A 56,880-nucleotide genomic window follows, 5' to 3' on the forward strand; every position below is an offset into this window, starting at 1 on the left:
GCCGCCCTCGCGACGCCAGGCGGGATCGCCGCTCCCGCGCCGGTGCACGGCCAGCGCGAGCCCGACGTCCAGGGGCCCCTCCGGCCGCCACACCCGCTGTCTCACCCCATCAGTCTGCCGCAACCGCGTGGTCAGGCGTTTTCCACGAATGAGTACAGGGCTACTCAAGCCGGATTACCAACAGTCAATGACCCTGAACGGAGGAACTCCCACCCAAAAGGAACACCATGATCAGACGCACCTTGGGAGCGTTCGCGCTGCTCCTGAGCATCCCGGTGCTGAGCACAGGCACCGGCGCCGCCGCCCACTCGGCGGCCACCCGCCCGTTCTCCGTCACCATCACCCACGTCGAGTGCGTCGACAGTTGCGACGCCGAGGGCCTTGAGGCCGCCCTCGAAGGCCACGCGGACTTCTACGCCAAGGTGTTCATCAACGGCGTCAAACAGCCGCCCGGCAGCGACGAGGACGACCCGTCCACCCCGATCCACGACAACAGCGGGTCCATCGATCCGAACTGGACCGTCGCCACCCAGATCCCCGACACCGTGGTGAACGTGCCGGTGACGATCCAGATCTGGGACTACGACTCGACCTCCGGCGACGACCTCGGCGACGTCAGCCCGCGCAACGGCGACAACAACCTGGACTTCCGGGTCAGTTACTCCGACGGCAGGTGGATCGACCACACCGGCAACGAGGACAACGTCAACTGGCCGCAGAACTGCTCGACCGGCGACGGCGGGGACGACGACGAGCCACGCGTGAAGGTCTGCTTCGAGATCGGCACCGACCAGACCACCGGCGACAGCGACGGCGACTCGCTGCTCGACGGCTGGGAGCTGAACGGCATCAATGTGGACGGCGACAACGACATCGACGTCGACCTGCCGGGAATGGGCGCGCAGACCGGCCGCAAGGACCTGTTCCTGGAGATCGACTGCCTGTTCGGCACCAACCACACGCACTGCCCGTTACAAGGGGCGGTGCAGGACGTCGTCCAGGCGTTCGCCAACGCGCCCGTGTCCAATCCGGACGGATCGACGGGCATCCAGTTGCACGTGGACGTCGGGAACCTCTACGGCCACGCGCTCAACGCCGCGACGAACGTGCCGCGCACGGCCCCCGGAGTCGGCGGGATGCGCGGCAACTTCGGCAACTTCGGCGGCGGTGGCGACCAGATCAACGAGGCCGGGAACCTGGTCGTCGACTGGGACGGCGCGACCGGCCGCGCGGGCACGAACTTCTTCACGCTGAAGAATTTCAACGCCGACCGGGAGCGCTTCTTCCGCTACAACCTGTGGGCGCACCAGAACAACCTGCGCGCCGCGGCCAACGACTGCACCTCCGGCTGGGAGCGCGGCACCCCCGCGGTGAACTTCATGGTCACCCTGGGCGGCACCAACGCCTCCGGCAACGCCTGCTGGGGCACCAACGCCAACGGCCTGTCCGTCGGCAGCCGGGCCGAGCAGGCGGGCACGCTGATGCACGAGTTCGGCCACACGCTCGGGCTCGCGCACGGCGGCGGCGACGGCGTCAACAACAAGCCCAACTACCTGAGCGTGATGAACTACACCTTCCAGCAGTGCGGTGTGACCGCGGCTCCCCCGGCACTGCCGGGCGGCTGTGACTACTCACGGCACAACCTGCCCTCGCTCAACGAGATGCTGCCCCCGGGCATGGACGAGTGCGTGGGCATCGGCGGCGGCCTCGGCCTGGGCGGCGTCGACTGGGACGGCGTCGGCGGCCTCACCGGGACGACCTGCCCGCCACCTCCCGGCAACAACGTCTCCGCCAACGTCAACGGCGACTTCAACGACACCAACGGCAACGGGAGCCAGGATCCCGGCGAAACGGCCATCCTCACCACCCTCAACGGATCCGAGGACTGGAACAGGATCTTCTACGACTTCCGCAGCCTGCCCAACTACCAGACCGGCGGCACGCCGGGCACCGACGAGCCCGACCCCGCGTCGGTCGCGCGGGCCCGCGCCGAGTTCCGCGAGCTGGTCAGGCCCGCGCTGACGGTGGACGTCACCGGCCCCGCCGACGCCACGCCCGGCGGATCCGTCGACTACTCCGCCAAGGTCACCAACACCGGGCGCGGCCCAGCGCTGTCCGCGGAGATGACCGTGACCCCGCCCGGCGGCACGGCCACGGACCACGATCTGGGTACCTTCAAGGCCACCCAGGTCGCGACACGCCCCGTCCACGTCGCGGTGGCCTGTGACACGGCGGACGGCACCGTCCTGACGGCCAAGGCGTCGGCCAAGGGCGAGGACATGCTCGGCGGCGAGGTGTCCGGATCCGACACGGCGAGCACAACCGTGCGCGCCCCCGTCGTGACCCTGCACAAGACCGCCACCGCGACGGTCAACGCGGGCGAGGCCATCACCTACCGGATCGCCTACCAGAACACCGGCGGTGGCGCGGCCGGCGACGTCAAGATCACCGACGTGCTGCCCGCCGGGGTGTACTACAGCACGCCGCTCGACACCGGCGCGGGACCGAAGCCCGCCAGTGTGGTCCTCAACCCGGACGGCACCCGCACCTTCACCTGGAACGTCGGCGACCTGGCCGCGAACTCCGGCGAGAAGGTCATCGAATACAAGGCCCGGCCGACGCTGCTGGCGCTGCCCGGCGACACGTTCGCCAACTCCGCCAAGCTCACCTTCACCAACGCTGCCGGATGCGTCTACGCCCCCGTGACGGACGCGGCGGAGACCACCATCACCGCCGTCACCCCGAGCAGGCTGCCGATGGTCCCGGCGATCTGGCTGCTCCGCAACGACCTGCGCACCCCGGAGATCCTGGCCAGGGTGCAGGCCACCGACACCCGCTACGACGGCGCCGACGGCACCGCGCCCAACGGCGAACTGTCGCTCCAGGAGTCGTCCTCGGTGCTGCTGCCACCGGTCGTGCAGCCGCGCGGGCTGCGCGCCGAGCTCCAGGCCACGTTGCTCAACACGGCCAGCCGGCGGATCAACGCCGGTACCAGGCTGAGCACGGTCACCACCCGGCTGCTGAACCTGGACACGGTCGGCGACGCCGTCCGTTACGCCCAGACGACGCTGGCGCAGCCGCCCAACCTGTCCAACCTGCTCCGCTACACCAACGCCAACCTCGTCCTCACCGAGATCAACACCGGAATAGCCGAACGCTACTGACCGGCCCAGGGCGGCGCGGCCCACGCCGCGCCGCCCTCACCGCTCACCGTGATCACCGGACCGTCACGGGACGGCCGTGCTCCAGGTAGACGGTCTCGCCGCGCGCCTTGGCGACCAGTGCCGCGCGGATCCGGACGGCCAGCCGATCGACGGTCAGCGCGTCCAGCTCGTCGGCGGCGTGGTAGGCGCAGGCGCGCAGCTCGCCGTCCGCGAACACGATCCGCGCGAACGTGGCCTCGTCGAGGACGCCGCCGTCGAACACGAACAGCACCCGCTGGCCGAGCACCGGGGCGGGCGACCAGTCGGCGACCAGCAGCCGTCCGATCGGCGGGCGGATGGCCAGTTCCTCCTCCACCTCGCGCACGCACGCCTCATAAGGGGTCTCCCCCTCCTCCACGAACCCGCCGGGGATGTCCAGGTGCTCCTTGTAGACGGGATCGACCAGCAGCACCCGATCGTCGCGGTCGAAGAACAACGCCCCCGCCGCCGCCCACGCCCTGACCCGCCCACCGTGATCGTCCATGCGGCGATTATGGCGACCGGCGCCGCCCGCCACGCCGCTTCCGCCGGGGCCGGTGGCTAGCGTGTCCGCAGCGACAGCACGTTGCCCCGCTGCTCGCCGAAGGGCAGCCCCATGGACAGGTAGCCGTTGCCGGGCTCGCCGACGTGCTCCAGGTAGCCGCCCGGCTCAGTCACCGCGTTCTCCCCGATGACGAGCGCGCCGGGGACGAGCCGAGGCTCCAGCGGGTCGAGGACCGGGCGGTAGAGGCTGAGCGCGCGTCTCTTGACCGGACACGGCCGAGCCTAGGCTGGCCGTCATGCGGCATGTGGCCAACAATGACCCCGAACCGGCCAAGCGCGAACGGCACACCGAGACGACGGCGCCGATGCTGGTCGTCGCCCGCTCCGGCGTCGACCGGGGCGTCGCCATGGAGCGGCACGAGCACCCGCACCACCTGCTCGCCTGGTCGCAGAGCGCGGCCGTCGCGCTGCGCACCGGCACCGGCGACTGGCTCGTCCCGCCGACCCACGGCCTCTGGGTGCCCGTGGGCGTTCCGCACGCCGTCGAGGTGCTGCGCCCCGGGCACATCGGCCTCGTGCTGTTCGACTCCGTCGGCTGCCCCATCACCTGGACCGAGCCCACCGGCGTCCTGATCACGCCGCTGATCCGCGAACTCATGCTCTACCTCGACGAGCACCCCCACCTCGACGGCGTGCGCGCCGACGCCGAGACCCTGCTGCTCGGCCTGCTCGAACCGGCCCCCAGCACCACCTTCCACGTCCCCATCCCCGAAGACCCCCGGATCCGGCGGATCGCCGACGCCCTCCTCAAGGACCCCGCCGCCGGATGTGACCTCGCGGCGTGGGCGAGAGCCGTCAACGCCGGGGTCCGCACGATCACCCGCCTGTTCACCGACGAGACCGGGATGACGTTCGCCCAGTGGCGCACCCACGTCCGGGTCCGGGCGGCCCTCACCCACCTCACGCGCGGAGCCTCCGTCCGCACCGCGGCCAGGGCCGTCGGCTACCGCAAACCCGGCGCGTTCTCCACGGCCTTCCACCGCATCACCGGCCAGCACCCCGCCATCTACTCGCCGTCCGCGCCGTATGCCGTCCATGCCGGGAACTCGGTAGCGCCCTCCGGGAGACAACGGGGTGACGACCGACACCACGAAGGAGGGCCGTTGACCATCGAGACGGCCGAACTCGACGACGCCGAGCTGATCCGGCGGTCCGCGGGCGACCCCGAGCAGTTCGCCGCACTGTTCGACCGGTACGCCCGGCACATCCATCGCTACGCCGCGCGCCGGATCGGCGCCCAGGCCGCCGACGACATCGTGGCCGAGACCTTCCTGACCGCGTTCCGGCGGCGGAGCAGTTACGACACAGCATTCCCGATGGCCCGCCCCTGGCTGTACGGCATCGCCACCACGCTCGTGGCCCGGCACCGCCGCCAGGAGGAGCGGATGCTGCGGGCGCTCAGCCGTACCGGCCACGACCCGCTGCCAGAACCGGAGGCCGACGCCGTGCTCAGCCGGGTCGCCGCGCTGGACAAGGAACGGGAACTGGCGGCGGCGCTGGCCGGGATGGCCCGGGGCGACCGCGACGTGCTGCTGCTGGTCGCGTGGGAGGACTTCAGCTACGAGGAGGTCGCGCGGGCGCTCGGGATCCCACTGGGGACCGTGCGGTCGCGCCTGCACCGCGCCAGAAGGAAGGCGCGGGCCGTACTAGGGGACGACGAGGAGCTGGGATGAGCACGATCAGGGAATTCCGGAGCGACCTTCCGCCGATGACCGAACAGGCCGAGGACGCCGCCCGCGCCCGCCTGCTGGCCGAGATCCACGCGGGCGTCGCCCCCCGGCCACGGCGGCCGAGGGTCTCCCTCGGCTGGCGGCTCGCCCTGGCGGCCACGCTCGCCGTCGCGATCGGCACGGGCGTGATCGTCGCCGACCAGCGTCCGCGCGTGGTCCCCGTCGCCGACGTCCGCGAACTCGGCGAACGCGCCGCCCAGGCCGCCTACGACGACCGGGGCATGACGCCCAACCCAAGCCAGTGGCTCTACATCAAGCACAACCAGGCCCCCGGCGCGGGCGACGGCGGCTTCGGCGTGGACCTCTCCAAGCGCACCGTCTTCGAGGAGTGGACCAGCGTGGACGGCGAGCAGGTCGCCTGGGAGACCACGCCCGGCGGCAAGCTGCTGATCCAGGGCAACCACCCCGGCCTCAGCGCCGCCGACCTGGCCCGCGAGCCGGTCACCCCCGAGGGGGTGCTCGCGAAGATCCGCGCCAAGCTGACGGAATGGGGGTCGAAGCGGGTCGGCGAGGAGCCCCCGCCGTCCATGGACGCGCAGCTCTTCCAGGCCATCTACCAGCTCATGGGCACCCAGGCCCTCCCCCCGGAGGTCCGCGCCGCCCTCTTTCGCGGCCTGGCCACCATCCCCGGCGTCACCTACCTCCAGGACGTCACCGACGCCGACGGCCGCAAGGGCATCGCCTTCAGCCACACCGACGACTGGACCCGCTACGACCTCATCCTCGACCCGGTGGACTTCCGCTTCCTCGGCACCTACGGCGTGACCGTCAAGGACAAGACCATGACCTACACCGACACCCCCTCCATCTTCGTCAAGGCGGGCACCCCCCTCACCCTGACGGCCCGAGTAGAAGCCAAACTCGTCAACGCCGCCGGCGACCGCTAACCCCCGCCCCGGCGAGAGCCCCCTCGGGAGGGGGCTCTCGCCCACAACAGCACTCCCGCCGCACCCCAATGCCCTCGCTCCGCTCAGACGTTCTTCCTAGGGTCGAGCTCCGCCCGGACGCTCGCGCCACCAGCCGAACACTTGGACGCCGTAGCCGGGAAACGCACACCGGGCAGGAGCCCTGGAGCCGCTCGCGGGTGCCTGGCCACTGGGCTGCCCGCCACCGGATTGGCATCGTCGTGGGTTTCCGGCGACCGTCCACGCCGCGGTGGGCGTGCTGTTCGATCAGGTCCAAGCGGTCCCAGCGTGCAGCAGGTGGTCTACGACATCGGCCACCGCTCCCGATCGCCGCCTACGAAGGCGGCCTGGTCGGACCCGACCGCGGCCATGACTGAGTCAGCAGCCGAGAACCTCGGCCGCTCCCCGGTCGCTGACCAAGGTCCTCACCAGGGAGAATGCGGAGTAAGATCTCCCACCCGAACGAGCCGAAGCGCTGGATCATTGCCTTGTACTTCGGCATGTTCAATACCGCCAGGTGCGACAAGTGGGTGTCCGGGAGCCAGCACACCGGCTTCTACCCGCGCAAGTTCGCCTGGACAAATGGTCCACCACTGGACGGTCGCAGGTCGGGCCTCCCCGACGACCCGGCACTGACCGACTACTGGACCAGCGGCGCCGCCGCGGCAGACGCCGATGAATATCGCCACCCGGCGGCTTCTACGTCGGCGGGGCGGCCGATGCCTGCTTTGCCGGAGCCTGCCGGATGCACGCCGACCACGAGCCACAGAACCCGACCAAGTGGCAGCAGTGGCTCACGGCCACGCGCACAGCGATCCGCAAACAGGCAATCGCCAGCGCTGTGGGGCTCGAAGGCCGGACGAACACGCCTCATACACGCCTACTGCCGCCGACTCAGCGACGGCAAATCCAGCAACTCCACACGTCCTCGGGCCTTCAGGGCTTGCTTGAGCCGGTTGCCTGGAAAGCGCACGGCCGGTTCTGAGCCATCCAACGAGTCCGGATTCGCCACGCTTTGGCACTTCGCGCGCACGGGACCGACCACCGCAACCATGACTGGCAGAACGCCGCCATCGCCGCCTACATCTGCTGGCACAACCAGCAGGCCAGCCCGAAGGTCAGCTTCGCGGCCCCGGACCTGGTCTCGACCTCTACATCGCCACCACCGGCTCCTGATCGGCTACGCACGAGCAGCCTTGGCCCCTCAACCCCTGAGGGGCTCGCGGCGGGGACCACTTAGCGGGTCAGTCTCAGCAGGTAGCTGATGTCTCGGTCGAAGGTGACCTCGCGCAGGATCGTGGTCGGTCGCCCGTCTTGCACGCGCCAGATGAACGTGTAGAGCACCAGCTCGCCGTCCTTGACTCGCCGCATCACGATCGCGGCCTGGTCGCCGAGGTCTGTGGTGGCCGGGAAGGTCACGTCGTCGACGGACTCACCGATCCGCTGTCCCTGCTCGCGCAGCGCCCGGAAGGGGCCATGAACTGGTCTTTGGTCAGGGTGATCGTTTGTCCTGCCTGGTCGACCCGTACGTACTCGAATTCGGGGTCGTAGATCCGGTCCAGCGCGTCGATGTCCATGGCCAGTCCGGCCTTGAGGTAGGTCCACATGCTGTCCACGAGTGTCTGATTCATGACATCACCTCTCTATAACGGCGTTACATCACGATTCAATGTAACATAGTTATAGGCTGGTCGTCATGGACGCGGAGACGATCGTCAGCGAGGGCCTGGCGCTGCTGAAGCGGGAAGGGCTGGCCGGGGTGACCTTCCGCAAGCTCACCGCTGGCTTGCAGGTCAAGGCCCCGGCCATCTACTGGCGGTTTCAGGACAAGCGGGAGTTGCTCGACGCCATGGCCGAGGCGATGCTGCAGGAGGAGTTCGGCGAGCTGGAGCCGATGCCGCCCGGCCAGGCCTGGCAGCCGTGGCTGAGCGAGGTACTGCACCGCCTGCGCCGGGCGATGCTCGCCTACCCCGACGGCGCCCGGATCGTGGCCGGCGCCCGGCCGCCGAACACACCCACGCTCGCGCGCATCCCCGAATACGGGCTGCGCGCGCTGGAAGACAGCGGGCTGTCCCTGCCAGCCGCGGCCACCGTCGTCTACACCGCCGTCCACTACGTCTTCGGCCACGTCATCGAGGAGCAGGACTCAGCCGAGGCCCAACCCACCGAGGAGTTCGCGCTGGCCTACCCGACGGTGGCCCGGGTGATGCACGAGGGCCGCCGCGTCGGCCTGACCTCCGACGACGTCTTCGACGCAGGCCTGTCCCTCATCATCGGGAGCCGCTGATCAAGCGGAGATCTTCTCCATCGTGCAACGAAAGTCGTCTCACCCAACGACTTCACCGGCCTTGACCAGGCGGAAAACCGACTCATCGCCCTCGAGCGGCGTTGCAACGAGACCGCACGGCCCTTCCGATGGAAGTTAGCCCCGGCAGACCTCGAGGACCTGCCGACTCTAGCCTGGCCGGCTCGGCCGTGCCCGAGCGCACTCCCAAGGCCATCCGGGCCGCCCTGGTGGGTGCCTGACTCACAAGGTGTTAAGGGCCTGCACATCGCGGGTAGCCACGCTACGGTGAGTGGAGACGGGTGACCACACTACGGTGAATGGGGCCGACCGACCCGGAGCCGGTCGGCACTCGACCATAGAAGGGGGCCGAGGTGAGCGCACAACCACACGGGCCAGGTCCGGCAGCCGTGCCCGAGCGCACCCCCAAGGCCATCCGGGCCGCCCTTGCGCCCGAGGAACTCGATGCGTTCGACCGTGGATACCGCGCTGTGATGGCTCAAGCCACCGAAGAGCTTGATCTCGCTCCCGCTATCGCCTTCGTCGACCAATGGTGGCCTCTTGCCGTTCAGCGAGCGATCGGCGACCACGACCGTCTGATGGAGGACGCGGCCCGGATCCAGGAGCGGGCGGCCCGCGGTGAGCCCCTGGGCACCGTCCCGCTGGATGAGGAATTCGCCACTCGCCTGCGTGCTCGGATCGATACCCTCGGCTAGGTGTATCGGGTCGACGCGCATCCAACCGCCTCTGAGCAGATCGACGCTCTCCCTACCCACGCGCTTGTCCCCCTCATGGAACTCTGGACGGCGCTGGGGGTCGCGCCATGGGGTTTCCCGCCGTACAACCAGGCGAAGCAGGACGGACCGATGCGCATGACGATCTTCGGAGACCACAAGCAAGGCTACGCTGTCTTCCTCATTCTCGAAGAGCAGCGTCGTGTCGAGATCCTCAGACTCGTGTGGGTGGACTGACCGGCTACCAGCCCACGCCTAGCACCGCCTTGCCTGCTATCTGGCGGGTGAGGAGAGTTTGGGCGGCGGGTTCGATTTCTTGCCAGGGGCGGCGGTGGGTGACTTCCGGGGAGAGGCGGCCTTCGGCGACGAAGATGAGGAGAGTGGCGAGGTCGGGGCCGGGGGCGTGGGCGTGGGCGTCGCCGAAGGTGCTGATCGTTTTGGGCGGCTGAGGGAGAACAATGAATACGGCTCGAAGACGGCGGCCTCTTCGGAGGCCGAGCCGATGGTCCGGATGACGCCGCCCTCCGCCAGCAGTGCCCAGGCCGCCGCCAGCTGCGGGCCGCCGACTTTGTCGAGGATGAGGTCGATGGGCCGGTCGATGCCGGTCAAGCCGACCACCACCTGGCTCGCACCCAACTCGGCGAGGCCCTGCGCGCGGGCGGGTGAGCCGACGGAGGCAATGACGTGGGCGCCGCCGAGGGCGGCGAGTTGGACGGCGTAGCGGCCGACGCCTCCGGCCGCGCCGGTGATCAGGACGCGGCGGCCGAGGATATCGCGGGAGCGGACGGTGCGCAGTGCGGTGACACCTGCCATTGGCAGGGCGGCGGCGTCGGCGAGGTCGACCCCGGTGGGGACCTCGGCCACCGCGTCGGTGGGCACGGCCATCCGCCGGGCCCAGGCGCCGGATCGTGACGTAAGGCCGGGCGGCGTCGGCGCACGTCCGCGCGGAGCGGGTGCGGATGGGCGACTCGGGGTGATCATGATGTCGCTGCCGTGCCGTCCAGCGGATTCACCGCGTTCGGTCGCTTCTTCCCGGATACGGGTCCAGGCGACCAAGCCGGTGGCGGCAGCGTCGGGCGAAGCCCGACACAAAAAGAACAGTCCGAGCGGAGCGAGGCCCTTTTCGGCAGCGCGGACGGCAGCGCCATCGGACGGCGCTCGACCAGCGGTAGGCCCGGAACGGTCCAGGTCAGGTGTCGGCGGAGAAGCGGATGGCGCACTCGGGCAGGTGGACGTCGGGCCATACTCGCGCGCCCGCGCGCAGCTCGTTGCCCGGCCCGATGACCGCGCGGTCGCCGATGACGGCGTCGCGCACCACCGCGCCCGCCTCCACCCGCGCCCCCGGTCCCACGACCGAGTCGGACACCACCGCGCCCGCGCGGATCACCGCACCGTCGCCCACGACGCTGCCGGAGACCGTCGCGCCGGACTCGACGACCGCGCCCGCGCCCACCGCCGTGCCGCCCATGACCTTGGCCTCCGGCGAGATCCGCGCCCCGGGCATGGCCAGCGCCTCGCCGGGCACGCCCGGCAGCGCGGGTGAGGACAGGCGGCCGAGCACCAGGTCGCGCGAGCCCTGCACGAACGCCTCGGGAGTGCCGACGTCGAGCCAGTAGGACCGGTCGGCGTAGCCGAGGACCCGCTCGCCCGCCTCGATCAGGCCGGGGAAGGTCTCGCGCTCCACGGAGACGACCTCGCCCGCCGGGATGGTGTCGATCACCGACCGGGTGAACACGTAACACCCCGCGTTGATCAGGTTCGTCACGGGGTTCGGTGTCTTCTCCAGAAACGCGGTGACCCGCCCGTCGTCGTCGATCGGCACGCAGCCGAACCTGGACGGATCGTCCACCTCGGTCAGGTGCAGCGTGACCGCCGCACCCCTCGTGACATGGCGTTCGACCTGGGCGCCGATGTCGTGGCCGGACAGGGTGTCGCCGTTGAGGATCAGCACCGGGGAATCCGGCCCGCAGGTGAGCGCGTCGGCCGCGTTGCGGATCGCGCCGCCCGTGCCGAGCGGGGTCTCCTCCGTCATGTAGTGCAGGTCGAGCCCGAAGGCGGACCCGTCACCGAACGCCTCGGCGAACATCGACGCCCGGTAGGAGGTGGCGAAGACGATACGGCGCACGCCATGCGCGCGGGCACGGGCGAGCTGGTGGGCGAGGAAGGGGACACCCGCCGTGGGAAGCAGTGGTTTGGGGACGCCCAGCGTCAGCGGGCGCAGCCGGGTGCCCTTTCCTCCGACCAGGAGGATGGCTTCGAGGTCACCACGGCCGGGCGAAGAGTGCTCCGTCACCCCCGCGAGCGTAGCCGACTATTCCAGTGCGCGTTGGTAACAGACCAGATGCGCCTCGGCCGACGCCTCCCAGGTGAACTCGCGGGCCCGGTCGAGCCCGGCCGACGCGAGCCGTTCGCGGCGCATCGGCGAGTTCAGCAGCTCCGACAGCGCCGCGGCGATGCTGTCGGCGTCGGGCTCGGTGTAGGCGACGGCCTCGCCGCCGACCTCGGGTAGCGAGGTGCGGTGGGTGGTCAGCACCGGCGCGCCGCAGGCCATCGCCTCCAGCACGGGCAGGCCGAACCCTTCCTCCCTGGACGGGAACGCCACGGCGAGCGCGCCGCCGAGGAAACCGGGCAGGTCGGCGAAGGACAGGTAGCCGGGCCGGACCACCCGGACCGTCGCGGCGACCTCGCTGACGGCCTCCTCCACGCCCTCGTCGCGGACGGCACCGGCCAGCACCAGCGCGGGCGCCTCGGCGAAACCGCCGACCGCGCGGGCGAAGCCCCTGATCAGGTTCGGCACGTTCTTACGCGGCTCCATGCCGCCGAGGAACGCGATGTACGGCTGGCCGTGCAGCCCCAGCCGGTCGGCCACCCGCTTGACCTCGTGCTCGCCCGGCCGGTGGAAGAGGCCCTGGTCGACGCCGTGATAGGCGACGTCGATGCGCGTCGGGTCGGCCGACAGCACCCGGACCAGCTCCTCACGGGTGGCCTTGGACGGCACGACGACCCGCGTCGCGTGCCGCACCGAGGTGCGCGTGGCCGAGCGGAAGAACGCCGCCTTGACCGCCCCGTGCTGGTCGGGGTCGGTGAACCAGGTGACGTCGTGCACGGTGACCACGGTCGGCATGCCCGGCCGCAGCGGAATCGAGTAGTAGGGGGCGTGGATCACCTGCGCGCCGACCTGCTTGGCCAGCACCGGCACACTGGTCTGCTCCCAGTTGAGCCGGGCGGCGCGGTTGGTGATCGACGGCGGGCCGGACAGGACTCGCGCGGACGGCGCCAGCCGCTTGTAGCGTTCGACGTCGGCACGCTGGCAGGCCACCGCGAGATCGGCGCCCGCGCTGTCGAGAGCGGCGACAAGCCCCTCGACATACCTGCTCAGCGCACCGCGATCGGCCGGAACCGCTGCCGCGTCGAGGAGCACTCGAGGCGTCAAGGAAGATCGCTCCCCCTCCATGATCTGCGGGACCGTGCGTCCCCTCTATAGACAACTCTATGGCCAGCGTCCCCGGAATCGTGCGGTAAATCACAGGGCATTTCGAGGGGCCTTGTCACCTTGAGGTTGGGATTTTGGGACCGCTGTGGAACGTGCCGCCAGCGCCGCCGTCCCGGCGCACACCAGATCCCCCGCTATGAGCACGATTCTGGAGGTCAGCGCCACCGCGATGGCCGCTCCGGAGGGCAGTACCGGCGACAGGACGGCCACCATCGCGAGCTCGCGCACCCCGGCCCCCGCGGGCACCACGAACGTCATGATCCCCAGGCACCACGACAGCGCGAAGGCGCCCACCGCGAAGACCGCGAGCCGGGGTCCCGACACGCCGGAGACGCCTGCGTCGGCGAGGATCGCGGCCAGGTGCAGGCCGTAGGCGATCCAGCCGGACAGCGCCCAGCCGAGCGCGGTCAGCATGCCGCGCCGGGTCAGCGGGCGCTCCAGCGGCTCGCGCCGCAGCGACCGCAGGCCGAAGCCGATCAGCGCGTTGATCACGCGCGGTTCCAGCAGCACGGCGAGCACCGGCACCAGCAAAAGCGCCCAGGAGTAGGGGCCGATCGAGGCCGGCCCGGCCGCCAGCAGGGTCACGGCGGCGACCAGCAGGCCGCTGGCCATCTGCACGGGCAGGGTCAGGAAGAACGCGGCGGCGCTGCGCGAACGCGGGACGCCGAGGTCGCGCCCCATCTCCATCTGCGCGAGCACCGGCCACAGCGAACCGGGAATGTACTTGCCGAGCTGCCCGACGAAGAACACCTTGGCGGCCTGGCGCACCGGCAGCGGCGAGCCGAGGTCGGCCAGCAGCGCCCGCCAGGTCAGCATGCCGCCGCCCAGCGCGGCGAGCACGGCGGCCAGCGACAGCGCCACGGAAACCCAGGACAGCTCGGCGAAACCGGCCACGACGGCGTCCCACTCGCGGCCCACAGCCCACACCCCGAAGCCGAGCGCGATGACCAGGAAGACGGCCCGCGCCGCGCCCTTCGCGGTGATTCTCACAGCGTGCGCACCGGATCGGGCGGCTGCGGCAGCCTCGGGCCCGCCGGACGGCGGTCGCCCTTGGTCGCGATCCACAGGTAGGTCGGCACGACCGGCAGCAGCGCCCGCAGCGCGGCGCGGGGCGTGCCGCCGAGCACCGCGCGCGCGATCCGCCCGGCCGCGCCGGGGAACAGCTCGCCGCCCGCGAACCGCTCGGGCGTGGCCAGCACCGGGAACGTGTAGTCGTAGACGCGGAAGCCGTGCGCCATCCGGCGCAGGCCGCGCCGGGTGCGGTAGCGCTCGTAGTAGCTGTCGGCGCGGCCGAAGGCGCGCACGTAGCGGTCGGCGAGCGCGGGCGGCAGGTAGGAGAGGAACGGCAGCTTGTAGTGCGGCTCCATGATCCCCAGCCGGTTGCCCAGGCCCAGGTAGAGCACGCCGTCGGGGCGGAGCACCCGGCGCATCTCGGCCATGATGGCGTCGGGGTCGACCACGTGCTCGTAGATGTGGTTGAAGACCAGCACGTCGATCGAGGAGTCGGGGAACGGCATCGCCGTGCCGTCCGCGCAGACGAACTCCACCCGCTCGCCGAACCGCTCCGCCGCCTTGCGCAGCCCCGGCACGTCGATGTCGAGGCCGAAGGTGCGGGCCGCGCCCGCCGCCGCCAGCTCGTCGGCGATGAACCCCGCCGAGCAGCCGACGTCGGCGACGGTCAGCCCCGCGAGGGGGGCCTCACCGGTGCGTCCCAGGAAGTGGCCGAGCACGGCGATGATCTTCGCGGCCTTTCGGCGGCGCTTCTCCTCGTCGAGCATCGCGCCCTGGAACTCGGAGTAGGCGAGCTGCGCCTGGCGTTGCTTTCCCACGGCGCACAACAGTACCCGGCGAGCCGGGCATCTACCGACGAGTCTCGAATACCGCATACCCTGGGCGGATGCTGGCCCGCCTGCGCTCCAGCCGGCTGTTGCGCCTGGCCCTGGCGCTGATCGCGATCGGATTCGTCGCCTACGGCCTGGCCTCGGGCGGCGATCAGACCCTCGCCGCGCTCGGCGAGCTGTCGTGGTGGTCGATCGCCGGGGCCTACCTCGCCGTGCTGGCCGGGCTGCTGTGCATGCTGGCGGCCTGGCGCTCGATCCTGCGCGGCCTGGGCACCGACCTCCCGGTACGGCAGGCCGCCCGGGTGATGTTCGTCGGCCAGCTCGGCAAGTACGTCCCCGGCTCGGTGTGGGCCTACGCGGCGATGATGGAACTGGGCCGCGACCACGCCTGCCCGCCGCGCCGGATGTTCGGCTCGGTGTCCATCGCCATCGTGGTGTCCCTCGGCTGCGCGTTGTCGGTGGCCGCCGCCACGCTCGGCACGCAGGGCGTCTTCCGGCAGGCGTGGTACCTGCTGGCGCTCATCCCGCTGATCGCGGTGGGCCTGCATCCACGGGTGCTGACCTGGGGTCTCAACCTGGCGCTGCGGATCGCGCGCCGCGAGCCGCTGGACATGGTCCTGCCTGGGCGGGCCGTGCTGGTGGCGGTCGCGTGGACGACGACCGGGTGGCTGATCTACGGCGTGCACCTGCTGCTGCTCGCCCCCGGCGCGGCGTACCCGCTCGCCTCAGGCGCCTACGCGCTCGCGTGGGCCACCGGGATCATCACCGTGGTGGTGCCCGCCGGGATCGGGGTCCGGGAGGGCGCGATGGTGATCGCCCTCGCGCCCACGCTCGCCGCGCCGGAGGCGCTGGTGGCGGCCGCGGTGTCGCGGGTGGTGTTCACCGTGGCCGACGTGTCGCTGGCCGCGGCGGGCTGGCTGGCGGCTCAGCCGTTGAGCAGGCGCTCGGCGTAGGCGTCCCAGAGCGGCGCCGGATCGACCGCCTTGACCCCCGACCGCAGCCGCTCGGGCTCGCCCGGCTCGTAGAATCGCTCGATCGCCGCGCGTAGCGCCTCGGCCGAGCCCGGCTCGACGAGCAGGCCGTCCACGCCGTCGGTGACGTTGTCGGCGAGCGCGCCCACCCTGGTAGCGATCACCGGCACCCCGTGCTCGTGCCCGAGCCAGACGTTCTGGCTGGCGGTGGCGTTGCGGTACGGCAGGACCAGCGCGTCGGCCCGCGCGAACAGCTCGGGAACCTCCTGCGCGGCCACGTAGCCGGGCCGCAGCTCCACGCGCTCGGCGATGCCCAGCTCGCCGATCAGGGCGCGGGTGGTGTCGAGGCCGCCCCAGAACTCGCCCGCCACGGTCAGCGAGATCCCGTCGGGCAGCGCGCGCAGCAGCAGGTCGAGCCCCTTGTACGGCCGGACGATGCCGAAGAACAGCAGCCTGCGGTGCACCCGCGCGCCCGCGAGACCGGGCGTGCGCGAGGGCAGGTGCGGCGGCATCGTGGCCACCGCGACCGGCGCGGCGGTCAGCCCGCGTGCCAGGCCCGCCTGCTCGTCGGAGTGGACCAGCACCCGATCGACCCGCTTGAGCAGGGCCTTCATCAGCGGCTTGTCGTACGGCTTGCGCTCGTGCGGGAGCACGTTGTGGCAGAGCGCGACCACCGGGGTCCGCCGCCCGATCCCGGCGAGAACGCCCAGGTAGGCGGGCACCTGCACGGGGCTCAGCAGGGTCAGCACCACCAGGTCGGCGCCGCGCATCCGCCGGCCGCGGCGCACCCATCCGTCGGGACGCCGCCAGTCGAGCACGCGCCGCACGTCGGGGTACGGCGTGCCCTCCGGGCTGTCGATCGTCTGCTGCCCCGGGTAGAGGAACGCCGGGTACTGCGCACGCCAGGACTCGATCACCACGTCGTGCCCCATGGCGCTGAGCCGGTGCGCCAGCTCGGTGGTGTGCTGTGCCCCGCCGCCCTTGTAGGGGTACGTCGGGCCGACGATGGCGATCCGCATGCGCTAGTCGTTCCTGGAGCGGACGATCAGGTCGGCCAGCAGCGCCACCGAGCCGATCAGCATCCCGGACAGGAAGGTGACGATCGCGTTGCTGGTCAGGTAGAAGCCGTAGTGCCACACGTCGTAGACGCCCTTGCCGAACCCGATCACCGTCAGCCACAGGGCCGGCGGCATGAGCACCTTGAGCGGGTTGAAGTACATGACCATCCGCAGCACCTGCAGGATGTAACGGTAGGCGTCGGAGACGAAGCTGAACTTCGACTTGCCCGCCCGCTTGCTGTACTCGATCGGCAGGTAGTAGACGTCGTGCTGGTTCGACAGGAACGCCAGCGTGATCGTGGTGACGCAGGAGAACCCGGGCGGCAGCAGCCGCAGGTACGGCCTGGCCACCGACTTGCGGAACGCCCGCAGCCCCGAGTTGAGGTCGGGGATCTTCTGCCCGGCCAGCCGTTCTGCGACCTTGCGGATGAACCACTTGGCGGGCACCCGCAGCAGCTTGTGCGAGCCCTCCTCGGTGGTCCGCGCGCCCACCACCTGGTCGACGCCGGCGTCCTTGTGCAGGACGTCGACCAGCTCGGGGATGCGCTCGTTGGGGTAGGACATGTCGGCGTCGGTCCACACGACGATCTCGCCGCGCGCCTCCTGCGACCCGATCCGGCGCACCGTGCCCGACCCGCCGTTGCGGTGGAACGCCCGGACCCGCATGCTCGGGAACCTGGGCGCGGCCTCCCGGAGCCGGTTCAGCGTCTCGTCGCTCGAACAGTCGTCGACCGCGATCAGCTCGTAGGTGTACTCACTGCTGTCCATGGCCGCGCAGATGCGCTCGACCTCGGCCACCACGTGGTCCTGCTCGTTGTAACAGGGCAGCACGATCGTGACGTACGGCGGGTCGTCCACCGGCTTCTCTTTCACGGCTGATCCGGTCTCCGGGGATTCGGGCGGGCTCATGACGGGCGAGGATACCTTTCCCCACGAACGATCGGTTGCACATCTTCCCTTTCCGCCGGTTCGCACGGCCGGCTACGGGGCCACCGGCGCGACCCGGTCCACCCCCGGCAGACGGTCCATCGCGCGCTCGACGGCCTGGGCCGCGGCCTTGTCCTCCAGTTTGATGTAGTAGCCGGACAGGACCGGCTCCGGGGCGCGCCCGGACACGGTCATGTGGGCCTCCACCCGGCGGGCGTGCTCGCGGTCGCTGTAGTAGATCGTTCCCACTCCCGGGATGGAGGACAGCCGTTCCTCGATCGCCTCTCGCTCCTGGCGGGTCGCGGCGCCCCGGTCGTCGCACTTGGGGCCGAGCCTGCCGTTCATGTTGTCCGGGCACAGCAGCACCGCGACGTCCACCTTCCCCGCCCAGAAGCTGGGGCGGGCCACGCGGGCGCCCGCGACGCCTGGCATGGCGTCCAGGCGGGCGACGAACGCCTCGATGTCGTCGGTGGAGCGCAGCTCGCCCTCGAACGCCTCGGGGATGTCGTTGACGTCGGTGGCGGCGACGAGCTCGGCGTTGTCGACCATGGCGGCGAACCTGTCGTAGACCTCCTTGGGCGAGCGGTAGAGCACGGTGCCGACCTCGGGCAGCGACCGGAGGGTCCGCTCGACGGCCAGCCGTTCCTCACGCGTCGCGGCGTCGCCGCACACGGCGGCGATGCACATGGTCACGGTGTAGTCGCCGGTGGTCGGCCACGGGCCGTCGGGCGGCGCCTGCGGCTTGCCGGCGTTCTCCAGGATGTACCAGCCGCCCGCCCCGGCCAGCGCCACGATGACGGCCACGGCGATCAACGGCCAGCGGTAGGCCGAGGTCAGCTCGCGTAAACGGGTCTCCGCGGCGGACTCCCGTCCGAAATCCAGCTCTTCGGCACCCTCCCGTGTCGGCTCCATATGGCGAATATGGCTCATCCAGTTCGATCATCGCAACGCGGCGCGGCCCGGATGCCGAACCGGTTTGGGAACGGTTTACGGAGTGGCCATCCAGACGTCGGCGGACAACGACCAGGTGGCGTTGGGCGGGGAGATGAGGGAGCGCTCGTCCTGGCGGGTGCGCAGGCGCATGACCTGGCGGGGCGGGGCCGTACCGGCGAAGGGCGCGAGCTGCTCCCCGGACGCGGCCAGCAGGACCGGACGGCGCCCGGCCTCGCGGATCCGGCCGGTCAGGCGCGTCACGTCGCCCACCGCGGCCACGTCACGGTCGGCGGCCCCCGCCGGGATGTGGACGCGGGCCGTCGGGACGCCGCACATGCCCCGCACGACCTGGGTGAACCGGTCGCCCGTGACGCGCTCGACGATCAGGACGGAGGCGTCGCGCGGGATCGCGGCGCACAGCCCGGCGACGGCGGCGGCCTCGCCCCGCTCGACCGGCGTGAACGCGGTGCCGCCGGAGACCACGGCCGGGGGGACGACCACGAGCAGCGCGCCGGCCGCCAGCAGCACCCGCTGCGTGCGGCGGCCGTGGCCCCGCCGCCGGGCCTGGTCGCACAGCCACCGCAGGCCCCACACGCCGAGCAGCACCGCGCCGGGGATCACCACCGGGACCAGGCGGCGGGCCGCGAAGGGGTGGTCGGGGGTGATCGACGGGAGGACGAGCGTGGTCAGGGTGGTCCAGCCGATGATCGCCAGCGGAAGCAGCCAGGCGAGGCCCTTCCCTCCGGCGAGGCGTCTGGCCAGCAGCGCGGCGGCCAGCGTGGCGAGCAGCACGACCGGGATGCCGACGTACCAGATCAGCCAGTAGAGGGAGTCCTCGTAGTACAGGCGCGTGGCGTCGGAGGGCAGGCCGTTGGCGCGCTGGATCGACTCGATGAAGGCCGCGTTCTGGCGGTCCTCCCAGTTGTCGGGGATCCGGCGCACGGTTTGCAGCCAGGGCCGGGCCGCCAGGCCCGCGACGGCCAGGACGACCAGCGCGGCCACGGCGTTCGGGAGCGGGCGCGGCGGCCGTACGGCGGGCAGCCGCGGCGTGAGCGCCGCGCCGAGCGCGGTCACCACCAGCACCACGGCGCAGACGGCCAGCAGCGGCACCAGCGATCGGCGCAGGTAGTCCAGGTACGGCCAGGTGACGAGCTGCGCCGCCAGGAACCCCAGGGCCACCCCGGCCGCCAGCCCGCCGAGCAGCGGGAACCCCAGCACGCCGGCCCGGGCGGCCCCGGCGGGCGCGCGGTCACCGGCCCGGCGGAACGCGATCAGCAGGCCCGCGAACGCGAGCACCGGCAGGATGTCGCGCAGGCCGTCGATGCGGACCAGGGTGGCCAGCCCGAACACCAGCCCGGCCGACGCCGCGATGCCGCGCGCCCCGCCCGCGTCCCGCCCGCCGGGGACGGCGCGCGCGCGGTCGAGCGCGTCCAGCAGCAGCGCGATCGCCCCGAAGATCATGATCAGCGACGGGATCTCGCTGAACGTGGTGCGCGAGGTGTAGAGGATCGGCAGGCTCACCGCGAACGCCAGCCCCGCGAGCGGCGCCCAGGCGGGTCCGATCAGGCGGGCGGCGACGCCCCCCACGGTCAGGACGGCCAGCGCGCCGAGCACCGGCGGGGTCAGCAGCAGCCCGGTCACGCCGCCGAGCCAGTCGCCCACCGCGAAGACCAGCGGCGGCCCCGGCATGAACTGCGGGACGACCGCGCCCTGGAAGTCGTAGAAGCCCACGCTGTAGAAGGAGAGCGCCCGGTCGGGACCGCCGAAGGCGGCGTCCTGGTACGGGATCGGGAGGGAGCCGTGCCGGGCGAGCCAGAGGGCGCTCTGCGCGTAGGTCGCCGGGTCGCGCCGCACGATGAGCTGCTCGGTGTGCAGCACCGCGTTGAACACGCCCGACCCGGCCGCGACGGCGAGCAGCGCGCCGGTCTGCCGGGCGGTGGCCTCGATCGTGTCCGGCAGGCGGCGCAGACCCGCCCAGCAGGCCAGGGCAGCCAGCGGGACGCCGAGGAGCAGCGCGAGGGCGGGCGTGAAGAGGTCCAGGAGCAGCAGCGGCAGCGCGGCGAGCAGCCAGCCGGCCAGTATCAGCGCGGGCGCGGCCGAGCACACGGCGAGCATCTTGCCCGCCCTGGGCCGCTTGACCAGATCTGAACCGGTACCTTTCAGCATTGGGCGCGAGCCTAATGGGGGATCGAGCTGGAGGTGGCGTGACCCGGCTACGGCTGTGGACCCGGCTACGGCTGTGGGCGGGTGAGAACCGGTGGTTCGCCGGGCTGCTGGTCCTTGGGATGACGCTGCGGATCGTCACCATGCTCGGGTTCCAGCCCGCGCTGTGGTTCCCCGACACCTACACGTACGTCGTCACCGCCATGCGTCCCAGCCCCGATCTAGTGCGACCGGCGGGCTACTCCTTCTTCCTGATCCTGCTCAAGCCGTTCCACTCGTTCGCGCTGGTGGTGTTCGTCCAGCACCTGCTCGGGCTCGGCGTCGCCGTGCTGGTCCACACGACCGCCCGGCGGCTGGGCGCGCCCAGATGGGCGGCGGTCCTCGCCGCCGCGCCGGTGCTGCTGGACGCGTACCAGATCGAGCTGGAGCAACTGCTGGTCTCCGACACGCTGTTCGCGTTCCTGGTCGTGGCGGCGGTGTGCGTCGGGGTGTCGCGCACGGTCGCGCGCCGCCGGGCGTACGCGATCGGCCTGCTGGTGGCCGCGGCCACGCTCACCAGGTCGGTCGGGCTGCCGCTGCTGGTGGTGCTCGGGGCGTGGCTGCTGATCCGCCCGGACCCGCTGGACGCCTCACCCGGGGTTCGTGAGGAGACCTCCCAGGAGACCAGGACGCGTGCCCTGCGCGCCGGGGCGATGCTCGCGGCGGCGATGATCCCGATCCTGGCCTACGGGGCGTGGTTCTGGGGAACGCACAACCGGGTCGGGCTGGTCGGGGCGAACGGCGTGTTCCTCTACGCCCGGACGATGTCCTTCGCCGACTGCTCGGTCATGCGTCCCCCGCCGGACATCGCGATGCTGTGCGATCCCCGGCCGCCCGCGGAGCGCCCGCCGTCGCAGGAGTACATCTGGGCCCACGACGCGCCGCTGGTGCTGCTGCCCGGCATCACGTTCTCGGCGGACAACGACGCGCGGGCGGCGCGGTTCGCGACGCTGGCGATCCGCAGCCAGCCGCTGGACTACGCCGGGTCGATCCTGTCGGAGCTGACACGGACCTTCGCCTGGGACCGTCCGGTGTATCCCGACGCCGAGGTCTACGCCTACTACGAGTTCCCCGAGCGTCCGCCCCCTCCCCCGGGACGCTACCCGGCGCAGGTCGGGGCGGGTCATGCCAGGGACTACGAGCAGGGCGAGATCAGCACCCGCATCGTGGAGCCGTTCGCCGGGTGGATGCGGGCGTATCAGGACGTCGTGCACGTTCCGGGGATCGTGCTGCTCGGCCTGCTGCTGGTGCCGCCGGGGGCGGTGCTGGTCCGGTTCGCGCGGCGGGCGAGGACGGAGGGCGCCGCCTTGCCACGGTGGCCCCGGGCGGTGTGGCCGCGCGCGGCCTGGACGCTTCCGTGGACGGTGGCCTGGGTGCTTCTGGTCACACCGGCGGCGGTCGCGGAGTTCGATTACCGGTATGTTCTGCCTGCCGTGCCGCTGGCCACACTGGCCGCCGCGGTGTGCCTGAGGGCGGCCGACGGGCCCCAGACAAAGTAGGTATCCCCAAACATTCCATGAAATGTCCGAATCTGAGTATGCTGAGCAACCAGATCATCACGGCGGAACAGTCAGGTCAGGAGCCGAATCCAACGATCGTGACACCGTCGCCGAATGATTGACCTACCCTTTTTCGCGTTGAGCAGGTGAACGGGACGAGGCGCTCGCGGCTGCGGGCCTCGCACGGCCGGGGATGGGGGACCTTGAGCGAGCGAGCGATCGGGCGCCCCGTCCTGTGGGTGCGGACGGCGCCGGCGAAGGAGACCCCGTGAGCGACCGCCGCCGTATGAGCGACCCGAGCGACACCAGCGGCTACCACGTCTATCCCCCTGAGCCGGGCAGCCGCAGAGCGGCCCGCCGGGCGGCCCGTGGCGGCGACCAGCGGTCCTCCTTCGGCGGCGCGCAGGGATACGAAGGCCGCCGCCACGCGGCGGGCCCGTCCCCGGCCCCGCCCGATCACGCCACGGGCCCCCGCCGCCGCTCCGACGCCGGGCCGCGCTACGACCAGCCGGGGCCGGGCCAGGGCCACGAGCAGGGCCGCCGCGAACGCGGCTACGACCAGCCCTCCGGCGGACGGCAGGCCCCGAGCCGGCAGCGCGCACCCCAGCAGAGCGCGGCGCAGCACAGGGAAGACCAGCACAGGGAAGACCAGCACAGGGAAGAGCAGCACCGGACCCCCCCGAAGGCCGCGCCGCAGCGCCCCTCCCGGCAGTACGGCCCCGCAGAGGGCGGCCCTCCGCCTCCCGGCGACACGTCCGACGGCCACCGTCGCGGAGACGACGGCGGTAAGAAGAAGATGCGCATGCTGGCCTGGGGCAGCATCGCCCTGACCGGCCTCATGGTCGCGGGCACGCTCACCGGCTACACGCTCTACCGCTCGGTATCGGCGGGCATCGAGACCGAGGACTTCAACGCCAAGCTCGGCAAGGACCGCCCGGTGAACAGCACCGGCGCGCTCAACGTGCTGATGGTCGGCTCCGACACCCGCGAGGGCGACAACCTCAAGTACGGCAAGTACATGCTCAACGCGGGCAAGCGCACCGACACCATGATCCTCATGCACATCTCCCCCAACCGGGACAACGCCACGCTGATCAGCTTCCCGCGCGACTCGGTGGTGGCCATCCCGGCGTGTCCGGGGCCGAACGGCACGACGCTTCCCCCCAAGACCGATATGATCAACGCCGCCTACAACGAGGGCGGCATCACCTGCACGATCGCCACGCTGGAGTCACTGACCAAGGTCCGCATCGACCACTTCGTCGAGGTCGACTTCACCGGCTTCAAGAACATCGTGGACGCCCTCGACGGCATCAGGGTGTGCCTGAAGCAGCCGGTCAACGACCGCAAGGCCAAGCTCGACCTGGCGGCCGGGTGGCACAACCTGAAAGGCGAGCAGGCCCTCGGCTACGTCCGTCTGCGCAACTACGGCGACGGCAGCGACATCCAGCGGATCAAGCGCCAGCAGGTCTTCCTCTCCCAGGTGGTCAAGAAGGCCACCAGCAGCGACCTGATCACCGACCCCACCAAGCTGCTGAGCTTCATCACCGCCGCGACCAAGTCGGTGAAGATGAACCCGGAGCTGGCCAACAGCCCCGACACGCTGCTGAGCATCGCGCAGAGCGCCCGGGCGCTGACGTCGAGCGGCGTGCAGTTCATCACCGTGCCCTGGGGGCCGCACCCCGACGACAAGAACCGGGTGATCTGGCGGGAGCCCGCCGCCTCCCAGTTGTTCGACGCGATCAAGCGCGACGTCGAGGTCAAGCCGACGACCACGCCGAAGCCGTCCACCGGCACCACCACCGCCCCGGCGAAGCCGGCGATCAAGCCCGCGCAGGTGCGCGTGCAGGTGCTCAACGGCACGAGCGTCGAGGGCCGGGCCAAGGAGGTCGCCGACGCGCTGGTGGCCCAGGGGTTCCAGGTCACCCAGGTGGGCAACGCGAGGATCGGCGGGGTCGACGCCCCGAAGACCCGGCTCCTCTACGCCAAGAACGCCGAGAGCGGCGCGGACTACGCCACGCCGATCGCGTCCAAGCTGCTGAGCAAGGTCTCGCCGCAGTCCGGCAAGATCAAGCCGGTGTCGGTCGAGGCGTACGTGCCGACGACGCCCTCCACCTCGCCCAACTCGGCAAAGACGGCCTCGCCCCCGGCCAACACGGGTGGCGAAGCGGCCAACACGCCGGTCATCCAGCTCGTGGTGGGGGCCGACTGGGAGGGCGTGAAGGCACCTGTCAAGATCCCGGACGAACTGAAGGAAAGCGTCGTCAACTCCAAGACGAACCCCTGCCAGTAAGCCTTCTGGTGGATTAGTAACAATCCCCTGTGGATCAAAGTCCTATCCCCGCCAAGGGCTACATACGATCTACGAGCCCGTTATGGTGGTCCGGTCGGCGGGGCGAGCAGATCATGTGTTCGCCGTACGCCTTGACGGCGTGCCCGACTGCGCACTGACTCCGACAGATAGCAGAGCCGTTCCCTGTGAGTGACACCCGATCCACCTTCCAGGTCCCGGGCTTGCGGAGCGAGGGCGCAGGCGACGCCCGCTCCGGCGGATCCCCTGACGAGCGTGAGCATCAAGTGCCACACCAAGAGGAGGCCCGCCCATCCGGCGGCGCGGCGACCACCGATCCGGCACAGGAGTATCGGTCCCCCGAAACCGATCCCCGGGCCCAGGCCGACCGGCTCACCGAGCCCACCCCGGCCCCCGCCTGGCGTCTCCCCCCCACCGGCGACTGGTCCCGCCCCCCGGCCCAGCCTGCGGAAGGCGCGACGCGCGGCTACTTCGAGCCCGAACGCCCCACCACCGACCAGCCCGCCCACGCCCCTCGCGAGAGCGCTCCCCCCACCGACCGCGACGACCGCCCCACTGCCGCCTTCCCCGCCTACCCCGGCCCCACCGCCGAGCAGTCCCCGGCCCCCACAGGCGGTACGGCAGGCGGCTGGGGAGCCCAGCCTCCGGCCGCCACGGACGGCACGGCGGGCGGCTGGGGTACGCGGAGCGCGGCCACGGACGGTACGACGGGCGGAGCCACCGCAGGCGGATGGGGCGCACAGCGCGCCACCGAACACCCCGGCCACGGACGGCAGGACCCCCTCGCCGCCTCCCCCCCCACCGCTCCGGGCGGGGAGACCGGGCTTCTCACCGGGCCCTCTGGGGAGCGAGCCTGGAAGACGGAGACCCCCGACCTCGGAACCACCGTAGGTGGAAACGACCGGAGTGGGCGGCGGCGCAAAGCGGCGGCGGCCGAGGACGGCGGGCGGTCCTCGAAGGGGGAGGCCGCGCGGCAGGAGGCGGCCGGGCGTGCCGGGAAGAAGCGCGAGCCGTACCTGGACAACGTCAAGTTCCTGCTGATCACGGTCGTGGTGATGGGCCACTCGCTGGTGCCCACCCTCGCCGCGGGTTCCGCACGAGCCGCCTACCTGTTCATCTACAGCTTCCACATGCCGCTGTTCGTGCTGATCAGCGGCTACCTCAGCCGGAACTTCTGGAACTCCAACGCGAAGACCAACAAGCTGGTCGACACCTTCCTCATCCCCTACGTGATCGTCGAGGTCGGTTACGCCGCGCTGCGCTACGCGCTGGGCTCCAAGTGGTCTCTGACGATCATCGACCCGGCCTGGCTCAACTGGTACCTCCTGGCGCTGCTCCTCTGGCGGCTGTCCACGCCCGTGTGGCGGCGGATGAAACAGCCGTTGCTGGTCGCGCTGGCCATCTACCTGCTGTCCGGCTTCTCGGAGATATCCGGCGACTTTAGCTTCGACCGCTTCTTCGGTCTGCTGCCCTTCTTCGTGATCGGCCTGATGCTCAAGCCCGAGCACTTCGACATGCTCAACCGGCTCTGGATCAAGCTCGTCGCCGCCGCCACGCTCGCGGCCGCCGCCGTCGTGGCCATCGTCATCGCGCCGCACGTCAAGCTGGCCCCGATCTACTTCAAGAGCAGCTACCACGACCTCAAGCTCTCCTGGTGGATGGGCCTGGGCCTGCGCACCGCGCTGCTGGCCGCCGCGCTGGCGATGTCGTTCGCCGTGCTGGCGCTCGTGCCGCGCCGTCAGACCTGGTACACCGACCTGGGCACCCGCACGCTCTACGCCTACCTGCTGCACGGCGTGCCGGTGCTGATCGCCAAGGAGATGGGCTGGCTGAGCTTCCCGTGGATGTTCGGGCCGCTCGGCGCGATCGCGATCATGTCGATCTGCTTCACGCTGGCGATCGTGCTCTGTCTGCCGGAGACGCGAACACTCTTCAAATGGATCATCGAACCCCGGCTGACCTGGCTCTATCGCCGTCCAGCGAAGGCTCGGACAGCCTCCCAGGCTCCCGCCGCACGGTCGAAGACCTGAAATTTAGCGGTAATTCCGCCACCATTCACACAACGACTCCGGACATGACGGCATCGCGACGGAGCATCGGAGCATGCGCGTATGCGTCGCGACCGTCGTCCACCATCCCGAGGACGCCCGGATCATGCACCGGCAGATCCGGGCGTTGCTGGCTGCCGGGCACGAGGTGACCTACATCGCGCCGTTCACGCACTGCAACGTCACGCCGGGGCCCGCGATACACGCCGTGGACGTGCCGCGCGCGGTGGGCCGCAGGCGTTACCGGGCGGTCAGAGCGGCCAGGAAGGCACTGCGGCGGGCGGCCAGGGAGGCCGACCTGATCCTCGTGCACGACATCGAGCTGCTGCTCGCGCTGCCCCGTGGCCGCCGGTGCCCGCCGCTGGTGTGGGACGTCCACGAGGACACGGCGAGCGCGCTCTCGGTGAAGGGCTACCTGCCGGAGCCGTTGCGCCGGATGCTGCCGCCGCTGATCAGGCGGATGGAGGCGAGCGCCGAACGCCGAATCCGGCTGATCCTGGCCGAGGACGCCTACCAGGACCGCTTCTCCCTCCCGCACCCGGTGATCAGGAACACCACCTACGTGCCGGACACGCTTCCGTCCCCGCCGGGCGACAACCGGGTGGTCTACGTGGGCCACCTGTCGGAGGCCAGGGGCGCGCTCGACCTGATCGAGCTGGCCAGACGGCTCGCGCCGCACGCGATCAGGATGGACCTGATCGGCGCGGCCGACCCGGCGGTGCGCCCGATACTGCGCGACGCGCAGCGCGACGGCCTGCTCGACTGGTTCGGTTACGTGCCCAACCGGCACGCGCTGCGGATGGCCGAGGGCGCGCTCGCGGGGCTGTCCCCGCTGCACGACGAGCCCAACTACCGCCACTCGCTGCCGACCAAGGTCATCGAGTACATGGCCAGGGGGGTCCCGGTGGTCACCACGCCGCTGCCGATGGCCGCCTCGCTCGTGGGCGGGGTGGACTGCGGCGTGGTCGTCCCGTTCGGCGATCTGGACGCGATGGTGGCGGCGGTGCTGCGGCTGCGCGACGATCCGGAGGAGCGGGTGGCCATGGGCGCCCGGGGCCACGCTTCGGCGCTGCGGCACCACCACTGGCCGCAACACGCCGTGGAGTTCGTCGGACTGCTGGAGGAATGGGCGCTGACCCCGCGCGGCGCGGGCACTCCACACCGGCGCAAAGCCGTCACGGTGTAGTCGAGTACGTGACGCGGGCAGCGCGGATTGGTGTACTGAATGGCATGGCACACCACTTGATTCAGGGGCGCGCCGTTGAGATGCCGGTGCGCGTGCGGGAGGCCGCGGCCTGTTTCGCGACGTACCTCGTGCGCGCCGACGCCGCCCGCGCGGTGATCGCCTACTCGGGGCTCGACGTGTCCGAGCTGCTGCCGGGGCGGGCCGTGTGCACGCTGTTCTTCGTCCGCTACGCGGACTCCGACCTCGGTTCCTACGGCGAGTTCGGGGTGTCCTTCATGGTTCGCCCGCCGGGGGCCGAGCGCGCGCGGGGCGGTGGGATGCTGGCCGGTGTGTCCGACGTGCGGCGGGTCGGCACCGGGATGTTCGTGCACTGGCTGCCGGTGAACCAGGGCTTCACGATGGAGGCGGGGCGCTCGATCTGGGGGTTCCCGAAGGAGCTGGCCGACATCGAGCTGCGGATGGGCTCGCCGTACAAGCGGTGCGTGCTGCGCAAGGACGGCCGGCTGGTGCTCGACCTGCTGCTGCGGCCGGGAGTGCCGGTCCCGGCGGCGGGGGCGGTCTCACCGTTCGACGCCTACACCAACCTGGACGGCGTGACCCGCCGCACGCCGTGGTCGATCTCGCCGCGCGGGGTGCGGGCGCGGCCGGGCGGAGCGCTGATCCGGCTGGGCAACCATCCGATCGCCAAGGAGCTGAGCGAGCTGGGCCTGCCCAAGCACGCCCTGCTGACGACCACCGTCGCCCGGCTGTCCATGACGATCGGCGATGCGACCGAAGAGTGAGGCGCGCGGCGCGAGCCGCGCGAGATCGGGCACAAAGAGATCGGACACGGGCCAGAGGGCCCGGCCGGGTCAGACGATGGGCGGACGGCCGAGCCGGAGCATCCGCCAGGCGGTGCGCCAGGCCATCGGGCGGCGCTCCCCGGCGGGTTCGCGCAGCCCTTCGCCGAACCCCTTGAACCACGCCCGCAGCGCGACCCCCGACCGCTCGCGCAGCAGCGTGAGCAGGATCCAGTCGAGCAGGTAGAGCGCGGCCAGCGGCCACGGCAAATTGCGGCGGGCCAGCCACACGCGGTTGCGGGCGTTGAGGCGGAAGAAGTCGGCGTGCCTGGTGGGGGGCACCTGCGGGTGGTACATCACCGTCTCGGCGTCGTACTCGATGCGGTATCCCTCGCCGAGCAGCCGCCAGGCGAGGTCGGTCTCCTCGTGGGCGTAGAAGAACCGCTCGGGCAGCCCGCCGACCTGGAGGAACGCCGAGCGGCGGATGGCGCAGGCGCCGCCCAGGAAGGTGGTCACCGGCGAGGACCGCTCGGGGTCGCCGGCGCGCAGCCTGGGCACATGGCGGCGCTGGCCGTTGCCGCCCTCGGGGTCCATCACCCGGAAGGAGAGCACCGCGAGGTCGGGCTCGGTGGCGAAGCGTTCCCGCACGTGGGCCGCGATCTTCTGGTTGGCGTACCAGCCGTCGTCGTCGAGGAAGAGCACGACGTCGCCGGAGCACTCCTCGACGCCGCGGTTGCGGCCCGCGGGAATGCCGGTGTTGCGGTCGAGCCGCACGCTCTTGACCGACGAGCCGAAGGACGGCTCGACGCCCAGTGCGGGCACGTCGGCGCCGTTACCGACGATGACGACTTCGACGTCGCCGTCGGCCTGGGCGAGGGCGGACTCGACCGCCCGGCTCAGCTCTTCGACCCGGTTGCCCATGGTGAGGATGACGCACGAGATCTTCAATGCGTCATCGTCCTGACGCGTCGATCGGTCGTGCGTTGCGTACTTTCATGATCACCGAGTCTGCCTTGTCGGGCAATTCCGTCCGGTCGTCTTCTTCCTGATTTACCGCGCAATAAGCGTATCGGAACTGCTAGGAAACCCCCACCGAACAGTGGGTGTCTGCCACATACGACGTACCGGGGCGCCGAGCGGTTCCCCGGCTTCTCGATCATGCCAGCCGCCGTGACGCCAGGATGCTGACCAGATGCAGCACGAGCTGGACCGTCGCCACCACCGCACAGGCCACGACGAGGAACCTGGTGGCCGTCGCCCCGCCCGCCAGGGCGTCCCAGACGGCGGCGATCACGACCAGGATGGACAGCTCCACCGCCTGCACGATGCGATGGAATCGCAACGCGGCCGCGACCTTGCGGGCCAGCCCCAGCCGCCTCGACTGGAAGTGCTCGGCGGACGCCTCGGTGGCCGCCACCAGACCGGACCTGGCCCTCGCGACATCGACCAGGTCGGTCTCGGCCTTGATCAGGATCGCGCCCAGCGCGGCGGCGAACCCGAGCACGGTGTACCAGTCCGGGGTGGTCTGCGACGCGCGGAAGCCCAGGCCGATCAGCAGCGCGGCCTCCGCGAAGTAGTGACCGACCCGGTCGAGGTAGACACCGGTGATCGAGGTGCGGCCGGTCCAGCGGGCCAGCTCGCCGTCTGAGCAGTCGAGCAGCAGGTAGACCTGCACCAGCACGGCCGCGCCCACCGCCGCCCACAGGCCGGGCAGCGCGAGCACCACCCCGGCCAGCAGGCCGCACAGGATCATCAGGCCGGTCGCCTGGTTGGGCGTGATCGGCGTCTTGGCCAGTGCCCAGGTGACGTAGACCGACAGCTTGCGCATGTAGAGCAGACCGGCCCAGTGCTCGCCGCTACGGCGATCCATGGTGCCGGCCGGCTGCGCGACCGCGCGGATCTCAGCGACCGACGGCCCGGACATAGTCCTCCACCCGCTCCCGAACCTCGGACTCCGACAGGCGCAGATGCTCCAGGATCGTGTAGCGGCCCGGGCGTGTCGAGGGCGCCAGCGTGACGGCCTCGGCGAACTGCTCGCCGCTCAGCCCGACGTCGCCGGGGGTCACCGGGAGCCGATGGCCGCGCAGGCACTCGACCACCTGGGTGAGGCGCTGCGCGTCGTCGCGCAGGAAGAAACAGAAGGCGGCGCCGATACCGGCCAGCTCGCCATGGTTGGAGGTTCCGGGATAGAGCTGATCCACGGCATGAAGGATCTCATGGTCGCCACCACTGGAGGGACGAGATGACCCAGCGATGACCATCGACATGCCCGAGAGGATCAGCGCTTCCGCCAGAACCGTGAGGAAGGCGTCGGACTCGATGGAGTCGGTCCTGCCGACCACCGCCTCGGCCGCGGTGCGCGACATCGAGCAGGCCAGGCCGTCGATCGGCTCGCCGCGCTCGGCCGCGCCGAGCTGCCAGTCCTCGATCGCCGACAGGTTGCTCACGACGTCGCCGACGCCCGCCCGCACCAGGGACGGCGGCGCGTCGTGCACGAAATCGAGATCGACCATGATGGCCAGCGGCATCGGCACGCCGAAGGACCCCTTGCCTCCCTCGTGCACCAGCGAGGCCACCGGCGAGCAGATGCCGTCGTGGGACAGGTTGGTGGCCACGGCGACCATCGGGATGCCGGCCAGCGAGGCGGCGTACTTGGTGGCGTCGATGGTCTTGCCGCCGCCGATGCCCACCACCGCCTCGTAGGCCCCCTTGCGCAAGTCGGCGCCGAGCGAGACGGCGGCGTCGACCGAGCCGTCGAGCACCCTGAACAACTGCGCCTCGCCGAGCGACGGGGCGATCACCGAAGCGATCTTGTCGCCCTGGCCCGCGCCCACCGCCACGGCCACCCGGCCGGAGGTCGCCACCCGGCTGTCGGCGAGCACCGAGCCCAGGTCGGCGATCGCCCCCCTGCGAACCTGCATGGTCAGGGGGGCGGGGAGCATTCTGGCTAGTATCGGCATGCGATCTCCCTGGCCTTGGCCAGATCGTCGTGGTTGTCCACCTCGACCCACTCGACCTTGCCGATCGGCGCCACCGCGATCTTCTCGCTCCTGGCGACCATCTCGGCGTAGCCGTCCTCGTAGTAGAGCTGCGGGTCGCGCTCGAAGGTGGCGCGCAGCGCGTCGGCCAGCCGCTCGGCCGCGCCGGGGCGGATGAGGGTCGCGCCGATGTACTCGCCGTACGCCTCGGCGGGCTCCATCAGCTTGGTGATGCGCCGCAGGTCGCCCTCGGGCGACAGCGTCACCTTCATCTCCTCCTCGCCGAGCGACTTCACGTCGTCGACGGCCAGCAGGACATCGCTCGTGACCGGGGCGGCGAGCAGGGTCTCCTCGATCGAGACCGGGTGCACGGTGTCGCCGTTGACCAGCAGCGCGCCCTCGGCGAAGTGCTCACGGGCGCACCAGAGGGAGTAGGCGTTGTTCCACTCCTCCGCCTTGTCGTTGTGGACGAGCGTGAGGCGCACACCGTGCCGCCGCTCCAGGTCGGCCCTGCGGTCGTGGACGGCCTGCGCGGCATAACCGACGACGACCACCACCTCACGCAGGTCCACCGCGGCGAGGTTGCGCAATGCGATGTCCAAGATCGTGGTGTCGCCGTCCACCGGCACCAGGGCCTTGGGCAACGTGTCGGTGTAGGGCCGCAAGCGACGTCCGGCCCCAGCGGCCAGCACCATTCCCAGCAACGTGCAACTCCTCATCCGCGCATGGCATTCGTAGGCCCAAAGGTTAGTTGGCTTCCGGCCCTGATCGTGTAATCCCCCGTTAGCCGGGCCCTTGAATCGCGTTAATCCGGTCGTGTGCGACTAATCCCGCGCCCCGAGGTCGGCCGTCTCGACACCCGAGCGCGGGGCGGCCATCCAGCAGGTGACGCTCTCCCAGAGGAGGAGGCACCACAGATAGAGCCCGAGCAGCGCGAAGAGCAGGGTCACCCGCCCGGCGAGCCCGCCGAGCGCGACCATGAGCATCCGGCCGTCCCACCCGAGCCCGGCGGTCGCCAGCCAGGACGGCGGGTAGACGCGCTGCCGCACGCGGTACACGACATCGTAGTGGTGAAAGGCCATCGCCCCGATCAAGGCGAAGATCAGCACGGGCGGCACGTCTCTGGCGAACCCGACCGAGGCCACGAAGACGTACTCGGTGACCCGGAGGGTGGGCGGCACCAGCCAGTCGAGGCGTCCGTCGTGCAGGTGGGAGCTGCCCGGCCCGGCCAGCAGCAGCGCGACGGCCGGGGCGAACACCGCCAGGCCGTCCGAACCGGCGACGCCGACCAGCAGCAGCACCGCCGTCACGAAGGCCCCGGCCAGCGCGGGCGGCAGCGGCGGCAACTGCCCGGCCACCAGCAGCCCCATCCCGCGCGACAGCGCGCCGTCGTCGCGGTAGGCGACCAGCGCGCTCCTCGGCACCTGGGTCATGCTCACGGAGATCACCGCGCTGCGCTCCCGTGGGTCGCGGTCACGCTCCTGGCGACGCGGCCGGTGAGCGTGTAGAGGGTCGCCAGGCCGCCCCAGGTCAGCAGTGCCAGGAAGGTGACCCGCGCGTCGAAGAAGGCGGCGGTGACCGCGATCAGCGCCATCCGCTCGCCGATGGGCAGCACCACGATCTTGCGCAGCCAGTGCGCCGCCCCCCGGTCGAACCGGTCGGAGACGCGCAGCAGGTGCCCGCGCCTTCCCGGCGGCGGCGCCTCCGGGGCGGGCGGCACGTCGCCGGGATCGGCGAGCGAGCGGGGCCGGGCCGTCCAGGCCGCCCGCGCGGCACGGGCCTGCGCGACCGACGCGCGGTAGGAGAAGTCGATGGTGTGGCGGAGGGTCTGCAGCCCCATCGCCGAGACGGCCAGCGCCCAGATGCCGCCGGGCAGCGCGACCACCCCGGTGAACCCCGCCGCGAGCCCGACGTAGACGATGTACTCCTTGGCGCGGTCGGACATCGCGTCGAGCCACGCGCCGAACGGCGAGAACGCCCTGGTGTAGCGGGCGAGCTGGCCGTCGGCGCAGTCGAGCACGAAGGAGAGCAGCACCAGCCCGGCGCCCCCGAGCATCGCGGCGCGCTCGCCCGCCGAGAACCACACGGCGGCCAGCACGGCCATGCCCAGCGACATGCCGGTGACCGCGTTGGGGGTGAGCGACAGCCGGGCCGCCAGCCGCACCAGGTGACCGGACCAGGAGCTGACGAAGTGGGTGGTGAAGAAGCCGTCGTCGGACTTCACCGCGGCGGCCAGCCGGGCTCCCGCCTCGTCCACCTCGGCGAGACGGCGCACGGCGTCGTCGGCGGCGCCCGCGCCGGTCACCCGGTCGGCGCGCAGGCTGCCGAGCACGACCGCACGCACCGGGATGCCCGCGCGAACCAGCCCGACCAGGATGAGGTCGCCGACCTCCGCGCCGGTGACCGTGCCGAGCCTGCCGCCCTGCACGTGCTCGGCCAGCTCGTCGGCCACCCCGGCGAGACCGCCGAGATCGGCCTCGCCGATCTGCACCGCGCCGCGGAAGGTGGCGTTCGCCTCGACGACCCGGTGGTAGGAGCTGCCCGCGGCGGCCACCCGACCGTCCTGGACGCGCACCGGGGGCCGCAGCGGCCCGCCGGGACGCCCGTCGGCGGCGACCAGGGCCGAGGTGTCGTGGGCCGGGTGCGTGAGCAGCTCGGCCAGCGCCTCGGTGTGGGCCACCAGGTCGCCGGGGAGCACCGCCACGGGTCCTGAGGACGCCCTGGCCACCTTGGCCACGCAGCGCAGGTCGTCGACCAGGCCGCGGGTGCCGTCGGCCGCCCCCGGCCCCACGGCGACGGCCGTGCGCGCCACCACGTGGACGTCGTGGACGGACAGCGCGTCGAGCTGCCCGGCGAGCCGGTCGAGGACCGTGCCGTCGGCGCAGGCGGATCTCGCCGCCGGGGTGGTCGCGAGCACCACGGCCGCCGTTCGCGAGGGCCGCCGGCCCTCGTATGCCTCGGACGCCGGAGACGGCGGGGAAAGCGCCAAACAGCTACTCCTTCGCTCCTTCACGCAGGCCGCGCGAACGGGAGGCGCGCACCCAGCGTAGCGGGATGTTGACCGGAGTTCACGGGAGTGCGAGACGATTCATTCCTGATCAGGCGGTGGTGTGTCGCTGCCGATACGCTCTGTGCGGCCGTAGTATCCGCGACCTGGAGGAACCATCCGTGACCGCAAGTGACGACCGGCGGCGGCGTACCGTGGGCGCGATTCTCGCGGGCGGTGTGGGCGTCCGGGCCGGGCTCGGCGCGCCCAAGCAGCTCGCACGGGTGGCGGGGCGGAGCATCCTGGCGCACAGCGTCGCGCTGTTCGAGGGGGCCCCGGAGATCGACGAGATCATCGTGCTGATGGCTCCGGGCCACGTGGCCGAGGCGGAGGAGATCGTCGCGCGCGAGGGGTTCGGCAAGGTGCGGGCGGTGATCGAGGGCGGGGCCAGCCGTACCGAGACGACCTGGCGGGCGCTTGAGCACATCGGCAGGGGCGACGGCGACGTGCTGCTGCACGACGCGGTGCGGTTCCTGGCCGAGCCGGAGATCATCACCAGGTGCGCGCGGGCGCTGGCCGTCCACGGGGCGGTGGGGGTGGCCGTGCCGACGTCCGACACGTTGCTGCGGGTCGATTTCACCCCGGACGGCGAGGTCATCCACGACATTCCGGACCGGTCGCACTACCGGCGGGCGCAGACGCCGCAGGGGTTCCGGCTGGAGGTCATCCGCGAGGCGTACCGGCGGGCGTTCGCCGACCCCGGGTTCGCCGAGCGGCCCGCCACCGACGACTGCGGGGTGGTGCTGCGCTACCTGCCCGAGGTGCCGATCTTCGTGGTCCCCGGCAGCGAGCGCAACATCAAGGTGACCCATCCGACCGATCTTGCCATCGCGGAGACGCTTTTCCACCTCGCCGCCCCGGCGCCGCCGTCCGGGGTTCGGGAGGGGGTGGCCGGTCTCCGGCTCGCGATCCTGGGCGAGGGCCCCGTGGCGGCGGCCCTGGCCGCCCTCGCGGCCCGCCGGGGCGCCCGGCTGGTAACGGCCGACACCGTCCGGACCGGACCGGACGCCGGCGAGGGATCAGCCGACGCCGGGTGGGGCGGGCTGGACTATGCGGTGATCGTGGCGGGGGGCGGGGAGGGGCTGGCCGAGGCCGTCGCGGAGGGCGTGCTCGCGCCGGCGCGTGCGGCGGGCGAGGTGCTGCCGCCGCTCCGTGAGTCGCGCGGCGGGCTGCTCTTCTGCACCGCGACGACCGGACGGCCGGCCGCGCCGTCACCCGCCGTCGCCGCGCTGGCCGGTCTCACCCGCGCACTGGCCGCCGAGCAGGCCGAGCACGGCGTGCGCGTCAACTGCCTGGCCGCCGACGCCACCGACCCGGCGAAGGCCGCCGAGGCGTGCCTGGACGCGCTCACCTCCCCGGTGAGCGGCCGGACCCCGGCAGGCTGGTCACTGTGACTTGCTGAGCCGGGGCGGGCTGGTGATGAACCCCCACCCCCACGACATGTGCATGGTGGCGTAGACCAGCGGCAGCCGGATCAGCGCGCCCGGCGCCAGGTCGCGGCCGGTCAGCAGCGCCCCCACCAGGATCGCCACCACATAGGCCGCCGGGACGAGCAGCGCGGGCCAGAAGAACGGCGTGAGCACCAGCCCGGCGACGATGCCCAGCACCGCCGCGGGCGGCGCGAGGTAACGCAGGTTGATGGTGCCCTGGTGGGTGCGCGCCACGACCCTGCGCCAGCGCCCGTAGTGGAAGTACTGCCGGGACAGCGCGCGCACGCTGGGACGCGGCCGGTAGGAGACGCGCATCCGGGGCTGGAACCACACCAGGCCGCCGGTCTCGCGGATGCGGTGGTTCATCTCCCAGTCCTGCGCGCGCTGGAAGTGCTCGTCGTAGCCGCCGACGCGGGCCAGCGCCTCACGCCGGAAGACACCCAGGTAGACGGTGTCGGCCGGGCCCGCCTCACCGCCGGTATGGAAGCGCGCCCCGCCCACCCCCAGCCGGGAGGTCATCGCGCACGCGACCGCCCGCTCGAAGGCGGTCTCGCCCTCGGCGGCCATGATGCCGCCGACGTTGTCGGCGCCGGTCTCCTCCAGGGTCTCGACGGCGACCTTGAGGTAGTCGGCGGGGAGCATGGCGTGGCCGTCCACCCGCGCGATGATCCCGTTGCGGGACGCGCCGATGGCCGCGTTGAGCGCGTTGGGGGTGCGGCCGGTCGGGTTGGCGACGACGGTCACCCGGGGGTCCTCCGCCGCGAGCGCGTCGGCGACCTCCTGGGTGCGGTCGTGCGAGGGCCCGACGGCGAGCACCACCTCGATCGGCCCCGGGTACTCCTGGGCGAGGACCATCCGCACCGCCTCGCGGAGGTGGCGTTCCTCGTTGAGCACGGGGATGACGACGGAGACGGGAGGCCAGACCCGGGCCTCTGCGGGGGGCGGGCCGACGGGCGGGCCCATCGAGGGGCCGGCCGGCGGGACACCGGGCGAGGAGGCGTCCGGTGAGGACGCGCTCGGCGCGTGCGAGTCTGGGAACTGCTTCATGGCTGAGGTCACGCTACTGTACGAGCGGGTGGGGTCGGCAACCTCATCGACCAGCCGAGTTCGGTAGGGGGACAGCGCATGCGCGACCCGGACGCGCCCGAGGAGGGGGAAGTCTCGGGGGTGCTCGTCGGCGGCGACGCCTACGGTGGCGTGCGCCTTTCGCCCAAGCGGCCCGCGCGCGGCACGCCGTCCGCGGAGGGCGCCCGGACCGGCCGCGACTTCCAGCGGCGGCTGCGCGGCGCGCGCTCGCGGCGGCGCAGGCTGTTCCTGGCGGGCGCGATGTCCGGCGTGGTGATGGCCGGTTCGTGCGCGGCGTGGGCGCTGCCCAACTACGCGGCGGGCAAGATCGGCACGGTCGACGCCGGGGTCTCGGGCTCGGAGGCCACCGGCGCGCTCAACATCCTGGTGGTGGGCGTCGACAAGCGCGACAACCTCAGCCGCCGCCAGCAGAACCTGCTCAAGCTGGGCCGTGAGGTCGGGCAGCGCACCGACACCATGATGCTGATCCACCTGTCCGAGGACCACCGCCGGATCACCGTGGTGAGCCTGCCCAGAGACACCTGGCTGACGATCCCCGGCAAGGGCGCGCACAAGATCAACTCGGCGTACCAGTTCGGCGGGGCCAAGCTCGCGGTGAAGACCGTGCAGAACGCCACCGGGCTGAAGATCAACCACTACGTCGAGGTCAATGTGCTCGGCTTCATCGACGTGGTCGACGCCCTGGGCGGGGTGTCCGTGTGCACCCCGGTGCCGATCAACGACCCCAAGACCGCGCTGAACCTCCGGCCCGGCACCTACAAGCTCGACGGGATCAAGGCGCTCGCCTACGCCCGCACCCGCGCCACCGCCCGCTCCGACCTCGACCGCATCGACCGCCAGCAGCAGGTCATCTCCGCGCTGCTCAACCAGGCGCTGAGCCGGGGCACGCTGACCGACCCGATGAAGCTGGCGCAACTGGTCGGCTCCACCCTCAACACCCTCACCGTGGACGACGCCCTGGCCGAGGACCTCCTCGGGCTGGCCACCCAGCTCAAGGACGTCTCCACCGACGACGTCACGTTCGCCAAGGTGCCGATCGCCGATCCCGACTTCAAGACCCCGACCCTGGAGTCGGCGGTGCTGTGGGACAAGCAGGGCGCGCGCGAGCTGTTCCGGCGGATCGGCGCGGACGAGCAGCTCACCAAGCCGTCGCCGAAACCGTCGGCCACGCCTTCGGTGAAGGCCACGCCGTCCGCCGACGTCCTCACCGTCCCGCCGGGGCGCATCGCGATCAAGGTGCTGAACGGCACGGGCGTCACCGGGCGCGGCGCGACCGTGCGAAACGACCTGCTCGACGCCGGGTTCCAGGTGCCGGGAGACGCCTCCAACGCCGACCGCGCCGACTTCGAGCAGACCGTGATCCGGTACGGCCCCGGCCGCGAAGACTCCGCGCGCACGGTCGCCGCCGCGCTGAAGGGGGCGGAGCTGCGTCAGGTCGACGATCTGGGGCCCCGGATCGAGGTGGTCGTCGGGCGGAAGTACCCGGGGGCCAAGAAGGTCACCGTGCGCGAGACCCCTCAGCAGCAGTCCACGACGGGGCCGACCTCCGAGTCGACCACAGGGCCGACGGCGACCCCGACGGCCAAGACCGCCACGCAGAACATCTGCCGCAAATAACCCACCTTCAAGGAATAATTGCAGCTTAGGGGGGTATTTCGGGGAAACGGCCAACGACCCCACTATCGGCCGGAAGGCGGTGACCCCATGGACGTCCTGACATGGCAGGAGCGCACGTGCACCGTGGTGCAGCCCGCCGGAGACCTCGACCTGTCCTCCGCTCCCCGTCTCCAGGGTGAACTCGACCCGCTGCTCGACGCGCCGGAGGCCCCCTGCCTGATCGTCGATCTCACCAAGGTCCCCTTCTGCGACTCGGTGGGCCTCGGGCTGCTCGTCCACACCCTCACCCGCGTACGCGACGCCCGCGGACGGCTGGCCCTGGTCGTGCCGCCCGGGATGATCACCCACCTGCTGACCATCACCAACCTGGACCGGCACTTCACCATCTACCGCTCGCTCGACGAGGCCCGGACGGCGATGTCCGCGGGCCCGGTCGCGCAGAGCGGCTCCTGAGCGGCTCCTGAGCTGTCCCTGCGTGGTTCCTGCGCGGTGCCGTGAGCCGCCGCGAACCTCCGTGACCCTGATGACTACGCGCGCGGTTCGTGCGACAGTGACGCCGGAAGGTAACCGTCCCCTCCCGGGAGCCACCCGCCATGCCCCCGCCGACACCTCCGCCGACACCCCCGCCCCCCATCGCCCCGACGGACTTCGAGCGACGATTACTCGCCCTCATCCGCGACTCCGCGGATGAGGAGACCTGCCCGAGCCTGATCGAGGCGAGCGCCGAGGCGCGGACCCTCGGCACGATCCGGTTCCTGCGCGGCGTCCTCGACCACGCCGCCGAGCACGAGGCTGCGCGGCGCCCCGGCTCCTTCGCCGACGCCTGCGACGCCGCGCTGCGCGCCCTGCTCACGCGCGCCCCGCACGACCCCGCACGACCGGCCGTCGCCGGGCTGCTCGCGCTGATCTGCCTCAACGTGCGGCTGCTCGAACGCCGCTTCGACAGCCCCGACCGGGCGCGCTACCACGAGACCGACGCCTACTGCCGGGAGCTGTTCACCCTCGCGCCGGTCGGCGAGGCGTTCCACGCCGTCTACCGTCCGGATGAGGGCACCGAGTTCGAGCGGGACCGCTGGGCGGCGCTCGACCCGGCCACCTTCGCCTACCACCGGGCCGGCACCACCTCGGTGATCCTGCGGGCCACCGGCCGGACCCCGCGCGACGAGTCCGGCGCGTTCGACGAGCTGGCCGTCAAGTGCGTGCTGTTCCCATGGAACAAGCTGAGCGCCATCGCCCAGGCCACCAACGCCTACGCCGAGATCTACGGCGGGCGGCGGGCCTCCGCCGTCGTGGTCCACCCGATCGCCTCCACCGACCGATGGGTCCTACTGCCCTTCCAGGAGGGCCGCACCCTCGCCGAGCGCCTCGACGAGCTGGAGGGCCGGGAGCAGCCGCCCTCGGTGGCCGAACGGCTGGCCGTCTGCGCCGAACTGTCCGTCGGCCTGACCGCCGCGCTGCACCGGCTGGCCGCAGAGCGGCCCGTGGACGCCTCCACCGGCTCCGAACGCCAGCACCTGGACCTGTCCCCCGGCAACGTCATCCTGGCCCAGGGCACCGGCGAGGTACGGCTCATCGACCTCGGCCCCAACCACCTCTACAGCCGCCAGATCGGCATCCCCGAACACGACGACTCCGTCTATGTCGCCCCCGAGGTGAAGAACAAGGGCAGATCCCTGTCCTCCGACGCGTACTCGCTGGGGATCATCCTCATCCAGGCCGTCTGCGGCCACGCCCCGCGCGACGGCCGCGCCCCCGACGTCGTCTGGCGGATCAGCCCCGACCTGGGCCGGGCGCTGGAGGACCTGATCGAGGAAGACCCGCGCAGGCGGCTGCTGCTCCTGCCAGAGGGCCCGCTCCGGTTCGACGTCCTCGGTGCGTTCCTCGACGAGGCGGTGGAACTGGCCGGGCACGAGCCCGACGCGGCGCGATCCCGCGCGCGGCGCGTGCTGGCGCGCGTCCTGCCGTCGTCGTCGGAGGTCAGCACGCAGTATCAGCGGTGGCGGCTGAGCAGGCGCTCGGTCACGGGCGGCCGGAACCACAGCTACCTGCTGCTGTTCGCGTTCGTGGCCACCGCCTGCTGGTGGTTCATCCTGGCGAAGACCGCGCTGTTCAACCTGGACGAGCTGGTCACCGGGGAGTGGGGCGGCCTGCCGTCCGGTATGCCGCTGGCCGCTGACGTCATCGCCCTCACTCAGGGCCTGCTCGCCGCCAAGTACTACCAGACGATCCTGGCCCGCCTCACCGCGCGCGGCGTCCCCGGACGGCTCGCGCCGCTCACCGAGGTCAGCATCCGCCTGATGACCTGCGTGGCGCTGCTGATCAACATCGTCCCGCTGTTCTACCGCCCGGACCTGTGGGCCTGGGGCGCCGCCGCCGGGGCGTACCTGGTCACCGCGTGCAATGGCCTGACGCTGCTGCTCACCACCCGCATGTACCAGGCGGGCCACGACGCCGGGCTGTCCACGATCCCGGCGGACGCCCGGGTGCGCGGGCGCGGCTACGAGCAGTGGTGGTGGACGATGCTCCTGTACGCCCTCGCCGTCACGGTCATCGCCGCCGGTCTTTCCGCCGGGTTCCTGCGCGACCTGTGGGCCTACGTGTTCGGGCTGGTCGCGGTCAGCGTCGGCATCCACTACCTGTCGAAGTTCGTGGCGGCGGGGATGGGGGTGCGGGCCGAGCTGGCCCGCGCGTTCGCGGCCGGTGAGCGCGTCGCGATCCTCACCGCGCGCGGCACGACGCCGCCCGGGGTGCGCTGGCCCCCTCGGATGGTTCCGTGAGGCGGCTCCCACGCACGGCGCTGATCCTGGCGACCTGGAAGGGCTCATCCTCGCGGAACCGGAGGAGGTCCGGCCGTCCGGGTGCCCCGTCGCACCGCCGGTGCCGGACGGCGTGCGCTACCCCGACGCCGGCGGCCTGGCCTTCACCCTCGTCCCGGACCTGGACACCCGCGGACAGAGCGAGATGAACGAGCCCGTCGACCAGATGCTGCGCACCATCCTGCTGTTCGCCGTGCTCACCACGGCCGGTCTGGTCGCGGACGCCCGCACGCTGCGGCGCCTGCTGCCGCCGTGGAGCCGCGTCGGGCGGTTCATGCTGGACATCTACCGCCTGGAGACGCTGCCCTCGCAGGCGACCTTCCTGCTGGCCCAGCTCGCCGCGCTGCTGGCCATCGTCCAATCGTCCGGGGCCAGGGCGGCGAACGCCGTTTTCGTCCGGGGCCAGGGCGGCGAACCGCCGTTCCCGAGCATCGACCCCTTCCAGATGCCCCGACCGCCGTGACGCGCGCTGTGGCCGCCGGCGGCGTACGATTTCGGACGTGCCCGTCGGAAAGCCGCGCAAGAAATGGCCACTGGCGGTGACCGCGCTCGCGGTCACGACGCTCGCCCTGATCGCCGGGGTCGCCTGGGCCTTCCCCTCCGTCGCATCGACGACCTGCCCTGCCTGCTACGGAATGGAAAGCCTCGCCCCGGGCGTCCACGCCGAGTCCGGCCTGCCCGCCGACCGGAAGCGACAGGTCGTCGAGACCGTCGAACTGGCGAACGAGCGGGTCACCGCCTTCTACGGCGGCCGGAAGACCTCGCCGTCCGTGCTCGCCTGCCTGTCCGACGACTGCTATCGCCGCATCGGCGGCGGCGGCGAACGCGGCGTCGCGGTCCTCAACCGCGCGGTGATGCTCTCCCCCCGCGGAGTCGACCCGGTGATCGCCTCCCACGAGCTCTCCCACGTCGAACTCCACGCCCGCCTCGGCGACGCCCAGGTCCCCCAATGGTTCGACGAGGGCCTGGCCGTCGTGGTCAGCGACGACCCGCGCAACCTCGCCCCCAAGACCACCCCCGACCGCTGCCTGAAAGAGCCCGACGCCCCCCTCCCCACCACCCTCGACGCCTGGCTCCGCACCGCCACCGCCGACCCCACCCTCTACGCCAAAGCCGCCTGCAAGGTCACCCGCTGGCTCCAATCCAACGGCGGCCCACCCGCCCTCCACTCCCTGACCGCCCGTCTCTCCCAGGGCACCCCCTTCAACACCCTGATCCACCCCTGACCTCAACGCCGTTTCCGGATCAACGCGCGTGCCGCGTCCGCCGTCCTCCGGACCGCCGCCCGCAGCGCGCGCGCCGCGCGTCTGGCCCTGCGCGGGTCCGCCGAGACGTCCCATACGAGCGCGGTCATCGCCACCAGCAGCGCGAATGCGTCAAGCCATGCCATTGGGCGCTCCGTTTCCGCCCGCCGTCCTCATGCGGGCCCGTTCTGTCGCCCTCCACGAAAGTCAATGGGCCCGCCCACGCCCTGCCCTGATCCCGCCCACGCCTGACCGTGTCCGCAAGCGGACAACTTTCACAATCGACTGATTAGGCGCACACTATGCGGGACGGTACTCATGGTGCGTTTCACGGCATCAAGGAGTTGGGGCATGCATGCTCATGATCTCGCGCGTGAAACAGACTTGTTCAATGCCGAATGCCGCTTTTGTGTGCGTCCAGAACCATGGCGCATCGTAGCGACCACGGAGAACTTCCTGGTGATGATGGGGCTCGGCCCACCCGTTGAGGGATATGCACTCATTATCACCAGATATCATGTTCCATGCATCGCCGAGATACCGTCACCGCAGGTCGAGGAGTTCCGCGACACCCTCACCCGGCTGCGAACCGCGCAGCTGAACACGTACGGTGCCACACTGTTCTTCGAGCACGGCCGCAGCGGCTCCTGCGTGCGGCCCGGCGAAGGTGAAGACCTCTGCTACCACGCGCACCTGCACGTGCTGCCGGCATCGATCGCCCTGGCCGACCGCGTTCGTAACGATTATCAACTGAAGACCCTGGGCAAATGGCCGGATTTCTTCAATGAATACGCGACGACGCGGCTGCCGTATATCCTTGTGCAGGACCGCGCGGGAATCGCTTGGTTCCCGGTCGAGCAACGCCTGCCACGCCACTATCTCAGAAGTCGCGTTTCGGAGCTCGTCGGAGACCCGAGCCGTGCCGACTGGGTCGCCTGTCCGAGCTACCCCGTCGTAGCTGCGGGAAAATCCCGGCTCGAACCCGAGCTGAGAAGGCAATTTCAGGTCGCGTACACCGGGTGAATCTCCACAAGAGGGGACCTTTCTAACGTGGTCGACTTCGCGCAGAAGGCCATCATCACCCATGAGAACAAGATGCTTTTCATCCAGAAAAGCCCTGAAGATCCCTATCATCCGCTCAAGTGGGAGATCCCCGGTGGCCGGATGCGGGCGGGTGAGAGCCTCGACGAGCACATCCGCCGCGAGGTGAAGGAAGAGGTCGGCCTCAGCATCGAGCCCAGGGAGCCGCTGGCCATGTGGTCTTGGCGGCTGGGCGATGAGGCCCACGCCCCCACGATCGTCGCGGTCGCCGTCCACTGCCTGCTCTCCGGAGACCGGCACGACGTCACCTCCGCCGGCCAGGACGCCGGCGACCACATCGGCTCGTGGGCCTGGATCGACATCGACAAGGCCGCCGAACTCGACCTGATCCCCGAGGCGCGAGACCCCATTCTGGCCGCGATCGACCACATGCGGCACCTGACGCCGCTCGGCTGACCTCCGGCGACCGGGGGATGTTCCTGATCCTGGGCGACCTCGCGCTCGACGTGATACCCGAGCCGGTGCCCGCGCGCGACGCGATCGAACGACTGGCCCTCGGAGACGACGCCACGATGCGCTCGGGCCTGTCCTTCGTGCCGGGCGGCAGCGCGATGCTCTTCGCCGAGTCGATCGAGGCCCACCACCCGGGCGAGAGTCTCATCGTCGCCGCCCTCGGCCCCGATCCCGCTGCCCGGATCCTCCAAGCGGCCATGACCGCCGCCGGGATGGCCACCACCGGGCTGGAGCACATCGGCGAGGGCACGACCAAGGTCGTCCTGCTGGCCTCCTTTCCCGACTGCGGGCGTCTGATGCTCTATCCGGGTTCCCACACCGGCGACCTGCTCAGCACGGCCTTCGCCACGAGGCTGCTCACCACGGTCGATCCGGCGTCGGTGCGCTGCCTGTGGCTCTCCGGCTACTGCCTGACCGACCGCGACGCCCCGCGCTACGAGGCGACCCGGCGGATCTGCGCCTGGTGCCACAGCAACGGCGTGCCGGTGGTGCTCGACCTCGTCCCGCACGACTTCGCCGACCGCGTCGGTGATCTGGCCGAGGTCGAACGCCGCCTCGGCCCGCTCACCGGTGTGATCGGGGAGTACACGACGTTCACGGAACTGGGCTTCACCCCCGGGTGGACGGACGGCACCCGTGGTGCGCTCGCGTCAGTGGCGGCGGCCGTGAGCGCGGAGCGGGGGTTCGCCGTGGTGCAGCACAGGGAGAACGCGTCCGTCTACCTCCAATCGGCGGCGAGGGCGGGAGTCCACCTACGGACGGCGACCTATCCGATTCCCGTCGCGGGCACCCGCGGCCTCGGCGACCACATGTCCGTGGACGCCCTGGGCTGGATGGGCCTCGCCACCGCCCGCCGTCGTGCAACCGCCGGCGACCCGGCCTGCCGACCCTGACCGAATCTCGCGCCCGCTCAGCGGCCGGGGAGCGCTGCGATGCGCGCGCGCACGTCATCGGCCGTGGCGTCGTCGAGCCGGTCGAGCAGGCGCAGAGCGTCGGTCCAGCAGGTGCGGGCCGCCGGGTGGTCGCCCCGGGCGGCGCGGACGTCGCCGAGCGCGACCAGCGAGGTGGCCGTCCCCCACTGGTCGCCGATTCCGCGCCGGACCTCCACAGCCGACTCGAAGGACCGGGCGCTCTCCTCCAGGTCGGCGCGGGCGTGCAGGGCCAGGCCCACGTTGTGCAGGGTGATCCCCTCGCCCCAGCGGTCAGCGACCTCCCGCCGGAGCGACAGGGCCTTCTCGAAGTGGCCGAGCGCGGCGGTGTGGTCGCCACCGGCGTGGTAGATCTCGCCCATGTTGTTCAGGCTCCATGCCTCACCGTGCCGATGCCCGGCCTCCGTGCGCAGGCGGAGCGACTCGCGGTAACAGTCCATCGCGTCGGACGCGCGGCCGACCTCCCGATAGGCGTTTCCCAGGCTGTCCAGAGCGGATGCCTCCCCCAGCGGATCGGAATCCTCCCGCCGTAGCCGCAGCGCCTCCTGATGGTACGGAATGGCCTGCTCGATTCGTCCCTTCTGCTTGTAGACCGTGCCCAGGCCGTTGAGAACCCGTCCCGCGGCGTATTCGTCGCCGGACCGGTAGGCCGACTCCAGGGCGATCTCGTGGGTGGCGATCCAGTCGTCCCAGTGCTTGCGCAGGTTGAAGAACCCGCGCAGGACCACGGCGAGTTGCCAGGCGACGTCGTCGCGACAGGCCTCGTGCGCCTGCCGCTGGGCGAGCACCAGATTCTCCCGCTCGTGTTCGAGCCAGTCGAGCGCGTCAGCGTACGCGGTGATCTGCGCGGGTTCGAACCCATCAATCGGCGGTGTCAGGTCGAACGCCCGGCGCTGGGGCATGAGGTGCCCGACGGCCAGGGCCGCGGTGTGCAGGTACCAGAGCAGCATCCTGCGCAGGGCGGCGTCGCGCTCGCCTTCCGGCTCCTCGGCCCGCAGTTTCTCCCCCGCCAGCACCCGGAGCAGGTCGTGGAAGGCGTAGCTGCCGTCGTCGCCGTGTTCGAGCAGGTGAACGCCGGTGAGCGTGCGCAGTAGATCGTCGGTGGACCTGGCGCCTTCCCCCGCCAACGCCGCCGCCGCGCCGGTGGAGATCCTCGCGCCGGCATGAAGGCCCAGTACCCGGAACATCCGCGCGGTCTCCGGGCCGAGCGTGCGGTACGACCAGTCGAGCACGCCACGGACGGCGGTCGCCTCATCGTCCAGGTCGAGGATGTCGAGACGGCGGCTCTCGTCGCGCAGTTCGTCCACGAAGACCTTCAACGGTGCGCGCGGCCGTCCTGCGGCGCGTTCCGCCGCGATCCGCAATGCGAGCGGCAGTCGCGCGCAGAGCGTCACCAGGTCCGCCGCGTAGCCCGCCTCGCCCATCACCCGCTCCTGCCCGGCGATGCTCCCGAGCAGCGCCAGTGACTCCTCCCGGGTCATCAGGTCGAGGGTGAGGCGGCGCACGCCGTCTCTGGCGACGAGGCCGGACAATCGACTGCGGCTCGTGATCAGCACCAGCGAACCAGGCGAACCAGGCAGGAGCGGACGTACCTGTTCGGGGGTGACCGCGTTGTCCAGGACGATCAGCATCTCCCGGCCATGCAGCAAGGTGCGGTACATCGCGGCGCGGGCGTCGAGATCGTCGGGGATCTCCTCGGGCGGGACGCCCAGCGCCCGCAGGAACGAGGTGAGGGCGTCGGCGGGATCGACCGGCCGCGCGTAGTCATAACCGTGCAGGTTGATGAAGAGGTCACCGTCGGGGAAGAGGTCGCGCCTGCTGTGCGCCCAGTGCAGGGCCAGGGTGGTCTTGCCGGCCCCGGCCGTGCCGTCGATGGCGGTGATGACCACGGCCCCGCCGCTCGCCCGGAGGTCCAGCAGGTCATCGAGCCGGTCATGCTCATCTCCCCGGCCGACGAAGCCGGAGATGGCGGCCGGTAGCTGCCGGGGCACCGAAGCCGGTACTTTCGACGCGTTCGGCCGCCGCGTGGACGGCCGGTTCGCCGCCACCGCTCCCCGGACGGCTCCCGCCAGTCCGGCGAACAATTGCTCTTCGATGCCGCGCTGGCGAAAATGGCTGAAGGAGTAGCCGAAGCACGCCGCCGCCTCCTCCCGGCGCTCCCGCGACGTGGCGGCGAGCGCCTCCGGCTCCCAGCCGAACTCCGCCCTCACCGCCGCGCGGGCGGTATCACCGTCAAGCAGGGGCAGTGCCCGCTCGATCACCCCCCGGATCATCCGCGACGCTTTCGCCGGTACGGCGGGCAGTAACGCCTCGGCGGCCTTGCGCAGGTTGGGGAGGGGCAACGGGCGATCGATGTCCAGGCGAAGCGGGACCTTTTCCCGGATCGACTTCAGTTCGGCCACCAATTCCGCTTCGTCGATCCCGGTATCGCCGATCCCGGTCTCGTCGGTCACAGGCACATGATGGCACGACCGGAACCGGCTAGGGCGACACCCTTCCGTACTCGTCGAACGCCGCGTGCGTGAGCGGGAACCGTTCGGCGAAGAACTCCTCCATCAATACCGCCACCCGGTGTGTCTCCCACTGCGGACTCGATGGATATCGCGCCCCATCGGCCAGGGTTCGCAACGAGAGCAGGTGCATCAGGCTGCGCGCGTTGAGGGTCAGAAAGAGTGAGGAGAACGTGGCCAGCGGCAGGCACATCCGGGCGACCTCACGGGACACGCCGGCCGCGATGATCTCGCGGTAGGCCTTCCAGGCGGCCTCGAAGACCGCCGTCAGCTCCGCGCCGACCAACGCCCGCTGGGCGGGGCTTCCCGGCGCGTACCGATATTCGCTGGCCTTTCCCGTCTGCGTGAGCGGCCTGTTCTCGTCCAGCGGGCTGTAAAAAATAGGCCGGAACTCCCGGTATCGCCCGGATTCCTCATTGATCGAAACCCCGATCCGGTGTTTCAGGAGTTGCCGGGTGACGAAAATCGGGGCCTCGATGTGGAACGTCAGGGAATTGTGCTCGAACGGTGAGCCGTGCCGGTTTCGCATGAGATAGCGAATCAACCCGGCGTCGGCCGCGGAATCCACCGCCTCGGTCCCGCGCGTCGAGACGCGGGCCGCCCGGCAGACGCCCGCGTCCGATCCGACCGCGTCGACCAGCCCCACCGACACGTCGTGCCTGATCTCCATGCGCGACCTCCAAGCGGTACCGTCGGCCGTCGCCCCGGTCAGCGCAGGCCGTTGACCACGATCTCCGCGTACACGCGGCCGATCTCCGTCGGTGAGGCCGGGCTCTCCGCGTCGAGCCAGACGTGGGTCCATGCGCCCATGCCGATGATCCCGAACGCGACGATGTGCGGCAGCCCGACCTCGCGGAAGACGCCTTCCTGCATTCCGGTCTCGACGACGTCCACGAAGCAGCGTTCGAACGCCTCGCGCTTCTCCTTGATCTCGACGAACGTCTCCCCGGAGAGAAACCGGCGTTCCTGGAGGAACACGGTTATCTCCGGCTTGTACATCGCCATGGGTTCGAGGAGTGCTTCGACGATCAACCTGCGCAGTTTCTCGTCGGCGGGCAGTTCGGTGTCGGCCACGACTTCGCGGGCGCGGTGGAGCTGGTGGTCGATGAACCGGTCGTGCACGTGGAAGAGCAGGTCTTCCTTGCTCTTGAAGTGGTGGTAGAACGCACCTTTGGTGAGATTGGCGCCGTCGATGATGCTCTGGACGGACGTCGCAGCGTAGCCGTTCCGCTCGAAGAGGCGAATCGCGCTGGACAGCAGAGCCTTGCGGGCTCCCTCGGGGTCACGTACGACCTGACGCCCGCTCTGCCCGCGCCGGCCCTTCGGACTGAGATCCGCCACGTCGCCTCTCCGCATCGAGCCCGCCGCTCAGAACGACCGTAGACCGCCTTGATCGAACGCGATCCTACAGTCAAGCCATCCCGGTCAACCGGCGTTACGAGGCTTTCGTACCTGCCCATGACCGCCGCGTCCGACGCATCGATCATGTGGGCGAATTGCCCATTCCCTGCGGGTCCCCATCATCATCAAAGGTGATCTCCAGCGTGGACCGGTAAGCCTCGTCGTTCGTCTGGAACTCCGTATCGCCGCCACCAGCGGGAGATCCCGCTTCCCTGACGGCTACGGCCCGGTACGCGAAGCCGTCCTGCTCGGCCGCTTCCCAGGTGAACACGACATCGTCGCCTTCACCCAGGGTCCGATAGCTGCCAGGCGGACCTTCTATCGCGGAGAAATGCGCCCACACATCCCCCGGCACGGCCGGGGAACGTAACACGCCCCATCCCTCCTCCTCGTTCCAGAGCACCACGCCGCCAGTGACCTCGCCCATCCAGAAACTCTCCTTCCCCCGACATACCGCGCGAACCACGATCATCCTGCACCCGTCCCGTGGCGATCCGCGTGGCCGTCCGGCCCGCGGAAGGCACTGACATCCTGGACCGAGGCCCGGCTGCTCGGCACGATGTGAGCATGACGGAGAACGGATCAGCGCACCGGCCGGGAGCGAGCAAGGAAGCACGCTTTCGCCCGGATTGGGCGGCGGTGAGCGCTCTAGCGGGCGCGGTCGCCGCCGTGATCGCGCTGGTCGCCTACCTGGCGCCGCCGACCCCGCAGCCGTCCCCACCGGATCCGCCCACCGAGGCCGCCCCGGAGTCATCGCCACGGGAGGTGGTCACCGAGCCACCTCCGCGGTCATCACCACCAGAAGCGGTCACCACACCGGCCGCGCCGCCGACTCCGAGCCCTACGCCTGAACCCAGCACGTCCCCCGCGCCGGTGATCCTGAATACCCCCACGACGCTGTCGGAGGTGCCGCCAGGCGGCTGCGACAAGGCCGCGACAGCGCTGACCGCCTACCAGCGGAACGCCGGAACCACCCGCAACGGCCAGGCAGCCGCGGCTCAGCAGGCGTACAGCGACCTGATGGGCGCGGGCCTCGACGCAGAGGGCGTGGTAAGTGCGACGATCAGTCGGCTGGCCTCCGAATTCCAGGAACTGCGCTTCCGCCTGACGGGCATGACCGGCGGCGATCCCAACGAGGTGATCGCGGACATCAACACGGACCACGCCGAACTCAGGCGGCTGTGCGCCCCCGGCTGACCTGCCCCACAGAGCGGAAGCCGCGCGGCAGATCCTCACTCCGAGGCGTGCAGGATCTCCATCGCCTCAAGCACGTCGCTCACCACGTGATCGGCCTCGTGCTCGACACCCGGCCATGTCCCCCGGTCGATCCAGATCGTCCGCAAGCCGGCCGCCCGCCCACCGGCGATGTCCGCCGTGAGGTTGTCGCCGACCATCCACCCGCCGCCGTCGAGGCTCACCTCACACCGCTTGGCCGCGATCTCGAACAACCCGGCTTCCGGCTTCCGCATCCCCTCTGCCCCCGACAGAGCCCACGCGTCCACCACATCCGCCAGCCCCGTCCGCCGGATCTTGCCGAGCTGATTGTCCGCCATGCCGTTCGTCACGATGGCCACCGCCCATCCGGCAGCCCGCAGGCGATCCAGACCGGCGAGCACGTCAGGCGGACATACGACCAGGTACGGCATGCGCGCGCGATAGCGCCCCCAAAGCTCCTCCACCGACATCGACAGGCCGAACCGCTCACGCACCCTCGTGAAGAACTCCCCACGGTGCGGATATCCGGATCTGTCAAGGGCAACCAGCCACTCAACCGCCACGCCGTCCAACCCGTGCTCATCGACGAACTCCCCAACCCAGATCCCGAACGCCTTGTCCAGGTCGATCAGCGTGTTGTCCAGGTCGAAGAGCGCAAGCCGCTGCACAGCGCCTTATCCTACGACGTCGCCCCATATGCGATCATCGATGAATGACAACGAGAAAGGCGCATGGTCGCTGACCGCCGGCTCGCACTCCACGCGACGCTTCCCGACCGCTACGCCCGTCACGAAGTCCTGGCCTCGACCATCGACCACCGCGGCCGGCTGGCCGCGCTGGTCGCCGACCCCGCCCAGGGCTTCACCCCCATCCCGTACTTCTCCGAGCTCCGCCCCCCGCTACGACGCGACAGCCGTCGTCTGCGACGGCGACGAGATCCACGCCTGCCCCTACACCGACTTCCCGCTGATCGAGATCGACGCTGACGGCGTCCGGAGCGTCACACCGAATCCAGTCAAGCGATGCACCGGCTTGGCCCTCTCCGGTGCCGATCTGGCCTTCTTGGCTCAGCGCCGAGCGAACGGCGGATTCCGCTGGGAGATCCGCAGAGCCCTCCGAGAGGGCGGAGCCGTCACCGAGACGGGACGCGAGCACCTGCTGCTACCAATCGGCCGACGTCCGTCCGGCCGGGCATGCGGCAAGATCGGCAGAGGCGGAACGCTGTGGCTGCACCAGAACGGCGATCCTCGGCGTTGGTACCGCTATGAGATGGACACCTGAGCCCGATACGCCGAGAGCGACGGCGAGCAGGGACAACGGCGATGCGTAGACGCCACGCGAGCTACGCCATACCTTCGAATCGCCGGTTGCCGTCGCACTGGATCGCCGAACCCACGGATTTGGTTCGAACATTGCGGCACAGCCTGACGCCACCGTTCGCACCAACGCCCGATTGAGCCGTGGCCCGGCTGGTGGGGGCGGGTGAGTGCCCGCCCCCTTCGTCGTGCTGTCAGAAGCCGGCGGTGATCTGGGTGAACGGCCAGCCGGTCTGCTCGCGATTGACCGCCCAGAAGGTGAGGCGGGTGAGGCCCCTGGCCTTGGCCCAGTCGCGGATCTGGGTCCACTGGGCCAGGGTCGTGGTCTCCCCTACGTCGGATCTGCCGTTCATGCCCGAGATGCCCATGTGGGCGTATGCCTCGGCGTCGCTCCAGCCGAACGTGCTCTTCAGGGAGCTCTTGAGCCCCTCGGAGGCGTTGACGGTGTCCTGGTACATGTCGTTGCCGCCGAAGTTGAACGCCATGATCGTGTAGTTGTCGATCGGCGCGCCCAGGGCCTTGGCCTGGTTGACCAGGCGGACGCCCGGGGCGCTCAGGCCGGTCTTGAGCGTCGGGATGGTGACGGCGATCTTGACGTTCGGGTTGTTCTGCTTGACGATCTTCAGGCCGTTGAGGATGCGGTCCTGGACCGTGTTGTTCTCGAACTCATCGACGTTCTCGATGTCGAAGTCGACCACCGCCGGGCCGAAGGCGTTGATGACCTGCTGGACCGCGTTGGCGAAGGCCGGCGGGGTCGAGCAGTTCGGGCCGAGCTTGTTGCCGCTCCAGCCGCCGAAGGAGATCGCCACCATGCCGCCCCTGGACCTGATCATGCCGATCGCCTGGGCGTCGATGCCGCCGGTCAGCGGGCGCTGGCCGTCCCATGCCGGGGTGCAGCCGCCCGATGACTGGATGAAGGCCATCGTGAAGGACTTGACGCCGGTGCCGGCCATGACCGTGCCCGGGTTGGGCGGGCTCCCCAAGGCCATGGACAGGTACGGGGCGCCGGGCAGCCTGGCGGGATTGGGGTTGGGGCTGGTGCAGCCGGTCGTGGTGGCGTTCAGCTCACGGCCCGCCGACTCCCCGCTGACGTTGTAGGCCTTGATCGTGTACTTGCGGGTCTCGCACCTGGCGACGCCGGAGATGGTGGCGGTGGCGGAGACGACCTGCGCGCGCTGCGCGCCAGCCTCGTAAACCCGGTACCCGGTGACGGTGCCGCTGGAGGCGCCCCAGTTCAGCGTGACGCTGGTGTCGTTGGCGGTCGCCCAGGCGGCGCCGGGCTGGCCGGGCACCGGTGGCGCGGTGGTGGCGGTGATCCAGGAGGCGTCCGAGCGATTGCCTGCGGCGTCGCGGGCGCGCAGCATGTAGGTGTAGGCGGTGGAGGCGGCCAGGCCCGAGTCGGTGTAGCCGGTGCCGGGCACGGTGGTGACCAGGACGTAATTGCGGTAGAGCTCGTATCCGGCGAGGCGGACGTTGTCGGTGGAGGCGTCCCAGGCCAGCGAGACGCTGCCGGAGGTGGCCTCGGTGACGCGCGGGTTCGCCGGGGCCGGGGGCAGCGGGACGCGCTCCCACATCGGGGGGACGTTGGGTGGCTCCCAGCCGGGTATGGAGGTGTGGTTCTGCAGGCACCGGTATTCGACGCCGTTGTAGGTGACGATCGTGCCGACGGTGTAGGCGGTCCAGGCCACCCAGTCGGGCGCGGCGGCTTGGACTTTCGCCTGCCGTACCACGTCGGCCTCGGCCGGCGCCGGAAGGCCCAGGCCCGTCACGAAGACGGCCAGGACCGCGAGGATGAGTACGCGGAGTCTCACGTGACACTCCCTGGGGGGTGGGGGTGGAGTGTGCCGATGACTCGCCCGCGCGGCCGTCCCCCCGCACGTCTGCGGGGCGGCCACTGGCCAGGTCATGTGCGCCACCGGGCCGCCGTACCGGGGTCGTGGTCGGCATCGCGTGGCCCGCCGGTCGAACGGCAAGGCCGCCTGGGAGCGGGTACGCGTGGGAGAGCGGCCTCACAGAGAGCGAAGAAGCGAAGTTTATCGTTAGGAAACTTTCCTAATATTTTTCGAATTGTAACCGTCGCTACCAGGCGCTACAAGGGCCCAAGTCGACTCGCGCGCGGGGCGATCGACGATCGGTCGGTCCGGCCGCGCTCCGCTTCTCTTACTCGGGCCGACGGCCCGCGGGTCCGAGATCACGTCCGTCGAGGACCTCGATGTCAGCAATGGCCGTCGCGCTGGGGTCCAAGCTCAGCCAGATGACGTCCTCGCCGTCACGCTCCAGCTGCACCATCCGCGAACCGGACGAACCCGGTGGAGCGGTCAGGAGGTTGGTGCAGGTAGCGCTACAGGTGCACACGCCATGAAACGGCAGGTCTTCCACCGAGTCCGCTAGAGGGTCGCTCTCGTCCCTCGCACGCAGCAGAGCGACGATGTCAGCGGCGAGGTCGGGGAACACGTCTCCGAGGCGCGGGCGCCGACCGGCAGTCATGATCCGCACGATACTCAAGTGCGGTGTGTCGTCCCCGCCGCGCTCATCCGGCGGCCGGCGTGGGTGCGGGTGCCGGATGAGATCCTGCCTCCGCTGCCCGAAGTCGGCCGGCTGTGATGTCAACGGCAATCGGCGGCGCACGCCCGCTTCGCCACTACTACGCCGGCGTCATGCCGGCGGGCGGCGTCTCGATCAAGGAACTCACCGAGTATCTCGGCCATGCCGATCCGGGGAGCCCGGTCCGGGAGCTTCTACCGGACCGGGTTTCCCCACGTCAGCCCCCTACTTCAACAACTGGCGGGCCATGACCATGCGCTGGATCTGGTTGGTGCCCTCGTAGATCTGGGTGATTTTGGCGTCGCGCATCATGCGTTCTACGGGGTAGTCGCGGGTGTAGCCGTAGCCGCCGAGGAGTTGGACGGCGTCGGTGGTGATTTCCATGGCGGCGTCGCTGGCGGCGCATTTGGCGGCGCTGGAGAAGAAGGTGAGGTCCTTGACCTTGGCGCCGTGCATGGCGGCCTCGGATTTGGCGGCGGCGGCGTAGGTGAGCTGGCGGGCGGCTTCGAGCTTCATGGCCATGTCGGCGAGCATGAACTGGACGCCCTGGAAGTCGGCGACGGGCTTGCCGAACTGCTTGCGCTCCTTGACGTAGCCGATGGCGTAGTCGAGGGCGCCCTGGGCGATGCCGAGGGCCTGGGCGGCGATGGTGATGCGGGTGTGGTCGAGGGTGGCCAGGGCGGTGCGGAAGCCGGTGCCGGGGGCGCCGATCATGCGGGAGGCCGGGATGCGGACGTTCTCCAGGATGACCTGGCGGGTGGGTGAGGCCTTGATGCCGAGCTTCTTCTCCTTGGCGCCGAAGCTCACGCCCTCGTCGGATTTCTCGACGACGAAGGCGGAGATGCCGCGGGCGCCCGCGGACGGGTCGGTGACGGCCATGAGGGTGTAGTACTCGGAGACGCCCGCGTTGGTGATCCACATCTTGGTGCCGTTGAGCACGTAGTGGTCACCGTCCTGGACGGCACGCGTCTTCATCGCCGCGGCGTCGGAGCCCGCCTCGGGCTCGGAGAGGGCGTACGAGAACATGGCGTCGCCCCTGGCCACGGCGGGCAGGTAGCGCTGTTTGAGCTCCTCGGACGCCGAGAGCAGCAGCGGGACCGTGCCGAGCTTGTTGACCGCCGGGATGAGCGAGGAGGAGCCGCAGGCGCGGGCGACCTCCTCGATGACGATGACCGTCGCCAGGGCGTCGGCTCCCGCGCCGCCGTACGCCTCGGGGACGTGGACGGCGTGGAAGTCGGCCGCGACGAGGTCCTTGTAGACCTCCCACGGAAACTCCTCCGCCTCGTCCGCCTGCGCGGCGCGCGGGGCGATCTTCTCGTCGGCCAGTGCTCGCACGGCCTGGCGGAGCATGTCGTGCTCCTCGGCGGGCGCGTAGAGAGGGAAGCTCATGGACAGATACTAGGACGTCCAACAAAACGGCTCCACGGCGTGCCACCCCTTACCTGCGCCATCCGGGTGATTCGCGGGTGGGGGACGCGAAACACAAGGGGCCGGTAACATGCCTCGGCAACCCGACCAGGATGATTGGGCCATAGATGTTTGGCGCTGTCGAGAGGAGCACAGACGTGCCGTACCGCCTCACGGTACTGGGAACCGGCTACCTCGGAGCGACCCATGCCGCGTGCATGGCCGAGCTGGGGTTCGAGGTACTTGGCCTCGACGTCGACGAAGCCAAGATTGAGCGATTGCGCTCCGGGGAGCTGCCCATCCACGAGCCGGGGCTGCGCGAGGTGTTGCAGCGCAACCTGGACAACGGGCGGCTGCGGTTCACGACCTCCTATGAGGAGGCCGCCGCGTTCGGTGATGTCCACTTCGTCTGTGTGGGCACGCCGCAGAAGAAAGGCGAGAACGCCGCCGACGTCTCCTACCTGGACGCCGTCGTGGAGTCACTGGCCCCCCACCTGACCCGCGAGTGCCTGGTGGTGGGCAAGTCCACGGTCCCGGTCGGTACGGCCCAGCGGCTCGCCGACAAGCTGGTCCGGCTGGCCCCCGCCGGCCCCCAGGTGGAGCTTGCCTGGAACCCCGAGTTCCTACGCGAGGGCTTCGCCGTCCAGGACACCCTCCATCCCAACCGCATCGTGCTCGGCATCGGCAGCGAGAAGGCCGAGAAGATCCTGCGCGAGGTCTACGCACCGCTCGGCGACGTGCCGATCGTGGTGACCGACTACCCCACCTCCGAGCTGGTGAAGTCGGCCGCGAACGCGTTCCTGGCCACCAAGATCTCCTTCATCAACGCCATGGCGGAGGTGTGCGAGGCGTCGCACGCCGACGTCAAGCAGCTCTCCCTCGCGCTGTCGTTCGACGAGCGGATCGGCGGCAAGTTCCTCAACCCCGGGCTCGGCTTCGGCGGCGGCTGCCTGCCCAAGGACATCAGGGCCTTCATGGCGCGGGCCGGTGAGCTGGGCGCGGACCAGGCGCTGACCTTCCTGCGCGAGGTGGACGCGATAAACATGCGCCGCCGCGCCCGCATGGTGGACCTGGCCAGGGAACTGGTGGGCGGCTCGTTCCAGGGCTGCACGGTGGCGGTGCTCGGCGCGGCGTTCAAGC

The 56,880-nt window shown here is 70.8% G+C and carries 54 protein-coding genes and 1 pseudogene (2 of these 55 only partly in view); 26 read left to right on the forward strand and 29 right to left on the reverse strand.

All coding sequences use genetic code 11. The annotated features are described in order from the left end of the window. A protein-coding gene (locus tag P3X83_RS00835; RefSeq protein WP_277303274.1) for a DNA-3-methyladenine glycosylase 2 family protein crosses the window boundary here: on the reverse strand, positions 1-105 show its beginning. It extends 798 nt beyond the left edge of the window; 105 of the gene's 903 nt are visible here — the first part of the coding sequence; the start codon lies at positions 103-105; its stop codon lies beyond the left edge, outside the window. A gap of 122 nt (positions 106-227) precedes the next feature. On the opposite strand from P3X83_RS00835, the gene P3X83_RS00840 reads away from it, so the two are divergent. Then, complete coding sequence (locus P3X83_RS00840; protein ID WP_277303275.1) at positions 228-3,164, forward strand: hypothetical protein; 2,937 nt, start codon at positions 228-230, stop codon at positions 3,162-3,164. A gap of 52 nt (positions 3,165-3,216) precedes the next feature. Here the strand turns inward: P3X83_RS00840 and P3X83_RS00845 are convergent, their stop codons facing one another. Beyond that, complete coding sequence (locus P3X83_RS00845) at positions 3,217-3,687, reverse strand: NUDIX hydrolase (RefSeq protein ID WP_277303276.1); 471 nt, start codon at positions 3,685-3,687, stop codon at positions 3,217-3,219. Between the two features lie 655 nt (positions 3,688-4,342). Between P3X83_RS00845 and P3X83_RS00850 the strand changes: the two are divergent. The 4 genes and pseudogenes from P3X83_RS00850 to P3X83_RS43245 all read left to right on the forward strand — a co-directional run. Beyond that, positions 4,343-4,744 (forward strand): annotated as a pseudogene (locus P3X83_RS00850) (AraC family transcriptional regulator); the annotation flags it as partial. Positions 4,745-4,849: 105 nt separating this feature from the next. Beyond that, positions 4,850-5,419: an RNA polymerase sigma factor gene (locus P3X83_RS00855; protein ID WP_277303492.1), complete on the forward strand. Its 570-nt coding sequence runs from the start codon at positions 4,850-4,852 to the stop codon at positions 5,417-5,419. Continuing rightward, on the forward strand, positions 5,416-6,363 hold the full coding sequence (locus tag P3X83_RS00860; protein ID WP_277303277.1) for a CU044_5270 family protein: 948 nt from the start codon (positions 5,416-5,418) through the stop codon (positions 6,361-6,363). Before P3X83_RS00855 ends, P3X83_RS00860 begins: the two co-directional genes overlap by 4 nt. A 1,033-nt stretch (positions 6,364-7,396) precedes the next feature. Continuing rightward, on the forward strand, positions 7,397-7,621 hold the full coding sequence (locus tag P3X83_RS43245; protein ID WP_346742674.1) for a hypothetical protein: 225 nt from the start codon (positions 7,397-7,399) through the stop codon (positions 7,619-7,621). Here P3X83_RS43245 and P3X83_RS00865 read toward each other — a convergent pair. Both P3X83_RS00865 and P3X83_RS00870 read right to left on the reverse strand, forming a co-directional pair. After that, the gene (locus P3X83_RS00865) at positions 7,618-7,800 is read right to left on the reverse strand and encodes a hypothetical protein (protein ID WP_277303278.1); all 183 of its coding nucleotides are present in this window, start codon (positions 7,798-7,800) and stop codon (positions 7,618-7,620) included. The genes P3X83_RS43245 and P3X83_RS00865 overlap by 4 nt on opposite strands. Continuing rightward, positions 7,797-8,012: a hypothetical protein gene (locus P3X83_RS00870; protein ID WP_277303279.1), complete on the reverse strand. Its 216-nt coding sequence runs from the start codon at positions 8,010-8,012 to the stop codon at positions 7,797-7,799. The genes P3X83_RS00865 and P3X83_RS00870 overlap by 4 nt, the downstream gene beginning before the upstream one ends. Positions 8,013-8,077: 65 nt before the next feature. Here P3X83_RS00870 and P3X83_RS00875 point away from each other — a divergent pair, with 65 nt between their 5' ends. The 3 genes from P3X83_RS00875 to P3X83_RS00885 all read left to right on the forward strand — a co-directional run bounded on the left by P3X83_RS00875 (position 8,078) and on the right by P3X83_RS00885 (position 9,636). Then, complete coding sequence (locus tag P3X83_RS00875; RefSeq protein ID WP_277303280.1) at positions 8,078-8,668, forward strand: TetR/AcrR family transcriptional regulator C-terminal domain-containing protein; 591 nt, start codon at positions 8,078-8,080, stop codon at positions 8,666-8,668. A 407-nt stretch (positions 8,669-9,075) separates the two neighbouring features. Beyond that, entirely contained in the window at positions 9,076-9,381 is a 306-nt protein-coding gene (locus P3X83_RS00880; RefSeq protein ID WP_277303281.1) for a DUF6247 family protein, read from the forward strand. Further along, a complete protein-coding gene (locus tag P3X83_RS00885; protein WP_277303282.1) occupies positions 9,382-9,636 on the forward strand; it encodes a hypothetical protein in 255 nt (84 codons plus the stop codon). Between the two features lie 36 nt (positions 9,637-9,672). Here P3X83_RS00885 and P3X83_RS00890 read toward each other — a convergent pair whose 3' ends face one another. From P3X83_RS00890 to P3X83_RS00910, 5 genes are all read right to left on the reverse strand, one after another. Further along, positions 9,673-10,284 (reverse strand): zinc-binding dehydrogenase, encoded by a 612-nt coding sequence (locus tag P3X83_RS00890; RefSeq protein ID WP_277303283.1) that lies wholly within the window; start codon positions 10,282-10,284, stop codon positions 9,673-9,675. A 304-nt stretch (positions 10,285-10,588) separates the two neighbouring features. Beyond that, entirely contained in the window at positions 10,589-11,692 is a 1,104-nt protein-coding gene (locus tag P3X83_RS00895) for an NDP-sugar synthase (protein WP_277303284.1), read from the reverse strand. 18 nt (positions 11,693-11,710) lie between these two features. Continuing rightward, on the reverse strand, positions 11,711-12,832 hold the full coding sequence (locus P3X83_RS00900) for a glycosyltransferase family 1 protein (protein ID WP_277303285.1): 1,122 nt from the start codon (positions 12,830-12,832) through the stop codon (positions 11,711-11,713). 90 nt (positions 12,833-12,922) lie between these two features. Next, positions 12,923-13,882, reverse strand: coding sequence for a lysylphosphatidylglycerol synthase domain-containing protein (locus P3X83_RS00905; protein WP_277303286.1), 960 nt, complete (start codon positions 13,880-13,882; stop codon positions 12,923-12,925). After that, positions 13,879-14,721: a class I SAM-dependent methyltransferase gene (locus P3X83_RS00910; RefSeq protein ID WP_277303287.1), complete on the reverse strand. Its 843-nt coding sequence runs from the start codon at positions 14,719-14,721 to the stop codon at positions 13,879-13,881. Before P3X83_RS00910 ends, P3X83_RS00905 begins: the two co-directional genes overlap by 4 nt. A gap of 68 nt (positions 14,722-14,789) precedes the next feature. Here P3X83_RS00910 and P3X83_RS00915 point away from each other — a divergent pair, with 68 nt between their 5' ends. Further along, positions 14,790-15,686, forward strand: a complete 897-nt coding sequence (locus P3X83_RS00915) for a lysylphosphatidylglycerol synthase domain-containing protein (protein WP_277303288.1) — start codon at positions 14,790-14,792, stop codon at positions 15,684-15,686. On the opposite strand, the gene P3X83_RS00920 is transcribed toward P3X83_RS00915, so the two are convergent. The 4 genes from P3X83_RS00920 to P3X83_RS00935 form a co-directional block, all read right to left on the reverse strand. After that, on the reverse strand, positions 15,659-16,723 hold the full coding sequence (locus P3X83_RS00920; RefSeq protein WP_277303289.1) for a glycosyltransferase family 4 protein: 1,065 nt from the start codon (positions 16,721-16,723) through the stop codon (positions 15,659-15,661). The genes P3X83_RS00915 and P3X83_RS00920 overlap by 28 nt on opposite strands. A gap of 3 nt (positions 16,724-16,726) precedes the next feature. Next, positions 16,727-17,671: a glycosyltransferase family 2 protein gene (locus P3X83_RS00925; RefSeq protein ID WP_277303290.1), complete on the reverse strand. Its 945-nt coding sequence runs from the start codon at positions 17,669-17,671 to the stop codon at positions 16,727-16,729. A gap of 72 nt (positions 17,672-17,743) precedes the next feature. After that, positions 17,744-18,601, reverse strand: a complete 858-nt coding sequence (locus tag P3X83_RS00930; RefSeq protein WP_277303291.1) for a permease-like cell division protein FtsX — start codon at positions 18,599-18,601, stop codon at positions 17,744-17,746. A gap of 75 nt (positions 18,602-18,676) precedes the next feature. Next, positions 18,677-20,788 carry a hypothetical protein gene (locus P3X83_RS00935; RefSeq protein WP_277303292.1) on the reverse strand — a complete coding sequence of 704 codons (2,112 nt, stop codon included), beginning with the start codon at positions 20,786-20,788 and terminating at the stop codon, positions 18,677-18,679. Between the two features lie 38 nt (positions 20,789-20,826). On the opposite strand from P3X83_RS00935, the gene P3X83_RS00940 reads away from it, so the two are divergent. From P3X83_RS00940 to P3X83_RS00960, 5 genes are all read left to right on the forward strand, one after another. Continuing rightward, the gene (locus tag P3X83_RS00940; protein ID WP_277303293.1) at positions 20,827-22,323 is read left to right on the forward strand and encodes a hypothetical protein; all 1,497 of its coding nucleotides are present in this window, start codon (positions 20,827-20,829) and stop codon (positions 22,321-22,323) included. A gap of 268 nt (positions 22,324-22,591) precedes the next feature. After that, positions 22,592-24,616 carry an LCP family protein gene (locus P3X83_RS00945; RefSeq protein WP_277303294.1) on the forward strand — a complete coding sequence of 675 codons (2,025 nt, stop codon included), beginning with the start codon at positions 22,592-22,594 and terminating at the stop codon, positions 24,614-24,616. A gap of 284 nt (positions 24,617-24,900) precedes the next feature. Beyond that, positions 24,901-26,664 (forward strand): acyltransferase family protein, encoded by a 1,764-nt coding sequence (locus P3X83_RS00950; protein WP_277303295.1) that lies wholly within the window; start codon positions 24,901-24,903, stop codon positions 26,662-26,664. Between the two features lie 73 nt (positions 26,665-26,737). Beyond that, positions 26,738-27,868: a glycosyltransferase gene (locus P3X83_RS00955; RefSeq protein WP_277303296.1), complete on the forward strand. Its 1,131-nt coding sequence runs from the start codon at positions 26,738-26,740 to the stop codon at positions 27,866-27,868. A gap of 44 nt (positions 27,869-27,912) precedes the next feature. After that, the gene (locus P3X83_RS00960) at positions 27,913-28,650 is read left to right on the forward strand and encodes an acetoacetate decarboxylase family protein (protein WP_277303297.1); all 738 of its coding nucleotides are present in this window, start codon (positions 27,913-27,915) and stop codon (positions 28,648-28,650) included. A 69-nt stretch (positions 28,651-28,719) separates the two neighbouring features. On the opposite strand, the gene P3X83_RS00965 is transcribed toward P3X83_RS00960, so the two are convergent. The 6 genes from P3X83_RS00965 to P3X83_RS00990 form a co-directional block, all read right to left on the reverse strand. Further along, positions 28,720-29,595 carry a glycosyltransferase gene (locus tag P3X83_RS00965; RefSeq protein ID WP_277303298.1) on the reverse strand — a complete coding sequence of 292 codons (876 nt, stop codon included), beginning with the start codon at positions 29,593-29,595 and terminating at the stop codon, positions 28,720-28,722. Positions 29,596-29,803: 208 nt separating this feature from the next. After that, positions 29,804-30,571: a CDP-alcohol phosphatidyltransferase family protein gene (locus tag P3X83_RS00970; protein WP_277303299.1), complete on the reverse strand. Its 768-nt coding sequence runs from the start codon at positions 30,569-30,571 to the stop codon at positions 29,804-29,806. After that, complete coding sequence (locus P3X83_RS00975) at positions 30,549-31,589, reverse strand: iron-containing alcohol dehydrogenase family protein (protein ID WP_277303300.1); 1,041 nt, start codon at positions 31,587-31,589, stop codon at positions 30,549-30,551. The genes P3X83_RS00970 and P3X83_RS00975 overlap by 23 nt, the downstream gene beginning before the upstream one ends. A gap of 5 nt (positions 31,590-31,594) precedes the next feature. Then, a complete protein-coding gene (locus tag P3X83_RS00980) occupies positions 31,595-32,329 on the reverse strand; it encodes a phosphocholine cytidylyltransferase family protein (RefSeq protein ID WP_277303301.1) in 735 nt (244 codons plus the stop codon). Positions 32,330-32,449: 120 nt separating this feature from the next. Continuing rightward, positions 32,450-33,058 carry a DUF5941 domain-containing protein gene (locus tag P3X83_RS00985; RefSeq protein ID WP_277303493.1) on the reverse strand — a complete coding sequence of 203 codons (609 nt, stop codon included), beginning with the start codon at positions 33,056-33,058 and terminating at the stop codon, positions 32,450-32,452. A gap of 11 nt (positions 33,059-33,069) precedes the next feature. Beyond that, the gene (locus P3X83_RS00990; protein WP_277303302.1) at positions 33,070-34,614 is read right to left on the reverse strand and encodes a CDP-alcohol phosphatidyltransferase family protein; all 1,545 of its coding nucleotides are present in this window, start codon (positions 34,612-34,614) and stop codon (positions 33,070-33,072) included. Positions 34,615-34,793: 179 nt separating this feature from the next. On the opposite strand from P3X83_RS00990, the gene P3X83_RS00995 reads away from it, so the two are divergent. Next, on the forward strand, positions 34,794-36,065 hold the full coding sequence (locus P3X83_RS00995) for a bifunctional cytidylyltransferase/SDR family oxidoreductase (RefSeq protein ID WP_277303303.1): 1,272 nt from the start codon (positions 34,794-34,796) through the stop codon (positions 36,063-36,065). Here the strand turns inward: P3X83_RS00995 and P3X83_RS01000 are convergent. Then, the gene (locus P3X83_RS01000) at positions 36,057-37,064 is read right to left on the reverse strand and encodes a glycosyltransferase family 2 protein (RefSeq protein ID WP_277303494.1); all 1,008 of its coding nucleotides are present in this window, start codon (positions 37,062-37,064) and stop codon (positions 36,057-36,059) included. The genes P3X83_RS00995 and P3X83_RS01000 overlap by 9 nt on opposite strands. 162 nt (positions 37,065-37,226) lie before the next feature. Here P3X83_RS01000 and P3X83_RS01005 point away from each other — a divergent pair, with 162 nt between their 5' ends. The 5 genes from P3X83_RS01005 (at position 37,227) to P3X83_RS01025 (ending at position 42,846) form a co-directional block, all read left to right on the forward strand. Then, a complete protein-coding gene (locus tag P3X83_RS01005) occupies positions 37,227-38,804 on the forward strand; it encodes an LCP family protein (protein ID WP_277303304.1) in 1,578 nt (525 codons plus the stop codon). Between the two features lie 87 nt (positions 38,805-38,891). Then, entirely contained in the window at positions 38,892-39,257 is a 366-nt protein-coding gene (locus P3X83_RS01010; RefSeq protein WP_277303305.1) for an STAS domain-containing protein, read from the forward strand. Between the two features lie 140 nt (positions 39,258-39,397). Further along, positions 39,398-41,581 (forward strand): hypothetical protein, encoded by a 2,184-nt coding sequence (locus tag P3X83_RS01015; protein ID WP_277303306.1) that lies wholly within the window; start codon positions 39,398-39,400, stop codon positions 41,579-41,581. Positions 41,582-41,693: 112 nt separating this feature from the next. Then, positions 41,694-42,083 carry a DUF6185 family protein gene (locus tag P3X83_RS01020; RefSeq protein ID WP_277303307.1) on the forward strand — a complete coding sequence of 130 codons (390 nt, stop codon included), beginning with the start codon at positions 41,694-41,696 and terminating at the stop codon, positions 42,081-42,083. A 37-nt stretch (positions 42,084-42,120) separates the two neighbouring features. Continuing rightward, positions 42,121-42,846 carry a hypothetical protein gene (locus P3X83_RS01025; protein ID WP_277303308.1) on the forward strand — a complete coding sequence of 242 codons (726 nt, stop codon included), beginning with the start codon at positions 42,121-42,123 and terminating at the stop codon, positions 42,844-42,846. A 2-nt stretch (positions 42,847-42,848) separates the two neighbouring features. Here the strand turns inward: P3X83_RS01025 and P3X83_RS01030 are convergent, their stop codons facing one another. Next, complete coding sequence (locus P3X83_RS01030; protein ID WP_277303309.1) at positions 42,849-43,010, reverse strand: hypothetical protein; 162 nt, start codon at positions 43,008-43,010, stop codon at positions 42,849-42,851. Between the two features lie 205 nt (positions 43,011-43,215). Between P3X83_RS01030 and P3X83_RS01035 the strand changes: the two genes are divergently transcribed. From P3X83_RS01035 to P3X83_RS01045, 3 genes are read left to right on the forward strand one after another with little or no spacing between them, the layout of a single operon-like run. Then, positions 43,216-43,887, forward strand: a complete 672-nt coding sequence (locus P3X83_RS01035) for a hypothetical protein (RefSeq protein ID WP_277303310.1) — start codon at positions 43,216-43,218, stop codon at positions 43,885-43,887. 27 nt (positions 43,888-43,914) lie between these two features. Then, positions 43,915-44,361, forward strand: coding sequence for an NUDIX domain-containing protein (locus P3X83_RS01040; protein ID WP_277303311.1), 447 nt, complete (start codon positions 43,915-43,917; stop codon positions 44,359-44,361). A 17-nt stretch (positions 44,362-44,378) separates the two neighbouring features. Further along, on the forward strand, positions 44,379-45,311 hold the full coding sequence (locus P3X83_RS01045) for a hypothetical protein (protein ID WP_277303312.1): 933 nt from the start codon (positions 44,379-44,381) through the stop codon (positions 45,309-45,311). Positions 45,312-45,328: 17 nt separating this feature from the next. Here the strand turns inward: P3X83_RS01045 and P3X83_RS01050 are convergent, their stop codons facing one another. The 4 genes from P3X83_RS01050 to P3X83_RS01065 form a co-directional block, all read right to left on the reverse strand. Continuing rightward, complete coding sequence (locus P3X83_RS01050) at positions 45,329-47,800, reverse strand: tetratricopeptide repeat protein (protein ID WP_277303313.1); 2,472 nt, start codon at positions 47,798-47,800, stop codon at positions 45,329-45,331. Positions 47,801-47,828: 28 nt separating this feature from the next. After that, on the reverse strand, positions 47,829-48,503 hold the full coding sequence (thyX, locus tag P3X83_RS01055) for an FAD-dependent thymidylate synthase (RefSeq protein ID WP_346742675.1): 675 nt from the start codon (positions 48,501-48,503) through the stop codon (positions 47,829-47,831). Between the two features lie 62 nt (positions 48,504-48,565). Further along, positions 48,566-49,198 carry a TetR/AcrR family transcriptional regulator gene (locus P3X83_RS01060; RefSeq protein ID WP_277303315.1) on the reverse strand — a complete coding sequence of 211 codons (633 nt, stop codon included), beginning with the start codon at positions 49,196-49,198 and terminating at the stop codon, positions 48,566-48,568. A 142-nt stretch (positions 49,199-49,340) separates the two neighbouring features. Beyond that, positions 49,341-49,685, reverse strand: coding sequence for a cold shock domain-containing protein (locus tag P3X83_RS01065; protein WP_277303316.1), 345 nt, complete (start codon positions 49,683-49,685; stop codon positions 49,341-49,343). Positions 49,686-49,897: 212 nt separating this feature from the next. On the opposite strand from P3X83_RS01065, the gene P3X83_RS01070 reads away from it, so the two are divergent. Then, positions 49,898-50,455, forward strand: a complete 558-nt coding sequence (locus tag P3X83_RS01070; RefSeq protein WP_277303317.1) for a hypothetical protein — start codon at positions 49,898-49,900, stop codon at positions 50,453-50,455. Positions 50,456-50,490: 35 nt separating this feature from the next. Here P3X83_RS01070 and P3X83_RS01075 read toward each other — a convergent pair whose 3' ends face one another. Continuing rightward, the gene (locus tag P3X83_RS01075; RefSeq protein WP_277303318.1) at positions 50,491-51,141 is read right to left on the reverse strand and encodes an HAD family hydrolase; all 651 of its coding nucleotides are present in this window, start codon (positions 51,139-51,141) and stop codon (positions 50,491-50,493) included. Between the two features lie 40 nt (positions 51,142-51,181). On the opposite strand from P3X83_RS01075, the gene P3X83_RS01080 reads away from it, so the two are divergent. Further along, complete coding sequence (locus tag P3X83_RS01080) at positions 51,182-51,754, forward strand: hypothetical protein (protein WP_277303319.1); 573 nt, start codon at positions 51,182-51,184, stop codon at positions 51,752-51,754. 229 nt (positions 51,755-51,983) lie between these two features. Here P3X83_RS01080 and P3X83_RS01085 read toward each other — a convergent pair whose 3' ends face one another. The 3 genes from P3X83_RS01085 to P3X83_RS01095 all read right to left on the reverse strand — a co-directional run bounded on the left by P3X83_RS01085 (position 51,984) and on the right by P3X83_RS01095 (position 55,722). Next, positions 51,984-53,600: a carbohydrate-binding protein gene (locus P3X83_RS01085; protein WP_277303320.1), complete on the reverse strand. Its 1,617-nt coding sequence runs from the start codon at positions 53,598-53,600 to the stop codon at positions 51,984-51,986. Positions 53,601-53,949: 349 nt separating this feature from the next. After that, positions 53,950-54,276, reverse strand: a complete 327-nt coding sequence (locus P3X83_RS01090) for a hypothetical protein (protein ID WP_277303321.1) — start codon at positions 54,274-54,276, stop codon at positions 53,950-53,952. Positions 54,277-54,558: 282 nt separating this feature from the next. Next, on the reverse strand, positions 54,559-55,722 hold the full coding sequence (locus P3X83_RS01095) for an acyl-CoA dehydrogenase family protein (protein ID WP_277303322.1): 1,164 nt from the start codon (positions 55,720-55,722) through the stop codon (positions 54,559-54,561). Positions 55,723-55,898: 176 nt separating this feature from the next. On the opposite strand from P3X83_RS01095, the gene P3X83_RS01100 reads away from it, so the two are divergent. Further along, positions 55,899-56,880 carry the 5' portion of a UDP-glucose/GDP-mannose dehydrogenase family protein gene (locus P3X83_RS01100; RefSeq protein WP_277303323.1) on the forward strand. The gene runs 332 nt beyond the window's last position, so the window shows 982 of its 1,314 coding nt (coding positions 1-982); its start codon is at positions 55,899-55,901; the stop codon falls past the right edge of the window.

It is taken from the genome of Spongiactinospora sp. TRM90649 (assembly GCF_029382225.1).
Lineage (GTDB): Bacteria > Actinomycetota > Actinomycetes > Streptosporangiales > Streptosporangiaceae > Spongiactinospora.

What these genes read in the sequence shown, in the direction of transcription:
- P3X83_RS00840 (WP_277303275.1), top strand. Translation starts at nt 228, where the DNA reads ATGATCAGACGCACCTTGGGAGCGTTCGCGCTGCTCCTGAGCATCCCG.
- P3X83_RS00845 (WP_277303276.1), bottom strand. Translation starts at nt 3,687, where the DNA reads ATGGACGATCACGGTGGGCGGGTCAGGGCGTGGGCGGCGGCGGGGGCG.
- P3X83_RS00860 (WP_277303277.1), top strand. Translation starts at nt 5,416, where the DNA reads ATGAGCACGATCAGGGAATTCCGGAGCGACCTTCCGCCGATGACCGAA.
- P3X83_RS00870 (WP_277303279.1), bottom strand. Translation starts at nt 8,012, where the DNA reads ATGAATCAGACACTCGTGGACAGCATGTGGACCTACCTCAAGGCCGGA.
- P3X83_RS00875 (WP_277303280.1), top strand. Translation starts at nt 8,078, where the DNA reads ATGGACGCGGAGACGATCGTCAGCGAGGGCCTGGCGCTGCTGAAGCGG.
- P3X83_RS00890 (WP_277303283.1), bottom strand. Translation starts at nt 10,284, where the DNA reads ATGGCCGTGCCCACCGACGCGGTGGCCGAGGTCCCCACCGGGGTCGAC.
- P3X83_RS00915 (WP_277303288.1), top strand. Translation starts at nt 14,790, where the DNA reads ATGCTGGCCCGCCTGCGCTCCAGCCGGCTGTTGCGCCTGGCCCTGGCG.
- P3X83_RS00920 (WP_277303289.1), bottom strand. Translation starts at nt 16,723, where the DNA reads ATGCGGATCGCCATCGTCGGCCCGACGTACCCCTACAAGGGCGGCGGG.
- P3X83_RS00925 (WP_277303290.1), bottom strand. Translation starts at nt 17,671, where the DNA reads ATGAGCCCGCCCGAATCCCCGGAGACCGGATCAGCCGTGAAAGAGAAG.
- P3X83_RS00930 (WP_277303291.1), bottom strand. Translation starts at nt 18,601, where the DNA reads ATGGAGCCGACACGGGAGGGTGCCGAAGAGCTGGATTTCGGACGGGAG.
- P3X83_RS00935 (WP_277303292.1), bottom strand. Translation starts at nt 20,788, where the DNA reads ATGCTGAAAGGTACCGGTTCAGATCTGGTCAAGCGGCCCAGGGCGGGC.
- P3X83_RS00955 (WP_277303296.1), top strand. Translation starts at nt 26,738, where the DNA reads ATGCGCGTATGCGTCGCGACCGTCGTCCACCATCCCGAGGACGCCCGG.
- P3X83_RS00960 (WP_277303297.1), top strand. Translation starts at nt 27,913, where the DNA reads ATGGCACACCACTTGATTCAGGGGCGCGCCGTTGAGATGCCGGTGCGC.
- P3X83_RS00970 (WP_277303299.1), bottom strand. Translation starts at nt 30,571, where the DNA reads ATGTCCGGGCCGTCGGTCGCTGAGATCCGCGCGGTCGCGCAGCCGGCC.
- P3X83_RS00975 (WP_277303300.1), bottom strand. Translation starts at nt 31,589, where the DNA reads ATGCTCCCCGCCCCCCTGACCATGCAGGTTCGCAGGGGGGCGATCGCC.
- P3X83_RS00985 (WP_277303493.1), bottom strand. Translation starts at nt 33,058, where the DNA reads ATGACCCAGGTGCCGAGGAGCGCGCTGGTCGCCTACCGCGACGACGGC.
- P3X83_RS01000 (WP_277303494.1), bottom strand. Translation starts at nt 37,064, where the DNA reads ATGGGCCCGCCCGTCGGCCCGCCCCCCGCAGAGGCCCGGGTCTGGCCT.
- P3X83_RS01005 (WP_277303304.1), top strand. Translation starts at nt 37,227, where the DNA reads ATGCGCGACCCGGACGCGCCCGAGGAGGGGGAAGTCTCGGGGGTGCTC.
- P3X83_RS01010 (WP_277303305.1), top strand. Translation starts at nt 38,892, where the DNA reads ATGGACGTCCTGACATGGCAGGAGCGCACGTGCACCGTGGTGCAGCCC.
- P3X83_RS01015 (WP_277303306.1), top strand. Translation starts at nt 39,398, where the DNA reads ATGCCCCCGCCGACACCTCCGCCGACACCCCCGCCCCCCATCGCCCCG.
- P3X83_RS01030 (WP_277303309.1), bottom strand. Translation starts at nt 43,010, where the DNA reads ATGGCATGGCTTGACGCATTCGCGCTGCTGGTGGCGATGACCGCGCTC.
- P3X83_RS01035 (WP_277303310.1), top strand. Translation starts at nt 43,216, where the DNA reads ATGCATGCTCATGATCTCGCGCGTGAAACAGACTTGTTCAATGCCGAA.
- P3X83_RS01045 (WP_277303312.1), top strand. Translation starts at nt 44,379, where the DNA reads ATGTTCCTGATCCTGGGCGACCTCGCGCTCGACGTGATACCCGAGCCG.
- P3X83_RS01065 (WP_277303316.1), bottom strand. Translation starts at nt 49,685, where the DNA reads ATGGGCGAGGTCACTGGCGGCGTGGTGCTCTGGAACGAGGAGGAGGGA.
- P3X83_RS01080 (WP_277303319.1), top strand. Translation starts at nt 51,182, where the DNA reads ATGAATGACAACGAGAAAGGCGCATGGTCGCTGACCGCCGGCTCGCAC.
- P3X83_RS01090 (WP_277303321.1), bottom strand. Translation starts at nt 54,276, where the DNA reads ATGACTGCCGGTCGGCGCCCGCGCCTCGGAGACGTGTTCCCCGACCTC.
- P3X83_RS01095 (WP_277303322.1), bottom strand. Translation starts at nt 55,722, where the DNA reads ATGAGCTTCCCTCTCTACGCGCCCGCCGAGGAGCACGACATGCTCCGC.